Source organism: Anaerobiospirillum succiniciproducens DSM 6400 (assembly GCF_000482845.1).
Classification (GTDB): domain Bacteria; phylum Pseudomonadota; class Gammaproteobacteria; order Enterobacterales; family Succinivibrionaceae; genus Anaerobiospirillum; species Anaerobiospirillum succiniciproducens.
Window position 1 is genome coordinate 1 of record NZ_AXWV01000013.1, and the last position, 57,671, is coordinate 57,671.

The following is a 57,671-nucleotide window of genomic DNA, read 5'->3' on the forward strand; positions in this document are numbered from 1 at the left end:
GGGTACGGCGTACCAATTTAGCAAATTGTCCAATCTTATATGTGCTCATAATAAATGTATATTAACACATTTTTCTATATTTTTCAAAACTGTTAATTGCTCCCCATCATGGCTTGCCATTCATCTGTTCATCGATTTTTGTATGGAACTAAGTACAAACGTTAGCATTCTTTTAGCGCATCTACCGCATCGCTTATTGCAATGAGCAGCATCTTGTTCAACGAACTCTTATGTGCACGAGGCTCATTGATCGCTGTAAATGAATGTCGATGGTCACACTTTTGATAATTTTTAAGCAAATGTCGGATTTTTGTGTGCTTTCTAAGTTTTCCCTAAGCTAGTTAAGAAATAATAAGTTCACACAGGGCGACGAAGCCTTTTTCCTGTTTCGATACTTCGTCGCTATTTGGTTTAAGTATCACCACGCATACGGAGTGACTATGAGCGACCTTTTCGGCAAGTTAAAAGATACCGTTGGTAAGAATATTCCATCAAATATCCCATCAGGTGCTGGCATGCTTGGCGCTGCAGGCGTAGGCGGCTTAGTAGGCGCTCTGTTTGGTGGTTCAAAGGGTGTTAAAAAAGCCGCTAAGAATGTTGCCGTAGTTGGCGGTTCAGCAGCTTTAGCAGCCCTTGCTTACAAGATGTACGATAACTGGTCTAATAGCCGCAAGGCCCAAGATCAGGCTGCCAATGTACCTCAGGGTGGCTATGGAGCCCCTCAAGGTGGTTATGGCGCTCCACAAGGTGCCTACGGTGCCCCTCAAGGCGGTTATGGCGCTCCACAAGGTGCCTACGGTGCCCCTCAAGGCGGTTATGGCGCTCCACAAGGTGGCTATGGTGCTCAAGGCGGCTATGGTCAGAGCGCTCCATCTGATGATCCTTTTGCCGCTTACAATGCTGCACAGCAAAACCAGCCATTAGCTCTGCCAAATGATGATGCCGGCAAGCTTATTTTACAGGCCATGATCTTTGCTGCTCGTGCTGATGGTCATATCGATCGTCAAGAGCAGGAGATGATCTTAAAGACAGCCCAAACCGTAAGCCCAGATTCAAACTTCAATGCCACTATCAGCCAGTTCTTAAATGCACCGCTTGATCCTAAGGCATTAGCTTCCAAGGTTTCAAATCAGCAGCAGGCACTTGATATTTACAAACTTTCAGCTACTGCCATTGTTGCTGATAACGACATGGAACGTCGTTACTTAAGCGACTTAGCTGCAGCTTTAAACCTCGATTCCATGACAATTGCCCAGCTTGATAATGACGCCAATCAGCTGCGTCTGCAATTATCACAAAGTTAACAAGACCTCTATCGCCAAGCACTTGCTGCTTGGACAATAATCATTAAAAAGGCCTGCAGTACACAACTGACAGGCCTTTTTTATATCAACTTTCACCATCATCCTTCATTTTGCATTAGCGCAGCACTTGCTACGCTAACAAGTGCTGATGGTGTCATGGTTATTTAGCTGTTTAGCTATTTTGCTAGCTTAGGTCTACCTCTGGGCTTAAGTCTAGCTTTGAACTTAGTCTACATTTTGGCTTAGGTCTAGCTGTGGACTTAGGTCTACCTTTTGTCTTAGGCCTAGCTGTGAACTTAGTCTGCATCTGGGCTTTAGTCTAGCTGTGGACTTAGTCTAGCTGTGGCTATTTGTGCGGTGGGTATTCCTTTTGAATGCGCTGCAATTCGGTGTAGATACGTTTATCGGAAATTGGGCCGATAACACCAAGATGCTGGGCAAAGTAAGAAACACGGAGCTCCTCAATCATCCAACGTACATCCTTTAGTGGAGGTGGCAGTAAGTCAGTATGGTATGACTTAACTACTTTCTCATACTCGTCCTCTAAGTTCTCGAGAGTACGCATGTACATCTGATCGCGCACCACATCGCGATTGAGTCTTTGAACACGCTCTAAGGCAGCCTGTAAGTAACGAGGCATTTCCTTTAAGTGCTCAGGACCACAATCGGAGATAAAGCCCTTGTAAATAAGGCTATCCAGCTGATGGTTAAGGTCTGCATAAGATCTTGCCAAGTCAAAAGAGATATTGCCCTTTAATAGGCGCTTTAACTCATGAGCCTTAACTAAGCTTTGTTCTACTACATTGGCAACAGCTAAAGCCTCATCATTAAGCTCACCGCGAACGATCTCACGAATGCGGTTAAAGTTATCCTCATCCCAAGGTACACCACCATTGCGCTCCATGATGTTGCTAATCGCACACAACATCAAATCAAAGATCAGTTCTTTGATAGAGCCAAGTGGCTGATAGTACATGGAGAGCTTGGCTCTATTAGGCAGATGAGTCTCAAGATATGAGGTTGGTGTCTTTAAGCTTAAAGCAATCAGCTTAACGGAACCTGCTCTCATCGCACGCTCTTGACGCTGTGGATTGTCATAGAGCTCTAAAGTTACACCATCGCCGTGATCTGTTAGCGCAGGATATGCTGTAATACGCAGTGATCCTTGCTTAGTAACTTGCTCACGCTTAATGGTGCCATACTCCCATGAGGTGGCAGGAGGTGCTACCTGATGAGTCTTAACTACCTGATGTAAGACCTCACGAGCCTTGCCTTGAAGTCTTGATGAAAGTGCGGCAAAGTCCTTACCAAAAGCCATCTCTTTACCATCGACACCTTCAACTGAGAAGTTGACGAATAAGTAAGGTTCAATCAAGCTCTTATCAAAATCTTCAGCAGTAACAATCTCACCACCCATGCGAGTAAGCTCTTGAGCTACTGCAACAAAGAGGTTTTCAGAAACCACACGCTTGTTCTTGCCTTTAGCACTGTTAGAGGAGTTGTTAGCTAAGCCACCTTGAGCCGCTGCAGCGCCCGCATCTAAGTTAGTGGATGCATGCATAGAGTTGTTCACTGAGGCTGCAGAAATGCCTGAGGCATCAGTCTCAATAAAGCTCATGAAATATGGACGTAAGCTATCTTCTAATGCCTTAGCATACTCAGGTGCCGGAATGAGATTACGACGTAATCTCTTTGGCAGTGAACGAATCAAGGAGGCAAAAAGCTCCTGACGTAAGCCGTCAATTTGCCATAAGAAAGCATCAGCTTTGACCTGATTTAATACAGTAATTGGGATATGTACTGTAACACCGTCACGATCAGAGCCAATATCAAAGACGTAGCTTAACTTAAAGCGCATGGAGCCTTGAGACCAGAACTCAGGATAGAGCTTGTCTTCAATGCTCATAATGTCAGTACGAGAGATAGTCTCATAGCTAAAGTCTAAGAAGTGTGGATCTTCTTTTGCCTTAGTGCGCCACCACTTGTCAAAGTCACGAATATTGCAAATATCGCTTGGGATGCGCTCTGCATAGAACTGCTCTAATGAGGAGGCATCTACTAAGAGATCACGACGTCTAACCTTGTCCTCAAGGTACTCTACATCGTCAATCAGCGATAGGTTGTGCTTATAGAAGCGATGGTTGCAATCGATATTGCCCTCAACAAAACCATCTCGAATCATCAGCTCATGACAAAGTTTTGGATCAATATCCTGATACTGTACTAAACGCTTTTGCACAATTGGCAGACCGTAGATACTACGGGTCAGATAGGCCATCACACAGCCATTCTTCTTAGACCAATGTGGCTCGTTATAGCTATTCTTAATTAAATGCGGAGCTGCAGCTTCGGCATAGCCTGGATCAATAGCCGCAACTGTTCGAGCAAATAGACGAGTAGTCTCAGCAAGCTCAGCAGCGCAAAGCCACTTTGGTGGCTTCTTGGCAATTGGAGAGCCTGGGAAGATTAAGAACTTAGTACCACGCGCACCGATATAGTTATTGCCATTAGGCTCAACCATACCAATGTGGCTTAATAAACCAGCGATCAGCGATCTATGAATGGCTTCATACTCAGCTTTCTCATCATTAAAGTTAAGGCCTAGCATTTGGGCTGATGCTCTTAACTGACGGTGTACATCTAACCACTCACGGACGCGTAAGAATGAGATGAACTCTTGCTTGAGCTGACGGCGCATCGCAGAGTTGCTAAGCGAACCTTGTAACTCACGAATATACTCGTAAAGCTTGAGGTAAGAGAGGAAGTCAGACTTTTCATCAAAGAAGCGCTTGTGATACTGAGTTGCGGCCTCTTTCTTGTCAATTGGATACTCGCGTGGATCCATGACCGCAAGAGCTGAGACAATAACTAACACCTCAGAGAGAGCACGATATTTAGATGCCTCAATAATCATACGACCTAAGCGTGGATCGCATGGCAGTCTTGATAAGGTACGGCCAACTTGTGTGAGCTGTAAATGCTCACCATCTGGACCAAAATTACCCTTGCCAATCACAGTAGCACCAAGTTCATCAAGCAGACGTAAACCGTCGCTTACCTGACGTTGCTGTGGGGCATCAATAAATGGGAAGCTCTCTACTCTACCTAAGCGTAAAGAGGCCATCTGCAGCAATACCGAAGCTAAATTGGTACGCAGAATTTCAGGATCGGTAAACTGTGGACGGCTATCAAAATCATCCTTTGAGTACAGACGTACACAGATACCATCACTTACACGACCACAACGACCCTTACGCTGATTAGCACTTGCTTGAGAGACACGTTCAATTGGCAGACGCTGTACTTTAGTACGTGAGGAATAACGTGAGATACGAGCTAAGCCTGGATCAATAACGTATTTGATACCAGGTACGGTTAAAGATGTTTCAGCTACGTTAGTAGAAAGAACAATACGTACACCAGTGTGCTCAGTAAAGATCTTGTTTTGCTCTGATGCAGCTAAACGAGCATACAAAGGCACGATCTCGGTATCTTTTAGTCCTGCTTTGCGTAAGAACTGTGAGATCTCTAAAATATCACGCTCACCAGGTAAGAAGACTAAGATATCGCCTCTTCCACGAGCCATGAGGTAATGAACTGCCTGCAAGATACCTTGTCTAATATCTAAGGTATCTGGAATATCTTGCTCATCGCCATCATTACGTACATTACGTAAAGCTGTAGCAGCACTCTTTAGTGCAGTGCTCTTAGCTCCTGCAGTAAGTGAAGTGCTCTTAGCACCTGAAGTATTTGCCCCTGCTGCAGTTTTGCTGCTGTTTGATGACTTTAAGCTATTGGCAGCCATACGCAATTGAGCCATGGCCCCACCAGAGTGCTGATAGTCAGACCACGCACCAGGACCGTTGTCAGCTAGCATGGCATCAATCTGAGCATTGCGCTCGTCTGATCCTGTCTCAAAGCCATTGTCTGAGTAATCACGCTCATAATGACCAGTGCCATCATGATGCTCAATATATACGCCCTTGTGATCTTCCATTAAAGGCATATACACAACTTCTACAGGATAAGTACGTCCTGAAACCTCGATAATTGGAGCACCTCCAAAGTGTTCAGAGAAACGCTCCACATCAATAGTAGCAGAAGTGATGATGATCTTAAGCTCAGGACGACGAATGAGCAGCGTCTTTAAATAACCCAGTAAGAAATCGATGTTGAGCGATCTTTCGTGGGCTTCGTCGATGATGATGACATCATAGCTAAGTAACTGACGATCAGAGGCAAGCTCAGAGAGCAAGATACCGTCGGTCATTAACTTGATATAGGCCTCAGGTGAGCTAATGTCAGTAAAACGTACCTTGTATGAGACGCTCTTACCTAATTGCTCATGCAGCTCTTCGGCAATACGGGAGGCCACAGCACGGGCGGCTAAGCGACGAGGCTGAGTATGACCAATTAAGCCCTTGATACCAAAGCCAGCCTCTAAACACATCTTAGGAATCTGCGTGGTCTTACCAGAACCAGTTTCACCGGCGATGATAACTACCTGATTTTCCTTAATGGCCTTCACGATCTCTTCACGACGCTGAGATACTGGTAAGGACTCTGGATACTCAAGCTTTGGAACATTGTCACCACGGGCCTTTAGTGACGCAACCTCACTTTCAACCCACTCCTTAAGCTCCTCACGCTTAAGGACAATCTCCTCACTTGCAAGTACATCCTTAAGCAGCTCGCGCTTATCTACACCCACGGCAGCTGAACCAACAGCAGCACCAGCATCAACGCCATCAGCACCATCAGCTGCATTTGCAGCTGCATTAGCTGCAGCTGCGGCGCTTGGTGCCTCACAAGCGGATGCATCATCAAACAAAGACTGCATCAAAGCTAAGATGGCCTGATCTAAATCAGTAAGTTTGCGATAAGCAAGACGACGAGATTGGTAGGACATATTGTCCTGATGCTCTCGAACTAATTTGAGAGCCTCAAGATCAAAGTATTTACCATCTAAAAGTGGAGCTTTTTTAGCGCCTTTCTTTTCTTTTGCAGACTTGGCATTACGCTCATGCTTGTTCTTTGACTCATGATCCTGATGAGGGCGATTTTGATCTTTGCGCTCTTCATGGTTGCTGCGTGGTCTTTGCTGAGCTTGTTTTTTATTGGAGGCCTTGCGATCTTTACTATCGCGCTCAGACTTGTCAGCAACCTTGCGCTCCTGATCTTTTTGAGCATGCTCGTTTAAGTCCATAGCTTTACGCTGCAGACGGTTTAAAGCACGATCTAAACGCTGTTGCTCTGTCTCGTTCTTATTACGATCATTAGAACGGTTACGATTCTTGCTGCCATCATTGCGCTCACGACGATTTGAGCCTCGCTCAGCGCGATTAGTACGCTCACCTTGTTCATGGTGATTAGTGCGCTCACCTCGCTCAGCGCGATTAGTGCGCTCACCTTGTTCATGGTGATTAGTACGCTCACCTCGCTCGGTGCGATTGCCATCATTAGAGCGCTCAGCACGATCAGCACTCTTTAAACGCTCACGGCGCTCTTGTTTTTGAGCATGACCGTTAGTGCCGCGAGCATTATCGTTATCGCTTGCGGCTAAAACAGAATGGTTGGTACGTTGAGCCTCTAAAGCTTTTGCCTTAAGGGCGTTTTCAGCAGCTGAGGTGAACTTAGCTAGACTTGCTGCTTTTTGCTTGAGCTTGTTAGTAGACTCCTGACCATCTTTCACAATGATGGCATCAGCCTTAGCTTGTGCTAAGTCTGCATTTTGTCTACGCAGTTGCGCTTGTAAATCCTTTAGATCTGAAAAAGAGCTAAATGAATTTGAGGATGAAGATCTACTGCTCATTGCAATGCCCTGTTAATTAGATGCCTCTCGGCATTTGTCAAAAGCATGCTCAACCAAAGGACTAAAACCATTAGCCTCATGGTGAACTTTGCTCTAAAAAGCGCTCCATTATACCGCACCAATATGCAAACGGCCATTTTGTGGGAAAACAAGACCATGAGCACCATTAGTAGCAAGAAGCGTAGCGCTAAAAGCAGCGAGGGGCACTCAATCTTCATCTAGCCCAAGGATAGCAGCTCTATCTTCATCTAGACCAAAGGAGTGTAGCTTAAGCTTTGTCGTGTGTTCTGCCGCTTTGCCATCATCGTTATTCTGCTTATTAACTAAGCTTCGTCTTATGGCTTATGAAATGAAAAAGCCACTTAGTTAGAACCTATGTCTAGCTAAGTGGCTTGATGTAGCTGTGAAAGCCTAATTTAGATTTGAAAGTGTGCTAGCAACCTTTTTAATGGGCCGCTAGCGTGTTGCCATGCTGCTTGCTGTTGCCAGCTTTTGACTGCAGCTTGTTGCTGGCAGCATTTGATTAGCTTGCTTTGAACAGTGCTGTGAGCTTGGCTACAAGCAAGGCTATTACACTCTTAGTATTGGAAACGAGTATTTCCACGAGTGTACTTTTGCAGCATGTTGGAATCGGCCAGCTCGTCGAGAGCTTCCTCGGTGAGCAGCTTGGAGGTCTGTACAGTCTCCATACGCATGATCTTCACGCTATGCGCTGCCACCATGTTTTCAAGACCAGACTCGTTAGAGTATCTACGTGGCTCGCCATCAACTTCTGATGAGTCGATCACTGCAGACCAGTAGCGGTCATGGAAAATACTTGGCAGGCGGAACATTAAGTCCTTATCTTCGTTGTTAACGATGAGACACCAACGTTCGCCCTTGTTATTGCGATCACCCACATACAGGCAGAAGTGGTTAATCTCAGTTGAGTGCCAATCGGCATCAGACAACAGCGTACCGTTCGACTTTCTCCACTTAGCAATATAGTCATTCTCAAACTTGTAGAAGAAGTCATCAAAGAGGTTAATTTCTTTGAGCACACGAGAGGTATTAAGCACTCGCATCAGCTTGCACAAGTAATCAAGGAAGTAACGTTGCTCTTGTGAGATATTCCAATGATAGTAGTTTAAGTCATTGTCTTGGCAATAAGAGTTGTTATTACCAAGCTGAGTACGACTAAGCTCATCACCGCCTAAGAAGTGCGGAATACCTTGAGAGATGATGAGAGTAGCCATGAGGTTACGCTTCATCTGCCAACGACGCTTAATCACCTCAGGATCACGGCTTACGCCCTCTTCTCCACAGTTGTAAGAGTAGTTTTCGTTAGTACCGTCTGAGTTATTGTCTTGATTGAGCTCGTTGTGCTTGAAGTTATAGGACACTAAGTCTTCAAGCGTGAAGCCATCATGGTAAGTAATGTAGTTTACTGAGGCGTTGATTGAGCGTTGGCCCTTAGCAAAGACATCACGCGAGCCTAAGATGCGAGTGGCAAGCTCACCCAGTAAGCCGCGATCACCACGCCAGAACTTACGAACAGCATCTCTATAGCGATCGTTTTGCTCTGACCAACCACGAGGGAAGCCGCCTAAGTGATAGCCGCCTAAGCCTGGATCCCAAGGCTCAGCCACCATGAGAGCATGCTGAATTTCTTCATTAGCAAAGCATGCCTTAAAGAAGCCGCAGTTTGAGTCAAAGGCATAGTATGAGCCGGCATGCGACTCACGACAGATGGTTACCGCAAGATCAAAGCGGAAGCCATCGACGCGCATCTCATTGAGCCAATACTTAAGGCTGTCAATGATAAGACGAGTTGAGACCATGCTGTCGGCATTAAATGAGTTACCGCAACCTGTAGCATTGATATAGTTTGCATAATCTAATGAGCGATCTTGCTTTGGCTCATAGGCATAGTAGCTACGAGCATCTAAGCCCTTGTAGCTAAGCACCGGACCATCAATACCTGCCTCTGCAGTATGGTTAAACACCACATCCAAAATCACGGCAATACCGTTTTTGTGGAAAGTCTTAACCATGGTCTTAAACTCGTTGATCGCATTGAGCGGATCACAAGCATACTCTGGATTTGGAGCCATGAAGCAGACTGGATTGTAGCCCCAGTAATTCTTTAAGCCGCGTTTAACTAAGAATGGCTCACTCATAGAGGCAGCGACAGGCATTAACTGAACAGTAGTAATGCCTAAACGCTTTAAGTGCTCAATCACGCTCTCATGGCACATACCTAAGTAAGTACCTCTGTGATTAAGCGGTACATCTTCTTTGAGCTTAGTCATGCCCCTGACGTGAGCTTCATACAAGATTACGTCAGCACGATCACGGAAGACTTTCTTAACACCTTCCCAGTTAAAGTCATCGTTACCAACAATCACTGCCTTTGGAATAAATTCCTCGGAGTGATTGAGATACATATCCTCATCGTAGTTAAACGGCTTAGTGAGCAACTTAGCATATGGGTCGACTAAATAACGGCCCTCTTTAAAGTAAAAGCCCTGATTAGGATCATTTGTGCCTCTAGTTTCCAAGGCATAGCAGTCTCCGGCTTTAGCACCTTTGATAAAGCCATACCAAACACCGCCTTTCTGTTGACCTAGCGGAAAAGATCCAAGTTTTACTTCTTTTTTGCTGTATAAGTGAACTACAACTTCAGCTGCATCAGGTGCCCAGATACTAAAGTAGCAACCATCATCATATAAAGTTGCTCCTAGTCCAGTTTGACGCATTCGATCTTCAGATACAAACTCGAGCATTCATCGCTCCTTATGAAAGCACTTACAGAGCAATCTAATAACCTGCCAATCCCCAGAACATAAATGAGCATACCAAGGCGCATCCATGTACTACAGTTAAGGTGCTCATACTTTCACTACTTTATCTTAAAGCTACACAACTCGCTTTGTAGCAACAAGATAAGCCCATCAAGAGGGCTGACAGATCAAAACATGAAACTTAACTTGGGAACAGAAGAACTAGTCCTCTATAAGTTTTTCAACAATGGCACTTGAGCTTTGTTACCACAGTAAGTTTTAGTGCTGCGCTAAAGGAACGCATCTTAAACACTACCTCCATGGTTTTAAGTGGTGCGAGGCACCTAAAGCCACCAAGTATTAAAACATACCAAATCCTTGTTAGTATTATGCTGCAATGACGCGCCATCGGCTCATTAACAATGCAAACTGGTGATACATAATCGATATAGATCACATAGATAAATTAATTTGACAGCCTCATAAGCTGCCTACGCGCCAAATGTGTACACAACCAAGCTAGCAAAGCTGCACATTAAGTAACAATCTCTTGCATCCAAAGCCACAAAAGCAAACCACTCCCAAACACATTTGTAAAAGCCAAAAGAGTCCCCGCCTGCCAAACAACAAAGGTATTAAGAGGCACACAAAAGAGCAATTACAGACAAATAACAAGAGCAATTAACAGGCAAACAACAAATGGCCCCTGTATCTTAATAATTTGCTGCCGACCAAAATGACAAAGCCCAGCGCTAGGCTGGGCTTTTTTACAGCTTATTAAACTGCATTATCCATCACTAAAAGCGATGAGATGTGCTAGATCTGATTAATCACCAACACGCTTGATGAAGACAGTAGCTAAAGGTGGCAGATCAAGCACTAAGGAGTGGTACTGACCTTGCCATGAGATATTGGAAGCTACCATGCTCTCTGGGCCTGTTGAGTAGCCTGAACCCCAGTACTTCTTGTCATCAGTGTTAAATACCACCTTGTAAGTACCAGGACGTGGTACACCAAGACGATAAGCAACATATGGAACTGGAGTGAAGTTGGAGACCATCATGATCTCATCCTTCACATTGCCGCTCTTCGCTGCGTTGCCACCCTTTTCAGGCAGAGTACGCAGCATTGCAAATACAGAGTGCTCAGCATCAGATACGTCGAGCCAGCGGAAGCAGTCAGGATCGTAATCGTTAGCCCACAGTACTTCGTTTTGCTGATAGAAGTGGTTTAAGTCCTTAACTAAAGCCTGTACACCCTTATGCTTGTCGTACTGGAGTAACCACCAATCTAAGCCGGCATCATGGTTCCACTCGTTGCCCTGGGCAATTTCAGTACCCATGAAGTTGAGCACCTTGCCTGGATGACCGTATTGGTAGGCTAAGAAAGAGCGCAGATTTGCTGCCTGCTGCCACTCGTCGCCTGGCATCTTGTAGAGCATGGAGTGCTTACCATGAGTTACCTCATCGTGAGAAATAGAGAGGATGAAGTTCTCGTTGTAAGCGTAGATCATGGAGAATGACATTTCACCATGGTGGTACTTTCTAAAGTATGGATCCTGAGCCATGTACTCAAGGCTATCGTGCATCCAGCCCATGTTCCACTTAAAGCCGAAGCCTAAGCCGCCAGTGTAAGTAGGACGGGAAACGCCGGTAAAGGCGGTGGACTCTTCAGCGATGGTAACTGCACCTGGATACTTAGCGTAAACAGTCTCGTTAAACCACTTTAAGAAAGAAACTGCTTCGTAGTTGATGTTGCCGCCGTTAACGTTAGGAATCCACTCACCATCCTTACGTGAGTAATCCCAGTAAAGCATAGAAGCAACAGCGTCTACACGCAGACCGTCAACATGGTAGTAATCAAGCCAAATTAAGGCAGAGGCTACTAAGAAGTTGCGTACAGTATCACGGCCAAAGTCGTAGATTAAGGAGTTCCAATCTGGGTGCCAGCCACGACGTGGGTCTTCGTACTCATAAACTGGAGTGCCGTCAAAGCGAGCTAAGCCGTGAGCATCAGTTGGGAAGTGAGCAGGAACCCAATCTAAAATCACACCGATGTTGTTACGGTGGCAGGTGTCAACGAAGAACTTAAAGTCATCGATGCCGCCAAAGCGTGAGGTTGGAGCAAACAGACCAGTTGGCTGATAACCCCATGAGCCAGAGAATGGATATTCCATTACAGGTAGCAGCTCAATGTGGGTATAGCCCATTTCCTTACAGTAATCTACAAGCTCCTTGGCAAGCTCACGGTAATTTAAAGAAGAACCGTCAGCCTTACGCTTCCAAGATGCTAAGTGCACCTCGTAAATGGACATTGGGCGAGTAAGCTTGTCGCACTGCTGAGCCTTTTGCCACTCCTGATCATGCCACTCATAAGTAGTCTGATCGGAAATGATAGAAGCAAAGGATGGATACTGCTCGTGGTAGAAACCAACAGGGTCAGCCTTGTGAGGCAGACGATTGCCGTTATTATCCTTGATTTCAAACTTATAGCGCTGGCCTGCACCTAAATCAGGTACGAATAATACCCAGTGGCCAAGTAAGGAGCGAGCCATTGGGTGACGACGGCCATCCCAGAAGTTGAAGTCGCCGATTACAGCTACAGAAGTTGCAGAAGGTGCATAAACGGCAAACTTAGTACCCTTTACCTTGACGCCATCAACTTCTAACTCAATTAACTGAGCGCCTAAAGTCTTATAGATGTTCTCAGGGCTTTCGTACATGGTGTTAAGACCGTAGAAAGCCTCATCGCGGAACTGATATGGGTCTACAATTTCGATCTTAGAGTCGTTGTAGACTACTTCAAATACATAGTGGAAAGGAGCCTTGACATCTTCCATGACCTTCTCAAACAGGCCATCTGGATTGATGACATTGAGTACACAGATTTCCTCCTTGCCCCTTAAAGTTAAAGCACGGCAAGACTTTGCACCTGGCAACCAAGCTCTGAGAACAAAGCCGTTACCATTAGGGTTTGGTTGCAAGCCTAATACTTCAAAAGGCTTGGCAAGACGTGCACTGTTGAGTTCATCAATAAGCATTCTCAAGCTCCTTAACATTGCGATAGGTTAGAAAAACTTGTCTCAAGCTCGTAACAGCTAGGCTAAAGATAACTATCTACCTAACCACTAGAAACTAAAAGCCCAAGGTACCTTTAAAACCATACTTTTAGCTACAGTAGTTATGACCAAGTTTATAGAGCGCAAACTAAGCTGCGCAACAAACCTATCTGCAGTATCTGACCTTAACACGTATACAGGTCAGAACAATCAGCGCCTTATTCTCTTAACAACAAGCCCAGTGGCGTAAAATCAAAGCTAAGCTCTTGATGGAACTTATGTGTCCACGCCCAACCGTGAAGTATGCAATTGCCTCTAAGGTAGAGAGTTCTCTTATTGTCAAAGTACTAAGGCAAAATGTCGCCAAGAACTTTATGTAAGCTCTAAGCAACAAATGGTGTGCTCGTTATAGCACAGTCATATGAAATCGGTTTTAAGATGAATCTAAGCAAGTAATAAACGCTAATGAGGCCACATAGCCTCTCAAGCTACGCCTTAGCGTAGCAGTGCTACCTTTGCTTAGATATCACATCACAATAGTCACCAAGCTAAATGCATCAAAGGATATGCATAACTACAATGACACTTTTGCATGTCTAATATACTTATAGAATGTCTTTGACGCCATATAATCCACTTTTAGCCTTAAAACAGTGCAAAAGTGATAAATATACAGTGCAAAGAACACGATAGATACTACATAGCTCAAAGTATATTTTGACATGTTATAACTATAGTACAGACCAATGTACAGTGCGCTAAGACTTGCTCGGTTACGTGGCCAAGCTCGCAATATTTACGCAGCAAATTTTCAAAAGTGTTAGCAAGGTAGCGTATTAGCAATGTTTTCAATGCCATTGCTGCTCTAGTATTGAGCACACTAACAACCTCTTTTCGCTTTATGTGGGGTGTTGGTTTTACTTCATTCAACATTTTTAGAGCGCACAAAACAAAAGAGACCAGTACAAAAATGCACTAGTCTCTTTAGTATCAACCTCTAGTTACGCATCTTGCCAAGCTTAGGATATGCATTTGTTATCTCTATCCTAGATGACATAGGCGCTTAGACATTATTTAGTAGAGGTGATGAGGTCTTTCATTGCGAGCTTCTGTCATGGCATTAGTTAAGTAGCGGACAAAGCTATCTTTTTCGATGTCCTCAATGTTAACTGTGAGCTTACGACGCCAGTTAGGATACTCGCGGAAGGTGCCTGGAACGTTAACTGGCTTTAAGACACCAATCCAGTCCTCGATCTGGGATGAGAACATGGCGCATGAACCACGACACATATGCTTTTCTAAAGCCACGATTAAGGCCTCAGTCATCTCATCAATTTCATGGGCACGTCTAGGTACGTCATCACCTGCTGAACCTAAGCCATGGAGGCTGTCGAGAATACGCTGTTTTGCCTCCATACGATCTTGCGAAATACGCTGTGCAATCTCATCAGTGAAGATGCCAAGCTTATTGCTCAGCTCAATATCATAATGAGACCACCAACCAACTAAGGTTGCCATGTCGTGAGTGGTTAATGCAGATAAGGCTTGAGGCTCATAATCTTGAGGAGCAATAAAGCCACCATCAGCTGCACGCTCGCCAAAGAAGAGCTTATAAGAGTATGCACCAACTTCTTTAAGAGCTACGCGTAACTCCATAGGAATGGTGCCTAAGTCCTCGGCAATGATGAGGCACTTATTACGCTGAGACTCTAAAGCTAAGATACCTAACCAATCGTGCATATTGTTATAAACATAAGCACCATCAGTTGGCTTGTGATCTTGTGCTACCCACCAGAAGCGATAGAGGCCAGCGGCATGGTCAATACGCAGTGCACCACATGACTTCATATTGGCTTGATATAAAGAAATGAGCTGACGATAGCGGCTACGACGCAGTGCATGCGGCTCCATTGGAGCAAGACCCCATGACTGGCCTAATGGGCCTAATGGATCAGGTGGAGCACCGACCTCAGCAGCGCCACGGTAGATATTGTCAGTATCAGCCCAAACGTCACATGAGCCTTCAGATACGCCTACAGCTAAATCGCGGTAAGTACCTAAGATCATGCCTGACTCTTTGGCTGAGGCATAAGCCTCTTCAAGCTGCTCAGCGGCAATGAACTGTAAGTAGCAGTAGAAGTAAACTTGCTCTTGATGCTTTTCACGCCATAAAGAGACAAAGGTGGAGTTGCAGTCTTGATACTCTTTAGGGAATTTTCTCCAGCCCCAAGCATTTTCACCTTGTGAATAAAGCTCACGCTGCAGTGCATCGTAAGTAGCCATATTCAAAAGTGACTCGCCGCCTTGCTCCATGAAGTCAACAAACTTCTTACCACGTGAAGTGCGCTTATCGAGCATACGAGATGAATCAAAGATCATCTCTAAGACCTTAAGCTTTAACTCAAGTACCGCACGATAATCAACGAACTCGCGATCACGTAAAGCTTGCAGCTTCTTGGCAAAGGCCGGGGATTCAACTAAATCACGAGCTGCCTTATTGTTGATGTACTCAGGAATATCATTAACAGCAATATAAATGATATTGAGCCAGCGACGTGAAGATGGAGAGTAAGGGCTGACCATATCAGGATCAGGATTAGCTGGATAGCCTGCATGCAGTGGGTTTAAGCCCACAAAGTGACCACCGCGATCATGAACCATCTTAAGTACGCTCTTAAGATCATGGAAATCACCCACGCCCCAGTTATGACGAGAGCGAATGGAGTACAGCTGAATAGAAGCACCCCACAGCTTTTTACCTGACTTCATCTCATCAGGTACATAGCAACGCAGTGGAGTTGCAATTAAAGACTGCTTGATGGAGTCCTTAACAGTTACACCATCTTTAATCTGTACAGAGAAGGTGTGATAGCCCCAAGGCAGAGTTAGCTTGCGTGGCAGTACATCAGGCAAGATGATACGACGAATGTCGTAAGTACGGTCTTGCACTGTAATGTAATCAGCAATCTCAATTTCCTCTAAAGGCACAGTGTCGCAATACTCTGTACCGTCTTCGAGGACTAAATTCCAAGTAAGTTGTGCAGCCTCAGAGAGATTTTCTGGAGTGCGCATATAAATGAAAGGACGCTCGCCTTCACGAATCACGCATACAGGATCTAAGATCTCCTGATATGGCAAGAGCTCCTCTTTAAGAGCTCGCTCTTCAAGAGCTGCATTGTCGCTCAGATCATAGCCCATGGCCTGCAGAGTAGCCATACGAGCATCTGATGAGATTATTGTAGGCTTGCCTGTGCAATCGACATAATCACGGGCAATGCCCATTCGGTCTGCAAAGTTTTCTAAATCAATCATCTAAAAACACCACGGCTTAGCCATCTTGCAAAAGACAACCCTTAGACAGTCTTTTGCTAGAGGCCTAATGCCTCTAAAACAAGTGGATTAAGCATCCTCATCATCAGGCCAAACCTTAAATGTAAAAACACAATAGTTAAGCAGCGATGATGAGTATAGACACTTATGCTACATGCTAACGCATCGACAAACTTTCCGCATTGCATTGCATCAAACTTTTCATCATCTACAAGCACAAAATCCGAAATTTGCACCGCAACACAGCAAATAAAGTCAGAAAAACCAACAAACCAGTCAAGCAAACTGCCAAAACCCAAATACAAAGAGCCATATCTCACCATATAAATAGGAATCTAGATAGGAAACTAGATAGGACATGAGGCCCAAACTAAGAAACAACTAAATGGATAAAACAAAACAGATCTCTACATAAACTATCTGGTGGAATGGATAGGCAAAACAGTGCTCTAAAGTTTCCGCTACTTACTAAAGAGATAGATAGAGAACTATAGCTGCAACTCAATATAGCGCTATTGAATATAAGCATCTTCATTTACTACTAATGAGCTAATGGCACTTTTTCATGATTATACAGGTGCAAATTTGCATCTACTTTGGTGCAAGAGGGTATTGATGACAATTAATTGCGGTAAACAAGCAAAAATATGGCAAATTTGCGATCTACCACAAAGTCTTAGCAAAGAGTTGAGTCAACGGCAAAAGTTGGCATTTATATGCGCATTTGAATGGAGACTAATACAAAGTCCGATACAGGGCCGATGCGTTAAAGAAAGTCTATGGTTTTGTTCATTACAATGAAAATTGCGAAATAACTGCAAAATTTTGCAGTCTTAAACCGCAAAATGAGTGCAAAACCAGGCCTGGATTATTACAAAATTTGTAAAAGTGGCTCATTTACATCAAATCACGGCATACGGTCGTCGTACAAGATTAAGATACTAACTAATAGTATCTAGTCTCGCTGCCACTCACAGCCATTGTAATAAAGCTCATATATATCCCCCTTTTAGCTGCTTAAAAAAGTTGGATTTATGAAAATTGCAAAGATGTATTGACAAGATCAAGCTCTATTGAAAATTCTTTGCATCTTGAAAATCTTAAAAAGCAGCGTATATTAGTAATCACATTTTCTAGTAACCACACAGATTTAGGTGACTAACAATGATTAAAGTTGGTATTAACGGTTTTGGCCGTATCGGTCGTTTCGTTTTCCGTGCTTCCATCTACCGCCCAGAGCTCGGTATCCAGGTTGTAGGTATTAACGACTTACTCCCACCTGAGTACATGGCTTACATGCTCAAGTACGACACCATGCACGGCGCTTTCAAGGGCACCGTTGACGTACAGGACGGCCACTTAGTTGTTAACGGCAACGTAGTTCGTGTTACCGCTGAGCGTGACCCTGCACAGTTAAAGTGGGGCGATATCGGCGCTGAGTACGTTGTTGAGTCAACTGGCTTATTCTTAACCGACGAGAAGGCACGTAAGCACATCGAAGCCGGCGCTAAGCGCGTTGTTATGTCAGCTCCTTCCAAGGACTCAACCCCAATGTTCGTTGTTGGCGTAAACGACAAGGATTACGCTGGCCAGGACATCGTTTCCAACGCTTCTTGCACCACCAACTGCTTAGCTCCTTTAGCTAAGGTTATCAACGATAACTTCGGTATCGATTTAGGCTTAATGACCACCGTTCACTCAACTACCGCTACCCAGCGTACTGTTGACGGCCCATCCTTAAAGGATTGGCGCGGCGGCCGTGGTGCTTCTCAGAACATCATCCCATCCTCAACCGGTGCTGCTAAGGCTGTAGGTAAGGTTATCCCAGAGTTATCTGGCAAGTTAACCGGCATGGCTTTCCGTGTTCCTACCGCTGACGTTTCCGTAGTTGACTTAACCGTTACCTTAAAGAAGGGCGCTAAGTACTCCGAGATCTGCGAGTGCTTAAAGGAAGCTTCTGAGACCTCCATGAAGGGTGTATTAGCTTACACCGCTGATGAAGTTGTTTCTTCAGACTTCTTAGGCAACACCCACACCTCTATCTTCGACGAGAAGGCTGGTATTGCTTTAACCGACAACTTCGTTAAGTTAGTATCTTGGTACGACAACGAAATCGGTTACTCCAACAAGGTTCTTGAGTTAATCCGTTCTATCGCTGACTCAGGCAAGTAATCGTTTGTAACTTGCATTAGCAAGTAAACAAATAAAAGGAAGGGGAGCTCGTTCTCCCCTTTCTTTTTTGCTTTTTGGAAAGCACAAAATTCAAACTGCAGCTCATGCAGCGCTTACTTAAAAGCACCTCTTTCAGGCAAAGTAAGATTACCTTTAGTCATGATCCACTGTATATCATGATCCACTGTAAGTTAGATGTACTGATCGTCACAATCCACTGCACTTAGCAGCAGCGCAAGAGATCATCTGACTCGTTTAATTAGCTTACTTATAGGCCTCAAGTTTCACTAGGCAGCTGTCACAGCAACCCCAGCCTAGATTTGCAGACTCATAAGTTCAACAGCAGCTAAGTTATTAAACCTGGCTTCCGCCATGCTCTTTAGTCTGCTTGCTCAAGTACGAAACGACTCAGCCGTTTTCTGTTGAGCACAATCTCATCTGCACTTAACCCATGATGTTATTTGCATGATGAAAAGGTTTCGAGGCATTGCCTCCCAACTTCAACAAGTTACAAAGCATCTTCTGTGCTTTTGTTTCTTGTTACCAATTAATCTGTGTGTTTTGCGCCCTTTTCAGGGCGCGCTTTGACACGCCAGAAATCTCCCCACTATTCCCTACTCTTTTATACTTCCCATTCTTCCTGTTAATTGCTCTTCGCTTGTAAGCAGCAGCCTAATCTCACTGTATACACGCCATCAATCCACTCGCACCGATACCCCGAATAGCATCTTGAACTCGCTATCTGGCAGATCCCTAACTTAGGTCTTTTCATACATGACGAGTTTGCAAAACAAATGAAATGTGTTCGTGTGGCTACTTGATTGCTACAGACAAAGGTTTGGTGGAGTTCGTGTGGATACTTGATTAGCGCTGGGCAGATTTGCTGGAGTTTGTGAGGATGTTTGATTAGCGCTGGGCAGATTTGCTGGAGTTTGTGAGGATGTTTGATTGGTACAGAGGCTAGAGCATGCTTATTGACTGATTGCATGTATTGCATCTGTATATTGAGTGCATACCAATAGATGGGAGCTTAGAGTTTTTATCTAAGGCAAATGGTGAGCATGTGTTAGGAGGATTATCGTTGTGGCGCTTTAAAAAAGGCCGCATACCACTACGGCCTTAAAACTAAGGTTATCCTGCTAGGCAGGATTTGTATATCATACGCTCAATTGAGAAAATTTTCTCAAAAACCCAACGAAAATCCCTATTTATTCACTAAACCGCTTATTTTTTGATGCCTGCAGCTATTTGTGGAGCGATTTGCTTGATAACGCGATATGGAATCTTCTGATTTTCAAGGTATACCATGGCATTTAAGTATGGCAGCATGGTCTCAAAGAGCTGCTTATAGCCCTCACAGAAGTAAGTCTTTGAAACACCAGAGACATTTACTATGCGATGTTTGATGCAACCACCATTGCAGTAGCTTAAGTACTTACATTCCTTACAATCAGCGCTTAGCTTGAGCTTATGGGCACTTAGGCGGCTAGCTTTGAGATCCTTAAGTGAGCAAGTTGCAGTTGCTGCAGTAGGATCGGCACCATCGACCTGACAACGAATAGCAGGCATGGCATCAGCCTTTTCAATATCTAAGATATTAGCTAAACGATACTTTGGATAAACTGCCTGATCGCACTCGTAGATATCGCCATTAGCCTCAAGTACGAAGTTATCTGGACAACGATTTTCAAAGACGCAGGAGAGGTGACCTAAACCTAAGACATTAGAGATTAATGACTCAAACTGACGAATATTGATCTTATCGATATCGTTATGTACCCACTCAAGGAAAATAGCGCTCATAAACTCGCCATAGCCCTTAGCTGGCAGTGAAAATGGCTTAGGCTCAAAACTCTGAGGGATATTGTCAAAGTCGGTGTTCTCAGGATTGGTCTCAATAACCTCAGAGAACTGCATGAAGGTTGAGCCAATATCCTTTAAGAACTTATACACCTCTAAAGGATGGCGATAGTTGCTTTCGTTGATACAGGTAAGTGTATTGAACTCAACGCCATGTTTTTTGAGAAGCTCAATGCCCTGCATGACCTCGCTATGAGAGCCACCGCCGTTCTTAGAGTGGCGATACTTATCGTGCAACTCAGCTGGACCATCAATAGAGACACCAAGCAGAATCTTGTGCTTTAAGAAGAGCTCACACCACTTGTCATCAATCAAGGTGGCATTGGTCTGAATGGCGTTTTCAATCACCTTGCCATTGGCATATTGGCTTTGCAGAGCAAAAGCCTTTTCAAAAAACTTACGGCCAGCAAGTAATGGCTCACCGCCTTGCCAAGTAAAGAGGACGTGATCGGATGGGCACTCTTGAATGTAACGTGGGATGAAAGCCTCTAAGACCTCATCTGACATGATGCCCTTGTGCAGCATGCCCTGCTCTTCACCTTTTGGCAGATAGAAACAGTAGTCGCATTCAAGATTACAGGTGAATGAAACTGGCTTAATAGTGAAGTGCATGACGATCCTGCCTTATTCGGGAAAAAACAGCATCCCTAGAACAGCTCCCTTGATGCACTGTACTAGAGTGTCAATCAAAACCTATGTTTAGCCATGCTATAGCGGCGCATAAACACTTATCTTTGATTGAAAGTAATGATAATTACAGATGCCAACACCAATGATATAGCTGCTGTTAATACCAGCGCTTAATCTCTGGCGCAAAGCTGTTGGCTATGAAATCTGAGTTGAGCATTGCTCAAACTTAAAAGCCAGACCCTAATAGCTAAGATCTGGCTTTTTTAGTTTACAAGATACCAGCACTAAGTGCTGATATCTTGCTGTGCTTAAGTTGAAGAGATGATTACTTGTTTAATGCATCAACAATCTTCTGGTACTTAGGCTGGTTGATTGGCATGATAGGTGGCTTGGACTCAGAAAGCTGCTTCTTAGCAATCTTCTTGAGCTGCTCAACAACCTGAGGCTTCTCCATGGTCAGATCGTTCTTCATCTGCAGATCACGCAGATCGTACAGACGCAGAGCATTGTCCTCAGCAGTGTAAATCAGCTGATACTCGTTGGTACGTACGGTGTAAGTGAACTCAGATAAGTTCTCAGTGTTAGGGTTGTGTGGATAGTAGTCAGACTCGTAACGAACATACTTGTGGTAGTTATCCCAGAATGGAATGTTACGGATGTCGAACCAGTGTGAGAATGAGGTCAGCCATACGAGGTGATCGTGTGGGTTGCCCTTCTTCTCGCCGTTAATGTAAGGTAACAGTGAAACACCGTCTAAGGTGCCCTTGAGATCCTCAGGAATAGGAATACCAGCAGCATCTAAAGCAGTTGGGTAGAAGTCCATTGCAGATACGAGCTTGTCGTACTTGCCGGTCTTTAACTTGCCCTTCCAGTAAGCAAACATTGGGGTATGAGTACCGCCTGGATAGGTTAAGCTCTTGTAACCTGCCTGTGCGCCGTTGAGTGGTAATGGACCGTCGATAACAGCACCGTTGTCGGAGGTGAAGAAGATGAGGGTGTTATCAAGCTGACCATTCTTCTCGAGCTGCTCGAGTAAGCGCTTAACGCCCTGGTCTACAGAGTATACAGATGCGTAGTAGTTATCTGCAGTCTGTGAACCGGTGTTGAAGCGTGACTGATATACATCAGGAGCGGCAACGTCGTTTGGAAGGTGTGGTGCGCTGTAAGCAAGGTAAAGCATGAATGGAGCATCGATTGCATCAGCACGATTTACAGCCTTAATAGCTGCATCGGTGAGCTGATCAGAGATGTAACCCTCTGCCTTTACGTGCTCACGGTTCTCAAACAGAGCTGGTGAGTTGTAGTATGCAGTGCCAGCTGGGTGGAAACCGAAGAAGTAAGAGAAGCCGCGATTTTGTGGCTGACCTGGCTCATCACCGAAGGTGACGAAGTTGTCGTGGTAGTCACGGGTCTGCTGATCTTCTGGTACTGGGATGTTGGTGATCTTAGATAAGTGCCACTTACCTACGCAAGCAGTGTAGTAGCCGTAGTTTTGGAAGAGTTCTGGTAAGAATGTCTCAGAAGCTGGAATACCATCTTGTGAGTCGGTATTACCGTATACACCATAGCGGGATGGTGAACGAGCAGTCATGATAGCTGCACGAGAAGGGCCTGACATAGCGTGAGCTACGTAACCCTGGGTTAAACGTACGCCATCATCCATGAGAGCACGTAAAGTTGGAGTAGAGTTACGAGCTGCCTCAATAGCCTTGTCTACATCGATCTTAAAGGTGGCAACCTGTTCACGGTTTTCCATGGTCTTAGGATCGAAAGAGCTCTCATCATATGGAAGCTGACCATAGCCTAAATCGTCCATGGTGATAACGATTACGTTAGGCTTGTCCTTAGTGGTGTATTCAACTGGGGTAAAGTCAGCAAAAGCAACGTTAGTTGCAGTAGCCTTACCATTGTCAGCTGCAAATGCAGCACCGGCACCGAAAGCAGAGATGGCTGCACCTACTGCAATAGCAGTGGCGCTCAGTTTTAAATTCTTCACAGACTGAATATCCTCATACTAGTTATCAGGATGTTCGCATGAAGCTGTACATGCCTCTATCTAATTACAGTTGAAGCTAAGCAAAGTATTAAGCTAAGAGCCTATATAAACTCTTTTTTAATAACTCATTATGAACCTAACTTTAATCGTTTAGACAATTTGGCTAATACGAATAGATAGCAAAACTCAACTTCACCACACGCAATCAAATGACAACGCTACATTAGTTGAGTGAGCTAATTCCATGTGAACTCATACATGATAGATCTGATTTATTTTCTCAGTTAACTGAATGTCCCTTTTTGTGAATAGTATCTCGTAAAAAAGTACATTATTTGTGCAATTAATGTAAAATGACACAATATAACTTACATCAAAAATGTTTCAAACCCGCATTATATCTAGTAGTTTTGCCATAACAATTATTGTCAAGACAAAGTCAAAACATTTGACTAGGATCCAAGGATCCCATACATAAAGCAATTAACAACTATTCTAGGTACGGTTAATTGCTCTTAACTCAACTCAATAGCACTACATCCTGCCGCTTTACGAGGCATACTCTTAAAAGCAAAAATATCCCTAACCATGAACTTGAGATGTTTTTAAACTTTTTGACTATCGACTCAAAATAAAAGCTCAAGATCTTTTGCCTACCCCCAAAAATAAAAGGCAGAGCGCCGAAACGATCTGCCTTTGATTTTGATTGACGAAATTAGTGTAGACACCTAGCTAAACGTTGCTAGGTTTAAGCATTGGTCTAATTAACGGCCACGAGCACGCAGAGCAGCAATACGCTTCTCAAGTGGAGGGTGGCTCATGAATAACTCAGATACGGATACACCGCCGTTGATGCACAGAGCACTGAACTGACCTTCCTTTTGTACATTAAGGTCTTTCATTCTCTGCAGAGCCTGCAGTGCACTAATCATGCGATCAGTACCTTCTAAATCAGCAGAACCCGCATCAGCACGATATTCACGGTAGCGGGAGAACCACATGGAAATAATAGTAGCTAAGATACCAAAGAGCATCTGCAGTAAGCTATTAACCATGTAGAAGACAAAGAAGTTACCGCCACCAGAGCTATTCTCATCAGAGCTGCGGTTTAAGAAGCCTGACAGGGCCTGCGCAATGATGTAGGAGAAGAAGTACACGAAGGTATTGAGCACGCCTTGCAGTAAGGTCATGGTCACCATGTCACCGTTGGAGATATGGCTAATCTCATGGCCTAAAACACCACGTACTTCATCGGCGCTCATGTTGTTTAACAGACCACTTGAAACAGCTACTAAAGCAGCGTCCTTAGATGCGCCAGTTGCAAAGGCATTTGGCTCAGCTGAGTAGTAAATACCTACTTCAGGCATAGCAATGCCGGCTCTTTGAGCCATGGAGGATACTTCTTTTAAAAGGAAAGCTTCAGCATTGTTGCGTGGCTGAGTAATTACCTCAACACCATAGGCTCTCTTACACATGGATTTAGACATGAATAAAGAGACGATGGAGCCAACTGAACCAAAGATGGCGCACATTACAAACAGGCCAGCATAGTTACCAGGTGACAGACGAATGCCTAATAAAGACATCAAAATAGAGCCGACCACGCCGACCACTACAAGCACCGCTGCTTGCATAAGAATAAACAGCAGAACGCGCATAAAGACTTTTCCTCGAAAAATGAAATAGGACTGGTACTAAACAAATACCATGGTGCATATTCTAACTTGTCTTACTTAGGCAAAAGATAGATTATTCCTAGTTTTGCTCACTTTGCTCACAAGAAATCACAAGGACACTACTTTTACTTATCCTCGCTCATTTTTGCCTAGCCAATAAGTAGTTCATATCTTTCCTGTTGATTGCCATTCATCTAGACCTGCTTTCGAGCCACATCCTATGCTCAGAGCAATTAACAGCAAATGCAGCCCCTCAATGGCCATGAGTATTACAGCTAGGCTAAAGAACTTTAGCTTGTACTTTTGCTTGTTTATGGTTAGTGATTGGCAATTTGGCCTTATACAAACAAATGAATATGACTATGCTCACGGCTAAAAGAGGCAAAGCAAGCCATTTTATTAGCGCGTGCTATAATGCCCGCTGTTCTTTAGGAGGTAGTATGCAGGGAACAGTTATAGCGATTAATCGCGACAAGTCTTATTGTGATGTCTATGTTCATGGTACAGCTAGCACTTACCGTGCTCCGCTTAACGACTTTGCCTCTGATGAAAAGCTGGTCATTGGCGCTGATTGTGAGTTTGAAGACATCTCTAAGCCATCCATGTTTTCATTTGGTAAGGCTGAAATTAAGTCCCTCAAATCCATTTCTTTAGGCAACGACAAAGTAGCCGCTACTCCTGAGACTAGCTATCCAGAGCACAAGCTTATAGCTGATAATCGTAAGTTTTTAATTGCTGCTGAAGGTGGTCATGAGCGTGAGTGCCATGCCGCTTTACTTGAAAAGGCAATTGAGTGCAAAGCCAACGCTTTGTTAGATTTAAAGCTTGAGGTAGTGGTACGTCCTGGTGTTAAGCAGCACCTTTTCCGCTACACCGCACGCCCTGCCATTATCGATGGTCCAAAGTACAAGCAAGAGCCAGGTATTGGTTTAGCCATTCCTGAGAAAGTAGCTCGTCGTAATAGCCCGAATGAGGCTATGGTGCGCTACTGCCGTGTACTGTTAATTTGCTCTTTATTCATTATCATCCCATCCATCATGAGTCTGACTGCTCGTGGCGTGATTCCATCACAGATGATGGGTCAGGTGATCACCGCAGGTCTCATCGTTCTGACCATGGTGCTGTTCATGTTTATGGGCTTTAAAAAGCGTCAAGGATTTATCCTCACGCTCAAAGGAATCCACGATAACTAAAAATCTTAGTTATCAAAGATAAGAGCCGCCATTGCCAATATGCGTGTGGTGCTCAAAAAAAAATCAGCCTAAAAGCGCAAGGGCCATAGCAACTAATCATTGCTATGGCCCTTGTTGTATTTACTACCTTTAGTCTAGTAAAGCTTGATAGGCTCAACCTCATCACCTGCTGCAGGTGATGGAGCTGGCGGTGCACTCTGCACTGGTGGCTGCGCAGGTGGTTGCCCTGCTCCCAGAGGCTTCACTGCCCCTTGAGGTTGCCCTGCTCCCTGAGGCTGCGCAGCGCCCTGTGGCTCAGCTTGCATCTGAGTCACATCATTGCTCTGAGGATTAATTGGTGCTAAGGCATCATCACTATTGCGCTTTGTTACAGGTGCTGCATGCTCTTCAGGCAGTGCTAGAGCTTTGTTCTCAGAATTTAAGTTACCCTCAACAAGGGATGGCAGATTCTTCTGAGCATCCTTAGCAGCTTTAATTTCAGCTTTAAGAGCCTCTTCTTGAGCCTTAAGCTCTTCTTTTTGTTGCTTTAACGCCTTTTGCTCTTCCTCATAGAGCATATCGTCATTAGATACTAAGTTAGTAACCGGAATGTCGTTAAGCGATAAAGACGTACCATGCAGCTTAAGTGCGGTGGTATAGCGCTCGCCGTCATCAGAAATTTGTCCTGACCAAATCGCTTGATCAAGTGGCTTTTGATAATCAGTTCCGGCAACTTCACGTACTAAAGACTTGTCTGCAGTGATCTTATAGTCTGAGTCAAAGCGTGCGAGTTTTGGCTTAACACTGTGCTCATCAAATGACAAATCAGTTCTGCCTTGTACGCTAAAGCTTTGATTGTTATGGGTATAGCCAAACTGCTCGATGGTAATACCAATCACATCAGTAAAGCCCTTCATAACCTCTTTGAAGACCTTGCTAGTATCAAACTTCTCATCAGCACCTTTCACAATAGCCTTAGATGCATCGTAAAGCTTTGGAATTGAGATACGCTCAAGAGAGCCAGCAAACTTAAAGTCGTTTAATTCATAGTAAGGTTGCTCTACACCATAGCGAATTAATGGGAAGGCAAAGCCATAGTTACCAGAGTTATCAAATGACAGCTTTGACATACCCTCAGCATCAGGCTGAGTCAAAGTAATCATGGTAGAGACGTTGTTAAAGGAAATGCCGTCTTGCAGTGATGGATCTCTTACCTCATCTTCTGGAGTAAAACCGATGGCATACAAAGTTGAGAACTTAAAATCTAACTTCTCGAAGTTAACAATCAAGCTCTCAAAGTGAGGCTTCTTGTCGATGATACGAGGCAGAAGTGAAAGCTCTACACCAAGAAGATCTAAGCGATAATTTGGTGAATTGTTATAGCGCTCCGCACCTTCACAAACGACACCAGCACTTCTTAACGCTACATCCACATCCTCAGTTGAAGTTGCTGAGAAGTTGAATGCATTCTGTCCAAATTTACAAATACCTGTGCTAGTTGGGATTAAGAATGAGTCAGTCTTAATGGTGGCACGGATGGATGGAGTAATAGCAGTAACCTTAAAGGCACCGGTGAAGCTAATTGGGTCGATATTGAACTTAGCTAAGATATCGTCAATATTGCCACTACCTGGAACGCTATCAATGCCGCCTGATAAACGCAGTGGGCCAAAAAGTAACGTAGTGTCAACAGCACCAGTAATTGCGCTTTCGCCTAAGGTATTGCCCTTTTTAAGTGGCAAGGTGAAATGCAGTCTACCTTTACGCTCGGTAAAGGACTCACCTGTAGATTCATACTGCAGCTTTAAGCCTGGAATCTTACGCTCGACCTTAGCTAACGCATAATAGATTTTGGCATCAAAGATATAAGTCGCAATCTTGATTTGAGCAACTAATAGCAGTGAACACACTGCCAGCAAAATCAGAGTCCAGTAAAGTAGTTTCTTCAGTATTCCCAGGCGCAGCATGGAACCATCCTAAAGAGCAGGTAAAGCGCACATAATGATCTTGTTAGCTAAATCTTCAACTACGGTTAGCATCATTACGGCACAGGTTAGAAATCTTGAGTATATGCAAGCAAAGACATCAATCTACTCGCGTTTGAAATCTTGAGTATATGCAAGCAATGACAGCAGCCTACTCGGGCTAAAAGTGTCAATCAGAGAGCCTCAACGAATGCCACTAAGAATAAAGTGATACCTTGCATTGGCGGCTGTCTGATGACAAGACACATCTAGAAATAATACCACAGCCATAGCAATGATATGAAAACCAATCGCCACCGAATGTCTGTTTTGACCGCGTACTGTGCACATTACCAATCTTGCTATACATGCAAATCACAAAGCATTTGCAACAAACCAAGCAAAGCTATCACTAGGCCTTGGCATGGCTATTTGTCGGCAGCAAAGGTGTCCTGAACTAAAGCTAGGATGCGTCCGCTTTCTTTTAAGAAGCTATCGGCATAAGAGCCAAAGAAATTGGTGGTGGACTTGAACTCATCGATAAAGGCCTCACGGTCTTTATGCTTGAGGATTTGTAAGCATCGAGAAGCACAGTCAATGTACTGCTCAATAAGCTCAAGGTTCTTATCTGAGGCACTAATGATGTCGCAGTACAACTCTGGGTTTTGAGCAAACAGACGTCCCACCATTAAAAGTTCTAAGTGATAGATAGGCGAACACATATCTATCAGGCGAGCCACAAATGGAGAGTCTGAGTTTGGTGAAGACCTTCCCTCTGATCCTAGCTTGCTTGATGGATCGTTATCTAAGCAGTTTGGACTTAGATCACTTGTACTTACGGCATTACCTGTATCAGCTGCGTCTGTTCCAAAGCGCTCGCGTAGGAAGTTACCATAAGCGATGGTAGTAAAGTGGCGCAGTGCCTGAATCACACGCATGGCATTATCATGCTCATCGGCACTACAAGTTACAACGTGAGCACCAAAGAGTCTCATTTGCTTGGCAATAAAAGCGCACTTGTCATCTTCACGGCCATTTACAACCACTACTACCTGTTTTACGAACGATACTGTATCTGGACCAAACATTGGGTGTAAACCAACTACCGGGCCAGAGTGGTATTTGAGCATAGTCTGCAGTGGCTCACCTTTAATGGAGGTAAGATCAGAGAGAATACATTCCTTTCTAATCAAACTAGCTACTTGCTTAATGACTTCATTAGTCTTGTCAATTGGTACCGAGATAATGCACCAATTAGCGCTAGCAAGACGAGAGGCTGCAATTGACTTATGAATGTCCTCAACCGCACTTCCATAATGATCCATTTTGTAATCATGAGGCTCAACCACACTTACCTCATAGCCAGCAGCGCTTAAGTAGCGTACAAAGTATGAGCCCATACCGCCGGCACCACCGACTATACAGACCTTACAGCGCTCAGATGCTGATTTGTTAGCTTCAGATTGCTCATGGGCACTTGCGTACTTATCTGAGCCCTTTTCAATATATGACTGTCTTAAGATACGACGCTGTAAATCCTGCATCAGTGATGGAGCTAGGCCATACTTTTGCTCAAGCTGAGCACCATGGAAAAGAATTTTCTCTTCTCTAATACCGCTTACTACGCCCTCGCCTGATTGCGACTTAAGGCGAGCTGCTGATCTTACTAATGAAGTGCGCACTCTAAGCAGTGCCGCAATGGCCTCATCAGCCGCATCAATCTCTTCTCTAAGGCGCTTAAGCTCAGCTGCAGTTTCAGCATTAGCTGCTGCACTCTGACTTAGCGGCTCTGCATTGCCTACTGCGCTTGTGCTTACATTCTCTGCATTGCTTGCTGAGTTTGGACTTAGACTCTCTGCATTGCTTGCAGAGCTTGGGGTTACCTTCGCAGCATTGTTCTGATAAGGAGCGTCTACGGCCTTAGCTTGAGTGGTATTGCATGCGTCTAAAGCGCTTGCATTGACGCATGATGATGAAGCTTGAGAGGACTTAGTCGGCATACTAATAGACAAAAGGCTTGGAAGATTCAGATAACTGAACCTAAGCCTTGCTCCTTTTCAAATCGGTGAATACTTTTACAAATGTTTGCCTATGGTTGAGCGCAAGTTTTCATCTGCTACCAAGCATCTTTGGGCAGAAGCAGTCTCATTGGCTCATTAGGCACAGGAGTATTATGCCGCAAAAGATAGCAAAACAGCATGATGGCCTATAGCGGATCTTAGTTTCATCAAATCAGGGCAGAGCAGCTTGGCATTGCACGGTACGCTTAGGTCGAACTTGCGATCTTATGTGCTTGGGCCGATTTTTAGTGGTGCTCCACTAAGCCTGATTTTAGTGGTGCTCCACTGAGCCTGTTTTTTGTGGTGTTGCGCTTGTGCCGGATTGTTAGCGTGTGCGCTTATGAGGAGTGATGATTTTGCCTTTGCCTTTAGGCACAAAAGGCCGCTAAGCGGCCTTTTCATGAGGCCTGTTGCGTGGGCAAACAGGCTCTGTCGTTTGGGGTATTAATTTGCCTTAGCCGTCGATTTCGTCGAGGAGCTCATCGTCAAAATCATCAGTATCGGTAACTTCACCTTCTTGAATTGGATTGACCTTGTTCTCGTCGTACATGAGGTAAGCATCGCGAGTGAAGATGTATGGATCAATACTGTTATCTAAGACAGGCTCTTGATCAATGAGCTGAGCGCGATTGTGAATACCGCGAATTACAAACTTTGCTGTAGTAATTGGCCAAGAGACGGCATACCAAGGCAGACCATCAATGATGTCGCCATGCAGGTCACGAGCAGTGGTTGGACCATAGGCTGGGATCATCATGAATGGGCCCTGTTCAACCTTGCCTTTACCAAGCACTGTGGCCATATTCATTGGGGTATGCTTGATACCAATATAAGAGGCTACATCAAAGAAACCTAAGATACCAATGGTGCTATTGATGGCAAGACGAACTAAAGAGGTACCTGAGGAGGCAAACTCACCGACTAAGAGATTATTTGGCACGTTGTTAATCTCGTCGAGGTTATTAAAGAAGTTGCCTACAGAGTTTTGTACACCTTGTGGTAAGTAAGCATAGCCATGGGATACTGGTCTTAAGATATACTTATCTAAGATGTCATAGTTGAGGTACCACATATAGCGGCTTGGCCCCTCAAGGGTATCAATAGCATGACCTGAGAGCACACTATAGCCGTATGTATAGTCGGCGCTAGCAGCTTTCTCACTGAGCTGTCTTGGCATCATTGGGTTGTAAGCACCATGAGCTGCCTGAGCCTCTGTAGTGAGGCCAACAGTAGATAGCATCAAGGCGGCACACAGCATAGAGCTGCCAAAAACTTGCTTAACATGACGCTTGAGATTGAACATAACGACCCCCATGGCCCTAAGCATACTCACAGCATAAAGCTTGAGTACTTGCCTAATACAGCGATGCATAGCTCATGGAGCAAACTATCCCATGGCCTGCGCATCGAAAACACAACTAAATATGGCCTTAGCAATAAATTCTATTTGCCATCCTAGGCCTAATTCTAATGATATGCATAGTTAATACAACTATGAACCAAAACAGAGCAGATGGTGATTCTAACACCGTCAGAATGCATCAGTGCAATTACTAGCACTTAAGTGTCTGTTAGATAAGCGATTTTCTAAAGAGCACCGCGTAAATTCTTGTGCGATGTACTTTCAGACCTACTTTGCCTTAGCAAGATGAGATGTCTAAAGACACAAAGAGCGACTGACCACTAGTATTAAGGTCGTCGCCCTTTGCTAAAGCTAAGCATAAGCTTAACTGTTAGTAGATGTCTTCTTCCTCATCTTCAATAACTAATAAGTCCTCAAGAGAAATCTCATACTGAGGCTCCTCTTCTTCCTCTTGCTTCTTAGAGCGAGACTTAGGCTTAGTGTTACTGCCAAGATCTGAGTTTAAGATGAACTCTTCTTGTCCATCATCTAAGCTCTCTTGAGTCTCTTCACTTGGTACATTAGCATCAGCCTCAGATGAGTTCTCCTCACTATCAGCTGGGAAGCTACTCATCAAGAAGTCGAGCTTGGAGAGAGCCTCTTCAGTACGCTGCTGCTTTTGCTTTTGATGCTCTTCTTGAACCTTACGGGTGTATTCCTCAATCGAGAAGTAAGATCCATCTTCATCCTTTAGCTGCAGCTCCTTAGCAATCTGCTCGCGCTCCTGACGATTACGCTCCTCCTCTAAAGCCTTAGCCTCGGCCTCTTGGCCCTGAGCCTCATCTTTAGATTCACTCTCATCGTTAGCTGCAGCATCTGCCTTGGCCTCTGCAGCGGCGTTTGCTGCTGCTACATCTGCATCGCTATCGGCATCGGCTAGAGTGTTAGCTGCTGCAGTGTTTTGGCTAATCTCTGTGCTTGCGGTGTTGCTATCGGTGGCGCTGCCACTTGCTGCTTCAGCTGCAGGTGCTGTTGCAGCTACTGGTGCTGGTGCTGCTTCAGCTGCAGGTGCTGCCGCATCTGGGGTAGCTGTTTTTGGGGTACGGGCTTTGGCTGTAGCATCTGATGGTGCGCCTTGAGCGGTGACACGAGGGCCGGCAAACTTATCTTGCTCAGAGATAATGCGCTCATCAAGCTTATCGTAAAGCTCACTTGCCTTATCGATAGCGAGCTTGGCTACAGCATCACCGCGAGCGGCTGCTTTTTCGGTAAGCACTGGAGCTCTGGTCATGTGCTCCTTGAGCTTACGCTTAAGGATGTAGTCGAGCAGACCATAGTTAAGCACAGTAGACTCATGGCTTTCTTCATCACGGTAGACGAATGCCACATGTCTTACATACTTCTCGATGATATCGAGTTTCTGCATTGGGGTAGCAACTAACAGCTGCAGATTGAACTTGCTAAACAGGGTCAGCGCATAATCAACCGACTGTGGAGAACCACGACCGAATGCCTCATCAATAATTACGAAGCGGAATGAACGGTCATGATAAGAGACAGGTGAGTGACCTGTAGCTACGCCATTTGGAGCCTCGGCATTAGCACTTTGCTCTGAATTATCTGCAGTATTGGCCTGATTTGTCCCATGTGCGCTCTTGCTTGGATCGTTAAAGCTAATGCCCTTGTTACGAGCATTGGACTGATACTGATAGGCAAGAGATGAGGCAAGCACGGTGTAAGCAAGCTTTTCTTTCTGACCACCAGACTTACCGCCTGAATCCTCGTAGTAATCAACCTGGCTATCATCCTGACGAGTATGCTCAGATGCGGAGAACTCATACCACATCTTTACGTCAGTTACCTTGTTACGCCAACGACGGTCAATATCACCTTCATTGACTAAGCCCTTGAAGCGGTCGATTAAGGCCTTAACCTGATGGAAGCGCTCATCGGCTGCCTCTAAGGTCTTATCCTCCTCTGGTAGAGCCGATGTACAGGTCTTTAAGTCAGCTCTAAACTGCTTAATCTCAACGTCGGCAGATTCGGTAGCCACCATTTGAATGTAGTGATCTGGATTAAAGTCCACATCCTTCATGATGCTATTGATATCTGCAATACGCTCTTTGATCTTGCGGCTTTGAGCAAGCAAGGCAGCGTTTAAGGTACCTAACTGATCGATAGTTTCACGATTGAGTTTGTCCTTAAAGGCCTCCACAAAGCGTGGTAAATCGTCTTGCTGTAACTTATCAAAGAAGTTCTTAAAGTCTTCCCATGCATCTGCACGTGAAGCATCAAGGTTACGTGCTGCAACCTCGAAGGTCTGAGTAAAGCGGCTTTGCAGTGCCACGATCTGCTGGCTTAAGCCAGACTTCTTATTTTGCAGAGCATTGATGTCTTGCTGCAGGCGTGAGACTACCTCGTTATTGATAACATCAATACGATCGTGAGTTAACTCGCCTAAGTGCAGTCTAGCTAAGGCATCAGAGGTTAAACGCTCAATCGCGCCGGCTAAGTGCTCTTCGATCATGTGGTAGTTCATGCACAGATCATTACTTTGCAGTAATTGATTCTCTAAATGAACATTACGTGATGATACTGAGCCTTGCTCCTTTAACCATGAATCACGACGAGTCTCGTGGTTACGCTTATCCTCAAAGAGCTCTTCTTTGCGCTTATTGAGGGTACGCATAATGTCTGAGGAACTCTTGAGCTCATTTAACTCAGCGTACAAGCCCTCGAGCACCTTATCGTGAGCACCATAGTCAATCTCAGAGAAACGAGTGATGTAGTTTAAGCGACCAATCACGTTCTGCTGTTGGCTAGTAAGAGACATACCCTGCATCAGAGTTCTTCTTTGAGACTCGATGGTGTCGATTACCTGATTGATACGGATACGCTCTTGAGAGAGGATGGCGATCTTATCTTCGTTGGTCCAACCTAAGATATAGTCATTACCGTTACGGCTTCTACGGTCGTCCTTTTCGTTACGACCACCAGCCTTGAACAGACCTGACGGCATCAGGGCATACTTCTCTCGACGGAACTCATCTTGATCTTCAGTACATACGTAGTTGAAGGTTCTCTCAAGATGCTGACGTACATAAGAGTGGAACACAGGATCGTTCTTAATGTCGATCTTGCGTGGCAGTGAGTTAGCACTGATACGTGGACGATCAAAGCCACCGCCTAAAGCAGCGCCTAAAGTGGTATTGATGCGATTATTGTTGTTAGCAATGTCATTCTCGCTAATGCGGAAGAACACTAAACGCATCGATAAGTTGTTGCTATTAACGTAATTAACTACGTCTTTGTAGTACTGCTCAGGTACTAACATGGAAAGACCAAAGGAGCGCAACAGCTTTTCTACTGCATATTCCCACTTAGCCTTTTCCTCGCTACGTACCTGCATGAGCTCACCGGCGAAAGGTAAGTCTTGATCAGTACAGCCAATAGCATGAGCAATTTCGTTACGCGTATCGATGTACTTCTTAGGCAGATTGTTCTTACGATTTCTTAAAGAATCGAGTTCATCGGCAACTTCTGCAAGGCGATCTTGTTCAGTCTTGAGCTCAATATTACGCTGCGCAATGTTCTCTTCGTAGTTCTTGATCTTTGAAGAGTTGAGCTTCTTCATCTCTTCAAGCTTAACTAAAGAAGCTTGGAAGTCTTTCTCACTCTTAACCTCAGGCAATGAGATATTGCTCATTAAGGTACGATGATCTTCAAAGGCCTTGTAGATACGGTCACGCTCACGACGCTCAGATGCAATAGATTGCTCTAGAAGCTGCTGACGGTTACCGCCGCGCTGATTGATCTCGTTTTGAACGTTCTGAATCTGAGTGTTGATTCGCTCTAAGTCTTGACGGCTACGCTCAAGATCGTGGTTGATATCTTCTAAGCGCTGCTTGTTAGATTCAATCTCAACACTTAACAGATCGCTCTTTTTCTTAAAGAGATATGGTGAGGTATAGACCTTACAACGCTCTAAGAACTCAACCTGAGTTGCTACAGTGCTGTACTCTTCACCCTTGATACAGATAGGCTCTAAAGCCTCTACCTGCTTTTTGGCCTCTTCTACAGAACGATAAGATGCATCTAAGTCGTTAAAACGATCGACCATCTCTTCAACTAACTCATCGCCGTTGAAGTCTTCAAGCATTTGCTTTCTTACGAAGTCTGAAATATTGGAAATAGACTTCATAGAAATGGTCTTGTAGAACAGATCGAGCACCTTGGTACCTTCAATACCAAAGAGGCGCTGCATCATGGAGTAGTACTCAGAGAAGCCGTCGTAACGAGTGCAACCAAGCGAACGTAATTTAGCGCCGAGCTCCTTAATGTCCTTAACAGGCAGCACATCATGCTGCAGGTTAAAGTCCTGATTACCAATGAAGTAATAGCGGTTTAAAGTGCCCTTGCTCTTGGTATGCACCATAGCCTGTAGCAGTACTACATACTCATTGAGAGCCTCATTAAAGAAGGTAGCACTAATAACACTTAAAACAGCGCTTTGACCAGAACGCAGACCGTGCTCAGTTTTTACACCTGAGGAGTTGTCATTCTTATACAGACCTAAAACATAGGAGTTAAGGCTACGCTCGCCCTTTTCTGCACCAGCGGCCTGGTTAAAGGTGACCTTACGTACGTCATAAAGCAGTACGGTCATGGCGTCAATTAAAGATGACTTACCGGCACCATTATCACCAGTCATCAGAACGTTTTGACCGCCAAAGTACACGGACTTAACGTTGTTATTGAATGATGACCAGTTATAGATGTCCACACGCTGCAGTCTAAAGCCCTCACGGTTGACTGTCATTTGTGGATAACGAAGCAGATCCTCTTCAGTCAAAGACATTGGATCTTGGCCATCAGCAATCTCAAGTAAGCTTCCTGAGCCAACCTCAACTTCCTCAACCTTTACCTCGGAAGTGGCCGCATTATCAGCTAAGACTGCATCAGAGCCCTGAGCCTCAGCAGCATTATCAGCTAAGGCTGCATCGTCAGTGGCTGCTGCGGTGGCATTAGCCGCTGCGGTAGCATCAGCGGTAGGCTCAGTTGATGGGCTTTTTGTTGATACAGCATCTGACGAGGCAGTCTCGTTACCAGCACTGACTTGCTGTTGCTGTTCAAGATCGTCGTTGTTTAATAAATCTTGCATTGCTTTTCCCTTAAGTCAGGCTTAATCAGCGGTATCAAGCATGGCATCATCGTCGGCATTTAAGGTGTTCTTAGCGCGTCCACCTTCCTTGATGTGCTTTAAGTAAGAGGCAAGAATTTCATCTGCCTGCTTTAAGATTTCAGGTGTCACGATAACACCAATAATTCGTTTTACTTCAATGCGCTCAGCATCTTTTTCAGCCTTGGTTCTGCTCTTAAGGACTGGACCAATACGGCCAAGTAAACCTAAGGTTCTTAAGTGCTCAATGGACTTATCTAAGTTATCCTCAAGGCGCTTGTCGTTATTGACGTTATGCACGAAGCTCTTAACCATAGTGACGATCTCAGCACGATCGAGCACTAAGCGGCCAAACTGACCAGAGAGGTCAAACTCAAGTAAGCGCTGACGCAGTAAGATGAGCAGTAAGCTGTCATAAAACGGCATCGCACGGCGGTTGAGTAATAGTGGTGGACGCTGACCTGAATCAACTGGCATCTCTTCTTCAGATAAAGAGCGCACATAAGCAAAGCCAGAGTCATGGTCGATAACTAAGCGTAAGAACATACGACGACAGAACTCTTCAACCTCACGCTCTTGACGCACGAGGGATTCAAAGATGGTCTTGTCATCTTCTCTATCGATATAGTTCTTTAAGAGGAATACCACTAAAGCACCAGGAGAGATGAGCTTTGCTCGGCTTCTTGAGCTTGCTTGCTCCTCGTTTTGCTCATCAGATGTATTCTCAGCATTAACGTCAGCATCGGTGCCTACATCAGCCTGAGTGTAATCATCAGTTCCATAGTCAGGTGCTGTGCCCTCAAGACGGCTTAAGCGGTCCATTACAGACTCGGTGCTGCCTGGGTTCGCACCCTGATTAAAGAGCGCGTTAAAAGCTGCTGTATTACGCGATTGATCATCACGATTTTCGTCATTAAAAGCCATACATGCTCCAAAAGTAATTTTGTTGCACAAGCTTATGAGTAAGACCTTGATCTTATCTATAAGCCTGAAGCTTAGGCGGCACCTAGAGGCGCTTTAAAGTAATGTGTTTTAGCTTAGCAACACGCATTACGGTGTTACCGTCGGCATCCATGGACTCCCAGCGGTAAAGATCTTCGCGAGTGGCGTCTTCTTCAATCTTGTAGTCAGACATAGCGATCTTTACGTAGTAAGTCAGCTCTGTAATGCCATGCTCAAGTGGGTAGCGTTTAACGATGTCTACTAAATCTACCTCATCTTGAGTATTCATAAATTCTTCAATGCGATGGTAGAGCAATACAGGATCAACCACGATCTGATCAAAGAGCTTGTGATCATCAGGTCTAAACTCATCGCCCTTCATCTCTGTACTAAACTCTAGACGCTCATTAACCGTTGCTAGAGGACGATCAAAAGGCAGCGTGATATCAGCTCGTGGAATCTCTAAGGTAAAGAGAGAATCTGGCAGATTACTAATGCCATACTCTTTAGTCAGAGCGACTACATTTTGAGTAATCGACTTGATACGCTCTTTTAAGAAACGGTTTGAATCTAGATTAGCAGGCTGTAAGAAGCTCTTAATACGCTTAGTTGAAGAGCCCATGACGCGCTCAATATTCAATCTAAGCTGCAGCCATTGATCGTGGATGTTTAAGATACGAGGATCGATAGTTAATCCCTTGATCTCCTCACGATTTAAGAGGTTATCAATACGCTTCACGATAAGTTCATCATCTGATGAGGATAAGAGCAGTCTTGAGAATGCCTTAACCGATCTACCCTGATCGGTTTCTTCAATATAGGCATTCTTATCAAAGTACTTATCTAACAGCTCACCACGTGGACCAGTCCAGTTGATGATATCTTGCATGATCTCTTTATCAAGATTGCCCAGGTTGTACTCCACCTGACGGAAGTCATCCACCATCTGAATAGCATCATGCTGGAACTGTAAGAAGCGCTCACGAATCTGAGATGGGCTTAAAGTAGCGATCTCACCCCGCTTAGCCTTTTCAATTTCTTTATCGATAGCATCACGACGGGCATAGAGATCTTCAAGCACCAACTCGGCATTACCCTCGGTACTCATATGCACTTCTTTTAAGATCTCCAAAAGACCTTTAAAGCGCGACTCAGTAGGAACGAAGTTGTTGCTCTGCTCATTCATACCAACGATGAATGAATACGCCTTTTGCAGATCAGGGGTGATGTCGTAGCAAGGTTCGCTTCCTGATGCGCCCATGTATGAGCATCTAAAGAAACGGTTTTTCTCGCTAGACCAATAGCGCAGATAATGCAGCGCATCCTCGCGCATATTCTTGCCACCTGCTGCTTGTGTAGCGCGATCATTGTCAGATGGTTGGCCATCAGCTGCATCAGGATCTTCAACTGGAACTTTAGTGCCAGTAAAGTCCTCAAAAAATGAGGTCTCCTGCAGTGAGTCATACTCATAGGACATACGGCCGCCATTGATTCTAAAGATGATGTCTTTAAGAATCTCAACGAGTTCAGACTCAGGAGCTGAGGTACGGTTAAGCTTGATAAAGCCTTCATGAACCAAGGCCAAAATTACAGGCGCACGATTGGCGCACAGCAGATTCCACGCAGTGGAGCGTGCTCTCTGCGTCATGAAATATATGTAATCAATGTCCATCCAACGAACCTGAAATCGTGGCTAAACCTATCCAACACATCACTGCAACACAGCGATCATCACAATGGCAAGTTAAAGCAATTACACTAACCAAAACCAATGAGATACAGCTTTGTAGGCACAACAGTGACATACAGCCTTAAAGACCAAGACAAGATCATAATGAATTTGCCTTAAGTGTCTTTAACTCTCGCATACGTAAATGCACAGGGATTTGGCAGATACTTGCCTAAGATGAGCTTCTAATGTGTTGCTGTTTAACTTGGTAGTGCCTAAAACATAAGTTAGGAAAACTACCAAAGTTACTTGCGCGGCCAAACCAAACTCGCGCATGTATAGCGCCATATATCAAGTTTTACAGCATGGCCTTAAAGACACAGGCTTGCAAAAACCACATATAAATACAGCACTACATCAGACAACGGATACAAGCAAACGTATCAGCAAGGCTTTTGTATACGCCAAATAAAACTAGTAAACCTGGTACTCTATACGCTCCATGAAGTGATCTTCACAAGCAAGCGTTAGCGTGTCTTACTCCCTCAAACTTAATGCCTTCTTAGCTTGAGAGATCAGCACATATCCAAGATGCAAACAAGGCATCTTGAGGTTTCTAGTCCCTTGCACATCCACATTAAAAGCGAAAAGCAACTTCACTAAGATCGCTATCAAGTGCATTAAAGCTGCACTAAAGTGAAACGATCTTATGAAAAGCGCCGCATATTATAGCACCATTGAACCAAAAACTATGACGATCGCGACAAGCAAAAGGCAGCTATATCCCAATCAAAGTAGCGCAAAACCATAACTCATTGCAAAAAAGAGCTAGTTGAGCTAGCCAAGCCCATCATTAAAGCATCCTCTTTGATAGCGCCAAATCCATTCTCTTAGCCGCCCAAACTCCATTCTCTTACCCGCGCCAAATGAGATAAGCACGCTGTTTATCCTTCCTCAACTCTCTGTACTAAAAAGATGCTTAACGCTCTAACTTGGAACAGTGTTTAGCTACAAGTAGAAAAAGTGCATTGATGTAGATCAAAGATCTTGGGCGTTTTTGCACTATTACGATACATTTTTCTCAAGGACGCTAATAAACAAGCGCTAATCGCACTATAATGAGCACACTTTTGTACATAGCTATGATGCTCAACACGACCTAAAGTCGCATCCACGATTGCTATTTTGATTTATAGCAGTTGCAGATGATCTCGTTACCATCTATTAAGCCATGTGCAATACACTCATTTATCAGCAGCTTTTACAGCAAAACCATGTCTACAAAGACATGCAGCTGTGATCTTATGCTGTTGCAGCCATGGTAAGAACTTGCACGAAGCTATCCATTAGCAACTTACTTTTACTTACACCATGAAGCTGCACTCAAGCGCAGACATGCAAGCTTTAAAGCACTTGTCGGTCTTTATCTGCTTAGTATGTCGCACCCTGATGATGCGCCTACACTCGTACGTAGGGCCTCGGGGTTGCTTAAGGAAAAATCTTATCTCAGGCGTTTATCTGTCTTAGTTAGCTTGAGCAAATACTACTTAGATAGATAAGGAACCCCCGTCACTAACTATGGCTAAATCTTTAAGGGGATTCTGACAAGCAACGTTGCTTTAACAAAGCATTGCCTTAGCGACAGCCGCTGGTGTGACTGCAAAGGCAAGTTACTTTGCATAAGAACGATGATTGTTCATGCCAAGGTATAACCTTAAGATCTTAAATGATCTTCTGGGATAGATTTCTTTCGGAGTTATTCCATCATGTTAGAACCGGTAAACCCAAAATCACCTCTAGCCAATGCTCTAAATCGCGTCCCATTCATTTTGCAGATCATTCTTGGTCTCATCATGGGTGTTATCTTAGCCCTCATTTATCCTAACGATCACGCCATCATCCCAATGCTTGGCACCCTCTTTGTTAAGGCACTGAAGGCTGTAGCACCTCTGTTAGTTTTCGTACTGGTTGCAGCAGCTATTGCTCGTCACCAGTCAGGTACCAAGGCTAACATTCGTCCTATTATCATGCTCTACTTTGTGTCTATGCTGATTTCTGCCAGCTTAGCACTGTTCATGAGCTACACTTTCCCATCTCACTTCGCCATCTTAGAACAGTTTGATGACACCCTCTCTACTCCACAAGGCGTAGGTGAAGTGCTGTCAAACTTCGTAAATCAGGCAGTTGAGAACCCATTCACTGCATTAATGAATGGTAACTACATTGCAATTCTGATTTGGGCTATCGGTTTAGGTTTAGCTTTCCGTGCAGCACACGACAACACCAAGCGTGTTTTAGAAGACTTAGCTCAGTCTGTTTCCGCTGTTGTTCGCATGGTTATACGCTTTGCTCCTTTAGGCGTTATGGGTCTGGTATATAACTCCACCACTCAGCCTGGCGGTTTTGCTAACCTGCTCAACTACGTACACGTAGTAGTTGTTTTAGTTGCAACTATGCTTCTGATTGCTTTTGTATTCAACGCAATCTTAGTATTTGCTGTAACTCGTGAGAACCCATACCCTCTCATCTTCAAGACCACTGCTAAGTCAGGTATTACTGCATTCTTCACCCGTTCATCAGCTGCTAACCTTCCAGTTAACATGGCTTTATGTGAAGAGATGAAGTTACCTAAGGAAACCTACTCTATTTCTATTCCTTTAGGCTGCTCCATCAACATGTCTGGTGCTGGTGTAACCATCGTTATTATGACTATGGCTGCAGTTAACACCTTAGGCATTCACACCGATGTTTGGTCTGCACTGCTCATGTGTATCGTATCTGTACTGTGTGCTTGCGGATCCTCTGGTGTTGCTGGTGGTTCCTTAATGCTTATTCCACTTGCTTGCTCCATCTTCGGTATTCCTAACGATGTTGCTATGCAGGTTGTTGGTATTGGCTTTATCATCGGCGTGATTCAGGATTCAACTGAGACTGCCTTAAACTCCTGCACCGACGTTCTGTTCACCGCAGCAGCTTGCCGCCGTGCCGAGCGTCTTGAGAAGTTAGCCGCTGCCAAGCAGTCAGCCTAATTCACAAAACAATACCAGCGTGGCTCTTTATCCATAGCCACCAACAGGGAGATCAAAGCGCATCTCCCTTAAAAAAGGGGAGAGGCCCATCAGCTTCTCCCCATTTTTTTGCCCCAACAAATAATCACATCCACAGCAAGTGCCGTATCAAAGCACAATTAGCTAAGCGCCAAGCACTCACACTCTACTTCCACAAAAGATCATCTCGACGAAGATAATCAAGCACCTTATCGATACTCTATACTGCTTATGAGCCATCATACAGACAAAGATATGTGACTTAACAATCAATTTGCGACGAATTTAAGGGCAATTAAGCGTCAGGGCCGCCAAGATGCCTTGTCAGTAAGTTCTAATCACTGGCAAAATGATTTATGCTCTAATAATGTTTGTCAAAATATTTAGAGCTTGATTTCTAAATTGCGAGCTAGGCCTGTGAGGCTGTTTTTAGTGTTGTTTTATTTGCAGGAGGCTTTTCATGTTGCATGCAGTGGTGCTCTACTCGGTGGGTTCTCCTGAGAAAGCTGATGTTGAAAGCCTGAAGAGCTTCTTAAAAAACTTCCTCTCTGACAAGTTAGTGGTAAGAATCCCACGCTTTATCTGGCAGCCAGTTCTGCGCTCATTCATTTTAAGATCACGACCTGAGCGCATGGTATCTCGCTACAAGCAGATCTTTATTGAAGAGCACAATCCTTACCTCATCTCAATGAGCCGCCTTGCCTATCGTCTTGAGTGCGCACTCAATCAGAACTGCAATGATCCTTTCGACGATGAGAAGTTTGAAAGCACTCAGTTACATGAGCTGCAAGTTCACGCTCAAAAGGAAAACTCAACATCCCCAACTACTGAAAAGTTTGTGGTGCGTAACGCCTTTGCATATGCTGGTAAGAACTTAGAGAAAGTAGTTAAAGACTGTGTTGAATTAGGTGCCCAAAAGGTTACCTTAATCCCTCTTTTCCCGCAGTACAGCGACACCACCACTAAACGCCCTGCTATGGAGCTAGCAAAGATCAAGCAAAGCTACAAAGATGTGGAATTTGCTATGGTGAGAAGCTTCCCTGATGATAAAGAGTACATTGAGGCGATCACCGAAAGCATCAAGCCAATGCTCAATGAGCTGCTCTTTAGCATTAAGCGAAAGAAAGACGAAGTAGAAGATGTTAATAGCATCATGAAGCGTGGTAAAGCACACGTACTTATCACCTTCCACAGCTTGCCTCAAAGCTATATCAAACTTGGTGATCCATACTTAAATGAGGTTGAGGCTACCACCAAAGCTCTCGTTGCATCATTAGGCTTAGATGAAGAAAACATCTCCATTGCTTATCAAAGCAAGATGGGTCCAATGAGCTGGCTTAAGCCTGATATTGAAGATGAAGTTGAGCGCTTATTAGATAATGGCATCTCAAGGCTCTTAGTCGTTGCTCCAGGATTCTCCATTGATTGTCTTGAGACTCTTTACGATATCGACATCAATCTGCGTGAGCGCTTCTTATCCTTAGGCGGCGATAGCTTCTTGTACGTACCTGCATTGAACCACTCAAAAAGCCACATCAAGCTGCTGAGCTCTTTAGTGCGCAATAATGCCAAAGCGCTCTAAGCAACTATTAAAAATGCAAAAGAACTTGAAGAAACGCCCATAAAATGTCTCTTGCAGCCTTACTTTCATTCACGCTGAGCGCCCTTATCCTGGCAATAGCACCAGGTCCAGACAATATCTTTGTGCTGACGCAAAGCGCCATGCATGGCTACAAAAAAGGCCTAGCTGTTGTCATTGGCTTAACCATAGGCATCTGCATACAATCTTTTTGCATGGTTGCAGGCATCACCGCTCTATTCATTGCAATACCAGCTCTAGTCACCATCCTCAAGACCATTGGTGCGCTCTACCTTAGCTATTTATGCGTCAAAGCCACCCAAGGCTTTATCAAGCGCTACAAAACATCGGCTGCTGTAAATGACAAACAAGTAGATACAAACACAAGCGCTCAAGACGTATACTCTCAAGAAGCTACAACATCTAAAGACCAAGATCGTAGCAAGAATCAAGATAACAGCATCCTAAACTTTAAGATGATTCGTCGCGGTATCATCATGAACTGCACGAATCCTAAAGTTCAGCTGTTTTTCTTGTCTTTCTTTACACAGTTTCTACCTCAAGGCCTAGGTCAGTATGAGTTCATGTTCTACATGTCCATTATGGGACTTATCATGGCTATGAGTACCTTTGTTGTCTTTGGTAGTATTGCGATCTTTGCAGGTAAACTTGCTGAGCAGTTTAAAACCAGGCTCTTTAACCTGATTCTTGATGGATCTGCAGCTTTGATCTTTGCAGCTCTAGCTCTGTACACTCTAGCATCAGAGTTTCTCTAATCAAAAGAGCAAAAGCCTAAAGCAAGATCACCAAAAGATGCCACCAAAGCCACACAAGGCTATTTTGACTTACTAAAACCAAAGAATTGTTGCTTATGGCTAAAATCACTATATTAGGTACAGGCGATGCCTTTGTAACCCATTGCTATAACACTTGCTATACCATCGAAACAGACAAGGGCATGATGCTAGTTGACGCAGGCGGCGGCAACGGTATTTTGGCCCAATTTGAAAAAGCCAAAATTGATCTGAGCAAGATTCAAGACATGTTTGTGACCCATGCTCACACCGACCACATTCTCGGTACTATCTGGGTTATCCGTAGAGTCATGATGCTCATGAACTCAGGCAAATACACTGGCACTTTCAATGTCTACGGTCATGACAAAGTCATCAATGTAATCGACACCATCTGTCGACTTACCCTCAAGGCAAAAGATCTCAAGCACTTAGGCAGTGGCGTAATTCTCAACGAAATTACCGATGGTCAAAAGATTCAAGCTGCAGGCATGGAGCTTACCTGCTTTGATATTCATAGTCCTAAAGAAAAACAATTTGGCTATAGCGCGATATTGCCTAATGGCAAGTGCTTAGTATGCCTAGGCGATGAGCCTTACAACTCAACTGTTGAGGCATACGCAAAAGGTGCCGACTATCTCATGCACGAGGCCTTCTGCCTTTACGACGATCGTGAGATCTACAAACCTTACGAGAAAAATCATAGCACCGCTCTCGATGCAGGCAAAAATGCAGCAGCTCTTGGCGTGTCTACTCTTATTATGTACCACACCGAAGATCACACTCTAAGCACTCGCAAACAAACCTACAGCGCCGAGGCAGCCACAGTCTTTAACGGACAAATTCTCGTCCCTGATGACCTCGAGATCATTGAGCTCTAGCCCTCACAGCATATCAACAAGCTGCAGTCACTTCATGAGCTCAGACCTAGCCTTAGCCACCGACTAAGGCTAAGGTCTGCAAATCCCTCTCATCATTATAGAAAGTCTCAAGCACCTGCCTAAAGACATCATCTGGCGACACCGCATCAAATAATGTCATACACGAGCACACTTTAAGTGTATCTATTGCACCCAAGATACTTAACACATCTTTACTCTTATGCATCAGCAAGGCCTCAGCAATTTGGCGCAATCTCTTTCCTAAAATGGGATGAGCAAGATAAGCCCTGGCCTCATCAAGACAGCTAATTCCGTAAAAACGCGCATTGTAGCTAAAGCCTAAAGATGCCATTTGCGGAAACACAAACCAAATCCAGTGCGACCGCTTGCAGCCTTCCCGAATCTCGCGCAACGCAACATCGTATTCTGACTTTTGAGCCTCAACAAAACGCTCAAGATTATACGTATCACACATACATCTCCCCTTTCAATCTAAAGAGCCCGAACTTATGCAGTTTAGCAGCTCTCGGCTACATACATGCAGCAGTACCAAAATATAAGATGCGCAAGCATTTCTAAAGTTAATGAATTTTTACAAAATATAACTAAATCATAATAAGTCGTTATACAAAGTGTAAGGGCATGCATCTAATGTCAGCCCATACAGCGAGTCAGATCTGGTACGCCTCAAATGGCTGCCGTGCTACACGCTCTAGCTATTAAGAGGAATATCAATCATGGCAGTATATGTAAACACAAACTACAGCGCTCTTCAGGGCCAGCGCTACTTAGGTAATGTCCAAAACTCCTTAACTACTACCTACCAGCGCTTATCTAGCGGTATGAGGATCAATAGCGCCAAAGATGACGCTGCCGGCCTCCAGATCGCTGACCGCTTAACAAGCCAGATTAATGGCCTCAACCAGGGTAACCGTAACGCATCAGACGGTATCGCACTTGCTCAGACTGCAGAATCTGCAATGGATGAAATTTCATCTATGATGCAGAAGATCCGTACTTTAGCTGTTCAAGCTAATAACGGCACCAATACCATGGAAGACAAGAAGGCTTTATCTAAGGAAGCTACTGCATTAGCTACTGAGATCAATAGAATTTCAAAGCAAACAACTTTTGCTGGCAAAACTATTCTTCAGGGCTACCAGACAAACTCAATCGTTGCAAAACCTGGTGCAGGTGTTGGCGGTGGTCAAGCTCCAGCAGACGGTGATCCTCAATCTATGACTTTACAGGTTGGAAGCAACAAGGGTGACACCATCACTTTCCAGCTTGGCAATATGATGTTCTCCAAAGTTGGTGAGGCTTCTAAAATTAATGGCGCAAACAATATCGATGCCGTAATCAAAGACGCTACCACTGCATTTGGTAAAGCAGCCGGTGATGCAATCACTGTGAACTTTTCTGTTGCAGATGCTCCAGCTAGTATCATTGAATATATGGATAAGATGATTGGCTACGTTGATGGTCAGCGTGCCGATTTAGGCGCGATCCAGAACCGTCTTGAGTCATCTATCCGCAACCAGTCTAACGTTGCTGCTAATGAGGCTGATGCTCGCTCACGTATCCGTGATGCTGACTTTGCTGAAGAGTCTGCAAACTTATCCCAGCAGTCCATCATTCAACAAGCTGCTGCTTCCATGCTGATGCAGGCTAACACCCGTCCTCAGCTTGGCCTGAGCTTATTAGGTTAGTCGGAGGATAATCACATGGCAGTATATGTAAACACAAACTACAGCGCTCTTCAGGGCCAGCGCTACTTAGGTAATGTCCAGAATTCCTTGACGACTACCTATCAAAGGCTATCTAGCGGCATGAGGATCAATAGCGCCAAAGACGACGCTGCAGGCCTCCAGATCGCTGATCGCTTAACAAGCCAGATTAATGGCCTTAACCAAGGCAACCGCAACGCATCTGATGGTATCGCTTTAGCTCAGACAGCTGAGGCAGGCATGGACGAAATCACTGGCATGCTTCAGAAGATCCGTACGCTCGCTGTTCAGGCCAACAACGGTACTAACACTTTAGACGACCGTAAGGCTCTTGCTAAGGAAGCATCTTCTTTAGCAACTGAGATCAGCCGTATTGCAATGCAGACTACATTTGCAGGCAAAACCATCTTAAACGGCAAGCAAACAAACTCTATTGATCCAGCAGCTGGTGGTGGTGGTGCTAATCCTGGTCAGGGCGTAGGTGATCCACAAAGCATTACTTTACAAGTTGGTTCCAACAAGGGTGATACTATTGCCTTCAATCTAGTGAACCTGCAGTTCTCAGCTGCGGCAAAAGGTGCTGGTATTGCGGAAGCTGAATTTGTTGCAAATGCAAATGATAAGTCTTTCGTGAAAGGAACTGGCGGTGCTATCACTGTAAACTTTAGCACTGCTGCATCCGTCAATAATATTATTGGATTCATGGATCAGATGATTGGTTACGTTGATGGTCAGCGTGCCGATTTGGGCGCGATCCAGAACCGTCTTGAGAGCTCTATCCGCAACCAGTCTAATGTTGCTGCTAATGAGGCTGATGCTCGCTCACGTATTCGTGATGCTGATTTTGCTGAAGAGTCTGCAAACCTGTCTCAGCAGTCCATCATTCAGCAAGCAGCTGCTTCCATGCTGATGCAAGCTAATACCCGTCCACAGCTGGGCTTAAGCCTGCTTGGCTAAAACAGTATTGTTGTTTTCTCATTAAAAATGGCTCTGGTGCTGTTTAGCGCCAGGGCCTTTTTTATGTCGTTTTGCTAACTTTGTTTTGACATTAGCGGCATTAGCCGATGGGGAATCGGCTATGTGCAGTTAATTTGTTTTTTTGGTTATGCGTTGTCGACAGAGGTTGGGATTGGAGTGTCAGCAGCGTTAGCTGCAGCAAGTACAGCTTGTGTTGCGGCCTCGTCTGTGGTGTCCATGGCCTCACGACGCTTCTTGAGCTCTTGCATCTCGGCTCGCTGCTCTTTGGAGTAGTATTCTAAGCGGCGGCCATCACGCATGGATACAGGACGTCCTTTACGCATCTCAAGGTAAACTTTGAGCTTGGAATAGTTTTCCTTACGCATGGCGTCTTTGTAAGCCTGCATACGTACGTCAGCTCGCTCAATACAGGCGTGAAGGGTGTCATTTTCGACTTCACCCATGGTTGAACAACCGTAGCCTACGAAGGTAGGCATCATGCCGAAGTTCTTGTTATGCTCATCCATAAATTGCTTGAGCTTCTCGCATAGCTCTTCACACTCGCTAGCATCGCAATTTGGCAGAATAGCTAAGAACTCATCGCCTGCAAGACGCATGATGTCACTTGGACGGGTAATGATAGTGTTTAAAGCCTCAGCTACGGTCAGAAGTAAAATATCGCCATCGGCATGACCAAGCACGTCGTTGATGATCTTAAGACCAGTAACGTCGCCATAAATAACTGAAATTGGATGCTGTGATTCGTCTTGCCAACGAGATAAGTTATGCTGGAAGAATGAGCGATTCTTAAGACCAGTTAAGGTATCGGTATAGAGCATCTGTTTGATATTCTCAAAGTTATCCTGCACAAGGTTAACATCTGAGAAAGTACCAATCATAGAAGTGGCTCTACCATTAGCATCACGATGTACTACTAAACCACGTCCAATAGTCCAAACGTAACTACCTGATTTGTGCTTAAGACGTAAACAGAACTCAAAGCTATCGCCATAAGATGCTGAGTTGATGATATGGTGCTCAATATCCATGATGTCACGATCATCTGGATGCACGATATCATTCCACTCTACCCAGTTTTGAGGGAACTCGCTCTCTTTGTAGCCTAGTAAGCGGCAGTATGATGATGAGAAACGCAGAATGCCAGTTTTACCATCCCAGCTAAAGAAGTCATCCCCAGCGATCTCTCGGGCAATGAAGTCAGAAAATGAGCTACGGGCACAAGCGATATAGCCAGTGGCACGGCACACCTTGCCATCATGGAATCGTGAGAGCACAGAGCCGTTGATTACATACTTTTTGTGGGCATTAGCGCCTCGAGTAATCATTACATCTTCAAAGACAATACCGCCTGTGTCAGTGCTTTCTATGACACGGAAGTAGCGCTCAATGTTCTCCACAGTTAAGCAAGAAAGTACGCGGTTTTCAGGCACCCACTGATTCACTTCAGTAATGCTAAAGATCTCAGCACAGTTGCGGTCTAACATGAAACGTCGCTCTTGGCCATCATAGATCCAAAAGCCAATAGCCTCACCGCCATTATGTAAGTTCGACATATCGCTCATAATAGTGCCCTCAACCTTATTTGTAACTAAACACAAAACTGTCGTTACAAAAGTATCTGTGCTCTGCCTCAGGCTTGCCATTTTCAGTCACTAGTAGTTTTATCTAGTGCTGCGCTAGCTGTTGGCTAGCGTTGCGCTAGTTTTATCTAGTGCTTACGCTAGTGTTTTTTGCTGGTGCTGCGCTAGCTTTTTGGCTAGTGCGGCGCTAGGCTTGGCTAGCGTAAATGGCTTTATGTGTGCACTGAGGTATAGTGCTAGCTGCAGCTAACTATGCTAAACATCGTTGCTATAGCTTTAATGCTCGACAGTTTGCCCCGTAGGATACTGTCTATGTGTGTTGCTAAATATAGACTCACTCTACGCTGTAGTAGAACAACGTAGTCCTTGCTTAAGCGAGGATAATTAACGAAAGAGTTAGCTGCACGCTCTCGTTAAGCTGCATTAATGGCATTAAGTATGTAGAGCTTTTGGGGTATACCCAGTGACTCTTCATTCCTCTAAATGCACACTTGTTTGCATGTGTGAAGTTCAGCTTTCGGTGCAGTTACTGCACTGAATTATTTAATTTTGTCTTTGTAAGCCTCTACTAGCTTACTGGCGTTATCAGAAAGTTCTTGTTGCTCATTAAACTCCGATAAAGCACGGCGATACTCAGCTACATCATCGGTTTCTTCAACATTTTGCTCTAGAGTAGTCAGACTATCTTTTTGTGTGTCGTTATCTTCGGCACGATTTGGATTTGCAAAGGATCGTCTTGAGAAAATTGCACCTTGAGCAGAGCGTGCACTAGCCTTAAGGGCGGAGTTGAGCTCGCGTATGGTGTCTTGCGATGACTGCACTGCAACTTCGTGAGCATCAGAAATACCAATGGTTAAGCTAAACTCTTCCTTTTGATCATCTGTAGCACTGGACTCTTCGTTTTTGCCAAATAAGTCATCTGCTAAAGAATGTCTCTTTGTATCATCTTTTAATACGGTCCCTTGCGACGTACAACTGGGCAGCTCCTTATGCAGATCATCAATTCTTGCACCGTTTGGAGTTTCAATAGTTGATGAATCGTCTCTATCATCTAAGTATTCAAGACGACGGTTGTCAGTAAGATCAATTGGATGACCTAAAGCATTTTCGATGTATACACGCAGATTAGCGTAAATACGTTCACGATGAATGGTCTTATACTCTTGCAATCTTGCATCAGCTCTAGCCTCGCAACGCATGAAGGTATCGCCATCATCAATCTCGCCTAAAGTAGCCACACCAAAGCCAAAGTAGATTGGCAGTGGGAACTCTAAGTTACGATTACGCTCATCAAGATTACATGCAAACTTGTTCATACACAGCTTGCACTCAATGTCAGAGCAGTTAGTGAAAATCAACAAGAACTCATCGCCAGATAGACGAATGACTTCATGATCTAAATGCACGTCATCTCTGAGTAAAGTTGCAGAAATCTTTACTAAATCGTCACCTTTGGCGTGACCTAAGTAGTCATTAATTACCTTAAGACCAGAGATGTCGACATAGCATAGAGTCAGAGGCTGACTCTCTTCCATGGTGAAGTATTTATAACGTGTATTCAGGTACAGACGGTTATGTAAACCGGTAAGCGGATCTTGGTAGATAGAACGCTTTAAACGTTCAAAGTTAGAACGCACCACGTCGATATTAGTGGTAGTTCCAATAATACGAGATGCCTTGCCAGAGCGCTTACGCTCAACTACTAAGCCACGGTCAATTACCCACAGATAAAAACCACCTGAGTGCTTAACACGGTAGATGCTCTCGTAGTAATCGCCATTGTTAACAGTATTGATAACCTCGTTTTGCTTTTTGTAGACCACCAGATCTTCAGGGTGTACGTACTGCTTTATGTACTCTTGTACTGTAGATGGCAAAGGATCATCCACGCCAAGACCCAAGAGCTCTTGATAGCCGTAACCAAAGCTTATAGTGCCTGCATAAGTGTCGATGTCATAAGAGGCGCAATGGTTAACAATGCGGTACAGATACTCCATGAAGTTGCTTTGAATTTGGCAGAAGTATCCTGAGAGCATGGTAGCAATACCTGTCTCATCTCGTTGTACGACAGACGCAGTAATATAAAGACGCTCGCCCTGATGCTGACCTTGATTAATGCGCACATGAGCAGTAATGCTATTGCCCTCAATATCATTAAAGAGGGTAGAGAACACCTTCTCACTATCGAGCAAAGTGAGCTGATTGCGCACCACATCAGCAGGAATCCATTCACCAGTATAGGTTAGCCCCATTAAACGACAGCTACCTTCATCAGCCAAGAACTTATCTGCCACATGGTCAAATAAGAAGAAACAAGGCATGTACAGATTGCGTGAATGGAATGGATTTTTGGTATTAACACGATTGTATGAAAGACCACCAAGCGTATCTAAGCTTGCATGAGTCATCTGAGGCACAGCGTCATGCTCAGCATCAAACTGGGTGCTCTCAAGAGCATTACGCTCTAAACGTGACTGCTTTTCATCCTCAGATTCGCCCTCAGTAATACCGCTCTTACCAGGCTGAATTGGGCCATCAAAGACATAAACCTCAGCAGGCAGAGAAGATGACTTAGCCGCATCAACACCACCTTGTGCCCAGTATGCAGGATCCTCGTGATGAACATCGCTTTCGTTTTTATCTTCTTCAAACTTAGAGCGCTGTACATCTTGCGACTTGTCGCCGCTCACAGATGCATTGTCCGGTGTATTTGGGCAAGAACCGTTATCACGACCTGGATTTAAGGCTTGAATATTATCAATGCACTCTTTAGCGCGGCCATCATGGTCGCCACCAAAGGCATCGTCATATGCAGATTTTGGAACGCCAACTTCGCTATTTGGCTTAGTTGTCGGCTCCTTGCCTACTACTACAGAGCAAGTTGGAGACTGACTTTGGTCACAAGAGGCAAAATAAGCAATTGGCTCATTACTTTCACCATCATTGCCTTGTGATACTGAGCTTTTCACACTAGCATCAGAAATCCCCATAGAGCCATGAGCACCAAAGGCACTTGAGCTAGTATCAATGGCATCTAAGAGCTTGGAGTTTAAGCCAGACTTTAATACTGCAGCGGCTAACTCTTTAGCGCTGCTTAAGATATCAGCATTACGACGTTCATCATTGGCCTGATCCTCACCATCTTGCTCCGAGCGTTCTACTTGCTCGTGTCTTAAGATGGCTAATTTTCTTGCTTTGGCAATGATCTCGTTATACTCATCGTCGGTATGATAGGCAAAAGAATCAAAAGCTTTGAGATCGCTTTGAAGTTGTTCAATACGATCGGCGTCGTTACTTGCCTGCTCGTGAGGATGCAGACGTGACAGGCCGGCAACATTGCGACGCACATTAAAAACCTGTACTGGCTGAGCCATGTGAGCTGCATGCGCTGCACTACCTAAAGCAGCATCATGAGCTTTTTGCTCAGAGGTCTTGGCACTACCTAAAGCAGCATCATGAGCTTCTTGCTCAGAGGTCTTGGCTCTATCTGTAGCTTGAACAGGCTCACTTGTCTTGCTCTTCCATGCAGTAGCGTACTGCAAGGCAGCTTGAGCCGCAGGTCTTACTCCTACAGGTGGACGCTGAGATTGAGGCATAGCAGACCCCCTGACACCGACTGGTGGCATATGGTTGTGAGTAGCACTATGGTTTTGTGAACTTGTTGCTGCACTATCTACTTGATTCGATAACGAAGCGTCGTTGACGTGTTGATGATTTTCTTTAGATGAATTATCTAAAGAACTTAAAGATTGGCTTGTCTCTTGTGGCTGTGCACCTGCTGCATGTGAGGCTGTGGTTTGTTTAGATGCAACAAGCCCACTACCAGATGCTAATGCGCTCTGGCACGACTGTTCTTGAGTGTTCAAGTCGTTATGAGCAGTCATGTCAAATCACCAAATCTGAGCAATCCTTATGTACGTTAATCCCTTGTTTGTGAGGATAGAAACGAGGAGAGCAGCACAAACAAAAGATGCCACTTTTGAGCATCTCAAACATCATTACACGCCTGAATGCATACATTCTTGCTGTGACCTAAAAGCCTTCTACGCAAGTAGCAAAACATCATGAGCACATTCACACTATGCTCATTGCGGCAATGCTTACTAATAAGCTTTACGCGTCTTTTGTATAAACGCTAGATACCACACCGATATCTTTACAATCTAAATTATAACAAGTGTTAGAAACACAAAACGGTAGCAACCTCATATTTTCAAACTGAAATTACACATTTTGTCAAAAAAGCTCAGGCCATAATTAACACTTTTGGTAGATGTAGCTCTCCTGTCGTATTAGCATCACCTTCTAAGCCTTCGCTTTTAGACATCCTTATGCTAGTTGTAGGGCATTTTTATCTTACGTACACAACGCATCAAAAATATTGAATATTTAACACCCACAGTACGCTTAACGTATTGCAAATTTGCTTGAGCTTTTACGATCTTTTAACTCAACTTTTGCTAGCGCAAAATGCTTCATTAGTCTGCTTGAGTACTTAATTTTTTTTGCTATCCTTTTTTGCTACTGTGCTTTTATTGCACACTTGCCGCACCAATATGGCATTGGGGCTTATAATACGCACGATTTGAACTGCACGAGATTAGAGGTGTTTAAGGCGGAGACTTACTATGTGTAAGTTACTTGTCATCGCTTCAATCAGGCACTTGCATTCATTATGGGACGGAACCATGGATTATTTAGATCCAACAACTCATCGCTTTGAGCAGGTATACCTGCTAGTAGACTGCAATAACTTCTTTTGCAGTTGCGAGAGATTGTTTCGTCCAGATCTTGATGGCAGACCGCTATTAGTTCTCTCTAACAATGACGGCTGCGTGATTGCGCGATCTTATGAGTCAAAAGCCTTGGGCATTCCTATGGGTATTGCCGTGTTTAAGATCCGTCGACTCATCGAGCGCCACAAGATCGTCTGCTTCTCCTCAAACTTTTCCTTGTATTTGGACATCTCTAAACGGGTAATGAGTGTCTTAGAGCATTTGTGCGATCACACTGAGGTGTACTCAGTGGATGAGGCTTTTTTATGCTTTCACAATATCACCGAAAAGGAAGCCATTGAGCAGGCGGTAAAAGTACGTAATGCTGTCTCATCCATGGTCGGCATTCAAGTGGGTGTTGGTATTGCGCGTACCAAAACTTTAGCCAAACTTGCCAACCACCATGCCAAAAGTAATCGTAACGAAACCTATGGTGTTTACTCGGTGCTGCAAGACTTTGATCGTATGGAGCTTTTACGTAACAACACCATTGATGAGATCTGGGGTGTTGGTCATCGGCTCAATGACAAATTGCAAGCTGAAGGAATTAAGACTGCATGGCAATTGTCCATGCAAAACCCTGCGGATATCAAAAAGCGCTATAACATTGTGCTGATGCGTACAGTCAACGAGCTCAACAACATTGCTTGCGTACCTGATGAGGCCAATACCAATGACAGTCTGCAGATCATGTGGTCGCGATCTTTTACTAACCGCTTAACTACACTTGAAGAGCTTGAGCAGGCCTTAACCAATTTTGTGGCTGCAGCAAGTCATAAGCTTCGTGCCCAAAACAAATACGCCCGTCGTATCACTGTATTTATACGCACCTCTTACTTTGGCAATGATCCTAAGTATGGAGCTGATCGCAGTGCTGAGCTTAAGATCCCCACCTCTGACACTCGTGACATTAACTCAGTTGCACAGTATTTGTTAAAGCTTATTTTTGTACCAGGCTACAAATACAACAAGGCTGGCGTGCTCTTATCTGATCTACGCACTAATCGCAATTTCCAAACCGATCTACTCTCTGAGACTCCTGATATGGACGAAAGACAGAGATCAGATAATCTGATGGAAGCAATTGACCGCATCAATCATGGCGGCCACTCGCGTAACATTTTCTTTGCCTCACAAGGCATTGAGAAAGACAAAACTTTCTCGAATAAAAACGCCCTCTCCCCTTGCTATACCACCGATTGGGACGATGTTCCGGTAATTGAGTAGCACATACAATCATCAACTGCTCATAAGAGCACTGCTAACGCTTATTGGTCTTAAGTTAAATGCACAAAGATGGATGGTGCTAAGCTAAGGCTATTTTTTGAGGCGTAGACTTGCAACTTTAGTGATAAGCGCATAGCTGCTTTGCTTGTAACTGTTAGTCATAACTTACTGACCAAGTAATGTGCGCTAGCTAAAAAGACTGAGAACATTATGTGTTACAGGCCGCTTTTTTGCGGCATAATAAAAAACTGACTGCTCAAAAAGTGCATACTTGCGGGCATTATTTTGCACTTGCACACTATGCAAGACTCATCATGCTAGATGGCCGATAAGATTGACTCATGATCTTTTTATACTTTGGCCCATCACAAGCTTTATTAAGAATATAACTTGGAACTAATATGCTAGCTAAGATCCTGGATTTCATTCCTGCTCTGGCCTTCTTCATAACTTACCGCGTAACTGGCGATCTCATTTTGGCCACTGGCGTAATCATCGCTGGCTGTACTATGTCATTTGTACTGCAGTATATTCTGTGGAAGAGAAAGTCCCGCATCGGTATATTCATGCTAGCTGCCGTACTGATTTTTGGACTTCCAACTATCTTCTTGCAAGATCCAGCCTACATTAAGCTTAAAGTAACCGTAGTTAACTGGGTATTAGCCTGCACTCTATTTGTCTTCCAATATGTGCTGCACAAAAATCCACTGTCATACCTTTTTGGCCAGGAGATGCCAATTCCTGAGCATATCTTCTCTAAACTGGCCACAGCATTCATGTTCTATTTTATGTTCATGGGTGCATTAAACCTCACTATCGCATTCTTCTTACCAACTCTCTTTGGTATTGAGGAAAAGGTTGCAGAGTCATATTGGGTTAGCTACAAGACCTTTGGTAGCATCTTAATCAACTGCACCTTCACCGGCATTCTGTTCTTTGTCATGATGCGTCGTTATCCTGAAATGCTCGATTCATTCAAGGAGACCGCAAAGGCCAAGATGTCTTCTGGCCGCACTGAACAAAAGAATGACGCTACCGATTCTGAGTTTGAGTCTGAGCGTAATAGCTAAAGTATTGGCTCACTCTCATTTGTCACTCATCCATCCTTCCTTAAGCCGAGCAGCTATGCTGCTCGCGCTTATCTTACAAGCCTCAAGCTCTGTTAACTGCTCCTAATCCTACCTCTTCCTCGCTCAAAGCTCTTGCTCTTACATTCGCTATTTAGCCTCGCGCTTACATTGCATATTGATCTGCGAACCACTTTTTCACATCAATCATCATAGATTACATATCGCTGTGGTTGCTTTCTATAACTCTTCTTCAAGTTCGCTGTGACTTAACAAACCATGTCTTTATAGGCCATAGCATAATCTTGTTTTATGCGCTGGGTTTCTGAGCGTGCGATGGTTGGATTTTAGATAGATATGAACAGGCTTTGTCGCTTTATATTACACAGAATGTCTCTTAGTCGTTTTAGTATGGCATAATGAATAAATCATAATTTTACAAGGATGCTCCTATGCCAGACATGAACTACGGCAACATCAAGTATGCCATCATCCCCGTCGCTGGATTAGGTACTCGCCTGCTTCCTGCTACTAAGGCTATTCCAAAGGAAATGCTGCCATTAGTAGATCGCCCATTGATTCAATTTGTGGTCAATGAGGCTGTAGCTGCCGGTATCAAGAACATTGTTCTGGTTACACACTCCTCTAAGAATGCTATTGAAAACCACTTCGATACCTCATTTGAGCTTGAGGCCACCTTAGAAAAGCGTGTTAAGCGTCAGCTCTTATCTGAAGTGCAGAACATCATTCCAAAAGATGTCACCATCATGCACGTGCGCCAAGGTGAGGCAAAAGGCTTAGCCCATGCCATCATGTGCGCTCATCCAATTGTGGGCAAAAACCCATTTGCTGTGCTGCTACCTGATGTGATCTTAGATAGCCACTTAAGTGACTTAAGCTCTGAAAACTTAGCAGCTATGGTTAAGCGCTTTGAAGAGAGCGGTATTGCACAAATCATGGTGGAGAAAGTGCCACACGAGGAAGTATCTTCCTACGGTATTATTGATATCGGCGGTGCTGAGCTCAACCCAGGTCAAGACGTGCCGATTAAGAGCATGGTTGAAAAGCCTGCCATTGATGAGGCTCCA

29 protein-coding genes (1 of these 29 running past the window's edge) are annotated in these 57,671 nt (G+C 44.5%); 12 read left to right on the forward strand and 17 right to left on the reverse strand.

The genetic code is table 11. The features are described 5' to 3' along the window. The first annotated feature begins 440 nt into the window (after positions 1-440). On the forward strand, positions 441-1,304 hold the full coding sequence (locus H524_RS16175; protein ID WP_052338830.1) for a DUF533 domain-containing protein: 864 nt from the start codon (positions 441-443) through the stop codon (positions 1,302-1,304). A 346-nt stretch (positions 1,305-1,650) separates the two neighbouring features. On the opposite strand, the gene hrpA is transcribed toward H524_RS16175, so the two are convergent. The 5 genes from hrpA to H524_RS17235 form a co-directional block, all read right to left on the reverse strand. Then, entirely contained in the window at positions 1,651-7,116 is a 5,466-nt protein-coding gene (gene hrpA / locus H524_RS16180) for an ATP-dependent RNA helicase HrpA (protein ID WP_052338831.1), read from the reverse strand. 578 nt (positions 7,117-7,694) lie between these two features. Then, positions 7,695-9,881, reverse strand: a complete 2,187-nt coding sequence (gene glgX, locus H524_RS13590) for a glycogen debranching protein GlgX (protein WP_044121205.1) — start codon at positions 9,879-9,881, stop codon at positions 7,695-7,697. 823 nt (positions 9,882-10,704) lie between these two features. After that, positions 10,705-12,918, reverse strand: a complete 2,214-nt coding sequence (glgB, locus tag H524_RS0101230) for a 1,4-alpha-glucan branching protein GlgB (protein WP_027938916.1) — start codon at positions 12,916-12,918, stop codon at positions 10,705-10,707. Positions 12,919-14,010: 1,092 nt separating this feature from the next. Beyond that, positions 14,011-16,248 carry a 4-alpha-glucanotransferase gene (malQ, locus tag H524_RS0101235; RefSeq protein ID WP_027938917.1) on the reverse strand — a complete coding sequence of 746 codons (2,238 nt, stop codon included), beginning with the start codon at positions 16,246-16,248 and terminating at the stop codon, positions 14,011-14,013. A 56-nt stretch (positions 16,249-16,304) separates the two neighbouring features. Next, on the reverse strand, positions 16,305-16,565 hold the full coding sequence (locus H524_RS17235; RefSeq protein ID WP_156907500.1) for a hypothetical protein: 261 nt from the start codon (positions 16,563-16,565) through the stop codon (positions 16,305-16,307). Between the two features lie 865 nt (positions 16,566-17,430). Here H524_RS17235 and gap point away from each other — a divergent pair. Beyond that, a complete protein-coding gene (gap, locus tag H524_RS0101240; protein WP_027938918.1) occupies positions 17,431-18,438 on the forward strand; it encodes a type I glyceraldehyde-3-phosphate dehydrogenase in 1,008 nt (335 codons plus the stop codon). 1,224 nt (positions 18,439-19,662) lie between these two features. On the opposite strand, the gene H524_RS0101245 is transcribed toward gap, so the two are convergent. The 3 genes from H524_RS0101245 to htpX form a co-directional block, all read right to left on the reverse strand. Then, the gene (locus tag H524_RS0101245; protein ID WP_027938919.1) at positions 19,663-20,910 is read right to left on the reverse strand and encodes an anaerobic sulfatase maturase; all 1,248 of its coding nucleotides are present in this window, start codon (positions 20,908-20,910) and stop codon (positions 19,663-19,665) included. 343 nt (positions 20,911-21,253) lie between these two features. After that, positions 21,254-22,924: a sulfatase family protein gene (locus H524_RS0101250; RefSeq protein WP_084281578.1), complete on the reverse strand. Its 1,671-nt coding sequence runs from the start codon at positions 22,922-22,924 to the stop codon at positions 21,254-21,256. A 764-nt stretch (positions 22,925-23,688) separates the two neighbouring features. Continuing rightward, entirely contained in the window at positions 23,689-24,582 is an 894-nt protein-coding gene (gene htpX / locus H524_RS0101255) for a protease HtpX (RefSeq protein WP_044121206.1), read from the reverse strand. A gap of 458 nt (positions 24,583-25,040) precedes the next feature. On the opposite strand from htpX, the gene H524_RS0101260 reads away from it, so the two are divergent. Further along, a complete protein-coding gene (locus H524_RS0101260) occupies positions 25,041-25,793 on the forward strand; it encodes a hypothetical protein (protein ID WP_027938922.1) in 753 nt (250 codons plus the stop codon). Positions 25,794-25,927: 134 nt separating this feature from the next. Here the strand turns inward: H524_RS0101260 and H524_RS0101265 are convergent, their stop codons facing one another. The 6 genes from H524_RS0101265 to H524_RS0101290 all read right to left on the reverse strand — a co-directional run bounded on the left by H524_RS0101265 (position 25,928) and on the right by H524_RS0101290 (position 38,931). Further along, positions 25,928-27,739: a coiled-coil domain-containing protein gene (locus H524_RS0101265; protein ID WP_027938923.1), complete on the reverse strand. Its 1,812-nt coding sequence runs from the start codon at positions 27,737-27,739 to the stop codon at positions 25,928-25,930. 425 nt (positions 27,740-28,164) lie between these two features. Beyond that, positions 28,165-29,736, reverse strand: a complete 1,572-nt coding sequence (locus tag H524_RS0101270; protein ID WP_027938924.1) for a prephenate dehydrogenase/arogenate dehydrogenase family protein — start codon at positions 29,734-29,736, stop codon at positions 28,165-28,167. A gap of 514 nt (positions 29,737-30,250) precedes the next feature. Beyond that, positions 30,251-31,099, reverse strand: a complete 849-nt coding sequence (locus H524_RS13595; protein ID WP_052338832.1) for an MlaA family lipoprotein — start codon at positions 31,097-31,099, stop codon at positions 30,251-30,253. A gap of 430 nt (positions 31,100-31,529) precedes the next feature. After that, positions 31,530-36,299 (reverse strand): ATP-binding protein, encoded by a 4,770-nt coding sequence (locus H524_RS0101280; RefSeq protein ID WP_027938925.1) that lies wholly within the window; start codon positions 36,297-36,299, stop codon positions 31,530-31,532. Between the two features lie 21 nt (positions 36,300-36,320). Next, complete coding sequence (locus tag H524_RS0101285) at positions 36,321-37,241, reverse strand: DUF4194 domain-containing protein (protein WP_027938926.1); 921 nt, start codon at positions 37,239-37,241, stop codon at positions 36,321-36,323. A gap of 82 nt (positions 37,242-37,323) precedes the next feature. Beyond that, positions 37,324-38,931: a DUF3375 family protein gene (locus tag H524_RS0101290; RefSeq protein WP_027938927.1), complete on the reverse strand. Its 1,608-nt coding sequence runs from the start codon at positions 38,929-38,931 to the stop codon at positions 37,324-37,326. 1,763 nt (positions 38,932-40,694) lie between these two features. Between H524_RS0101290 and sstT the strand changes: the two genes are divergently transcribed. The 4 genes from sstT to H524_RS0101310 all read left to right on the forward strand — a co-directional run bounded on the left by sstT (position 40,695) and on the right by H524_RS0101310 (position 45,229). Further along, the gene (sstT, locus tag H524_RS0101295; protein ID WP_027938928.1) at positions 40,695-41,957 is read left to right on the forward strand and encodes a serine/threonine transporter SstT; all 1,263 of its coding nucleotides are present in this window, start codon (positions 40,695-40,697) and stop codon (positions 41,955-41,957) included. A gap of 478 nt (positions 41,958-42,435) precedes the next feature. Continuing rightward, positions 42,436-43,557 carry a ferrochelatase gene (gene hemH, locus H524_RS0101300; RefSeq protein WP_027938929.1) on the forward strand — a complete coding sequence of 374 codons (1,122 nt, stop codon included), beginning with the start codon at positions 42,436-42,438 and terminating at the stop codon, positions 43,555-43,557. A gap of 44 nt (positions 43,558-43,601) precedes the next feature. After that, positions 43,602-44,330: a LysE family translocator gene (locus tag H524_RS0101305; protein WP_027938930.1), complete on the forward strand. Its 729-nt coding sequence runs from the start codon at positions 43,602-43,604 to the stop codon at positions 44,328-44,330. A gap of 95 nt (positions 44,331-44,425) precedes the next feature. After that, positions 44,426-45,229: an MBL fold metallo-hydrolase gene (locus H524_RS0101310; RefSeq protein WP_156907501.1), complete on the forward strand. Its 804-nt coding sequence runs from the start codon at positions 44,426-44,428 to the stop codon at positions 45,227-45,229. A 52-nt stretch (positions 45,230-45,281) separates the two neighbouring features. Here H524_RS0101310 and H524_RS0101315 read toward each other — a convergent pair whose 3' ends face one another. After that, positions 45,282-45,704, reverse strand: coding sequence for a DUF1810 domain-containing protein (locus tag H524_RS0101315; RefSeq protein ID WP_027938932.1), 423 nt, complete (start codon positions 45,702-45,704; stop codon positions 45,282-45,284). A gap of 262 nt (positions 45,705-45,966) precedes the next feature. On the opposite strand from H524_RS0101315, the gene H524_RS0101320 reads away from it, so the two are divergent. Continuing rightward, entirely contained in the window at positions 45,967-46,938 is a 972-nt protein-coding gene (locus H524_RS0101320) for a flagellin N-terminal helical domain-containing protein (RefSeq protein WP_027938933.1), read from the forward strand. Between the two features lie 15 nt (positions 46,939-46,953). Continuing rightward, a complete protein-coding gene (locus H524_RS0101325) occupies positions 46,954-47,913 on the forward strand; it encodes a flagellin N-terminal helical domain-containing protein (protein ID WP_027938934.1) in 960 nt (319 codons plus the stop codon). A 146-nt stretch (positions 47,914-48,059) separates the two neighbouring features. Here the strand turns inward: H524_RS0101325 and H524_RS0101330 are convergent, their stop codons facing one another. Together H524_RS0101330 and H524_RS0101335 are read right to left on the reverse strand one after the other, a co-directional pair. Beyond that, positions 48,060-49,496 (reverse strand): sensor domain-containing diguanylate cyclase, encoded by a 1,437-nt coding sequence (locus H524_RS0101330; protein WP_027938935.1) that lies wholly within the window; start codon positions 49,494-49,496, stop codon positions 48,060-48,062. Positions 49,497-50,053: 557 nt separating this feature from the next. Beyond that, complete coding sequence (locus H524_RS0101335; RefSeq protein WP_027938936.1) at positions 50,054-53,398, reverse strand: sensor domain-containing diguanylate cyclase; 3,345 nt, start codon at positions 53,396-53,398, stop codon at positions 50,054-50,056. A gap of 804 nt (positions 53,399-54,202) precedes the next feature. On the opposite strand from H524_RS0101335, the gene H524_RS0101340 reads away from it, so the two are divergent. The 3 genes from H524_RS0101340 to galU form a co-directional block, all read left to right on the forward strand. Beyond that, the gene (locus tag H524_RS0101340; RefSeq protein WP_027938937.1) at positions 54,203-55,516 is read left to right on the forward strand and encodes a Y-family DNA polymerase; all 1,314 of its coding nucleotides are present in this window, start codon (positions 54,203-54,205) and stop codon (positions 55,514-55,516) included. A 401-nt stretch (positions 55,517-55,917) separates the two neighbouring features. Continuing rightward, the gene (locus tag H524_RS0101345; RefSeq protein WP_027938938.1) at positions 55,918-56,586 is read left to right on the forward strand and encodes an inner membrane-spanning protein YciB; all 669 of its coding nucleotides are present in this window, start codon (positions 55,918-55,920) and stop codon (positions 56,584-56,586) included. A gap of 449 nt (positions 56,587-57,035) precedes the next feature. Further along, a protein-coding gene (galU, locus tag H524_RS0101350; protein WP_027938939.1) for a UTP--glucose-1-phosphate uridylyltransferase GalU crosses the window boundary here: on the forward strand, positions 57,036-57,671 show its 5' portion. Its footprint extends 279 nt past the window's final position; only the first 636 of its 915 coding nucleotides appear in the window; it begins with the start codon at positions 57,036-57,038; the stop codon falls past the right edge of the window.

Bases quoted from the DNA above. Each gene is read 5' to 3' on its own strand.
- H524_RS16175 (WP_052338830.1), top strand. From the start codon at position 441: ATGAGCGACCTTTTCGGCAAGTTAAAAGATACCGTTGGTAAGAATATT.
- hrpA (WP_052338831.1), bottom strand. From the start codon at position 7,116: ATGAGCAGTAGATCTTCATCCTCAAATTCATTTAGCTCTTTTTCAGAT.
- glgX (WP_044121205.1), bottom strand. From the start codon at position 9,881: ATGCTCGAGTTTGTATCTGAAGATCGAATGCGTCAAACTGGACTAGGA.
- glgB (WP_027938916.1), bottom strand. From the start codon at position 12,918: ATGCTTATTGATGAACTCAACAGTGCACGTCTTGCCAAGCCTTTTGAA.
- malQ (WP_027938917.1), bottom strand. From the start codon at position 16,248: ATGATTGATTTAGAAAACTTTGCAGACCGAATGGGCATTGCCCGTGAT.
- gap (WP_027938918.1), top strand. From the start codon at position 17,431: ATGATTAAAGTTGGTATTAACGGTTTTGGCCGTATCGGTCGTTTCGTT.
- H524_RS0101245 (WP_027938919.1), bottom strand. From the start codon at position 20,910: ATGCACTTCACTATTAAGCCAGTTTCATTCACCTGTAATCTTGAATGC.
- htpX (WP_044121206.1), bottom strand. From the start codon at position 24,582: ATGCGCGTTCTGCTGTTTATTCTTATGCAAGCAGCGGTGCTTGTAGTG.
- H524_RS0101260 (WP_027938922.1), top strand. From the start codon at position 25,041: ATGCAGGGAACAGTTATAGCGATTAATCGCGACAAGTCTTATTGTGAT.
- H524_RS0101265 (WP_027938923.1), bottom strand. From the start codon at position 27,739: ATGCTGCGCCTGGGAATACTGAAGAAACTACTTTACTGGACTCTGATT.
- H524_RS0101270 (WP_027938924.1), bottom strand. From the start codon at position 29,736: ATGCCGACTAAGTCCTCTCAAGCTTCATCATCATGCGTCAATGCAAGC.
- H524_RS13595 (WP_052338832.1), bottom strand. From the start codon at position 31,099: ATGTTCAATCTCAAGCGTCATGTTAAGCAAGTTTTTGGCAGCTCTATG.
- H524_RS0101280 (WP_027938925.1), bottom strand. From the start codon at position 36,299: ATGCAAGATTTATTAAACAACGACGATCTTGAACAGCAACAGCAAGTC.
- H524_RS0101285 (WP_027938926.1), bottom strand. From the start codon at position 37,241: ATGGCTTTTAATGACGAAAATCGTGATGATCAATCGCGTAATACAGCA.
- H524_RS0101290 (WP_027938927.1), bottom strand. From the start codon at position 38,931: ATGGACATTGATTACATATATTTCATGACGCAGAGAGCACGCTCCACT.
- sstT (WP_027938928.1), top strand. From the start codon at position 40,695: ATGTTAGAACCGGTAAACCCAAAATCACCTCTAGCCAATGCTCTAAAT.
- hemH (WP_027938929.1), top strand. From the start codon at position 42,436: ATGTTGCATGCAGTGGTGCTCTACTCGGTGGGTTCTCCTGAGAAAGCT.
- H524_RS0101305 (WP_027938930.1), top strand. From the start codon at position 43,602: ATGTCTCTTGCAGCCTTACTTTCATTCACGCTGAGCGCCCTTATCCTG.
- H524_RS0101310 (WP_156907501.1), top strand. From the start codon at position 44,426: ATGGCTAAAATCACTATATTAGGTACAGGCGATGCCTTTGTAACCCAT.
- H524_RS0101315 (WP_027938932.1), bottom strand. From the start codon at position 45,704: ATGTGTGATACGTATAATCTTGAGCGTTTTGTTGAGGCTCAAAAGTCA.
- H524_RS0101320 (WP_027938933.1), top strand. From the start codon at position 45,967: ATGGCAGTATATGTAAACACAAACTACAGCGCTCTTCAGGGCCAGCGC.
- H524_RS0101325 (WP_027938934.1), top strand. From the start codon at position 46,954: ATGGCAGTATATGTAAACACAAACTACAGCGCTCTTCAGGGCCAGCGC.
- H524_RS0101330 (WP_027938935.1), bottom strand. From the start codon at position 49,496: ATGAGCGATATGTCGAACTTACATAATGGCGGTGAGGCTATTGGCTTT.
- H524_RS0101335 (WP_027938936.1), bottom strand. From the start codon at position 53,398: ATGACTGCTCATAACGACTTGAACACTCAAGAACAGTCGTGCCAGAGC.
- H524_RS0101340 (WP_027938937.1), top strand. From the start codon at position 54,203: ATGGATTATTTAGATCCAACAACTCATCGCTTTGAGCAGGTATACCTG.
- H524_RS0101345 (WP_027938938.1), top strand. From the start codon at position 55,918: ATGCTAGCTAAGATCCTGGATTTCATTCCTGCTCTGGCCTTCTTCATA.